The sequence below is a fragment of the Synechococcus sp. WH 8109 genome (assembly GCF_000161795.2).
GTDB lineage: Bacteria > Cyanobacteriota > Cyanobacteriia > PCC-6307 > Cyanobiaceae > Parasynechococcus.
Genome location: NZ_CP006882.1, coordinates 115343 through 171634, shown reverse-complemented (window position 1 = coordinate 171634; position 56292 = coordinate 115343). Strand labels below are relative to the sequence as shown.

Below are 56292 nucleotides of genomic sequence, written 5' to 3'. Positions count from 1 at the left end.
CAGAAGCCATTGCTTCAAATCCAGCATCTGGCGCAACCACTGCTGCTCCTGACCCGGAAGCTGAAGTCGCTGCGCAACGCGCAACGGATGCCTGGTACCGGACACCAAAGCCAGCACAAGGGGAAGCTCCAGCCGCTGAGCCCAGTGCAGACGCCGCATCAGTAGCGGATCGCCCTGCAGGCTCGGATCAATCAGCGACAACGCCTGCCATTCCTGCAGACAAGCGATGGCCTGTGCCCAAGGTTCATGCTGGAACAAACGGTGGAGTTCCATCCTCAGACGGGTCGAGAGCGCCGGTGGGGCCGCCGTGGCTGAAGCGCTGGTGGACCAAGCCCAGGGCCAGGCCTGAATGGTTCGGGTGATTTGGTCCTGAGTTTTTTCATCCAACGTGAACCCCAGCCGAGCCGCATAGCGCGCTGCCCTGATCACGCGCGTGGGGTCATCCCGAATGCTGTGGTCATGCAGCAGTGTCAATTGCTTGTCGGTCAACCCGCGTTGACCCGAATGGAAATCAACCAACTGCTCAGCCATGAGATCAATAGCCATGGCATTGATGGTGAAATCCCGCCGGAGAAGATCCTGCTCCAACGTGCCGGGTTCCACCTTGGGATTCTGAGCAGGAGCCGGGTAGATCTCCCGCCGGGCTGACGCCAAATCAACAGGGATTCCATCGAAGCGCAGTGCAACTGTCCCGTAAGCCCCGTAATGCTGCACATCCGTGACCCGCTGCGAACCACAGCGCTGCATCAGCACGTCCGTTAGGGCCAGAGCATCCCCCTCGACAACCCAATCCAGATCGGGAACACCGGCCCATGGAACACCATGCAGGTGATGCAGCAGCAGATCTCGGACCACTCCACCCACGAGGGCTAGCCGCGTCACTCCTGCGTCTTGAGCAGCACCACGCAAGTCAGACGCTAATGATGGCGGCACACCCGGCAGATCCAATGCGTGGTGCTTCGGTCGGCAGCTCAATCATCACGCATCCGCATGGGATTGCCCCCTTGAGATTACTCGCCTCAACCAACAGGCTCGATTGGGGCGAGGCGCGGATCCAGGATCTTGGGGCCCATCCCTGCAAACTTGACCGCAATTGAGACCTTCTCACCACTACCGAAGGTATGGGTGATCTCCCCAACACCGAAGCTGGCATGCATCAACTGGTCACCCACCTGCCAGCTCCGACCGGGAGCTGGCCCTGCCTGACGTCGCCGCACCGCATTCGCTGGAGCCGATAACGGTTTGTCGCGATCCACGCGGGTGAGCCGTTCCAGGCGCCGCTCACGCCGAAGCGCTACTCCACAACTCTGGGGAATGTCCCCCTGCACCAGGGCCTCCGGCAGCTCCGAAAGAAACACCGACGGAACCGCCGCCTCGCGCATCCCACCCCAAAGACGCCGCTCACTGACATGGGAGAGGAACAAACGCTCCTTCGCCCGGGTGATGCCCACGTAGCAAAGACGTCGTTCCTCCTCCAGTGATGCCGGATCGTCGAGGGAGCGATAGCTGGGGAACAGTCCCTGCTCCAAACCCACCAGGCAGACCACAGGAAACTCCAACCCCTTGCTGCTATGCAGCGTCATCAAGGTGACACGATCCGCGGCGGTGTCTTTGCTGTCGGCATCACTGGCCAGTGCTGCACTGGCCAGGAATCCCTCCAGATCACCCTCCTCGTTCTCCTCCTGGTACTGAAGAGCGGCGTTCACCAATTCCTGCAGGTTGCGACGCCGTTCCTCGGCCTCATCGGTGCCATCAGCGATCAACTCGCTGACATAACCGCTTTTCTCCATCACCTGCTGAATCAGTTCCGAGGGAGTCACCTCATGACTGCGCAACTGGAGATCGTTCACCAGATCGCAGAACTGCAGCAGCCCCTTGGCGGAACGACCACCCAAGGAACGCACCGCTTCAGGGTCACTCACCACATCCCAGAGCGGAATGCCCAATTGATTGGCCGCATCGGTGAGCCGCTGGATCGTGGTCTTGCCTATGCCGCGCTTGGGCACATTGATCACCCGCAGCAGACTGACGGTGTCCGCAGGGTTGATCAGCAGCCGCAGATAGGCCAGAAGATCTTTGATCTCACGCCGGTCGTAGAAGCGCAGTCCCCCCACAACGATGTAAGGGATGCCCCAGCGCACCAGCGATTCCTCGATCGCACGGGACTGGGCATTGGTGCGATAAAGCACAGCCATGTCACCCCAGCTGAGCTCGGGATTGGCCGCCTCCATCGTGCGCAACCGGTGCACCACAGCCTCCGCCTCAGCGATTTCGTCATCACAGCGGGTGAGAGAGATCAATTCCCCCTCACCACGCGTGGGGAGCAACACTTTGTCGATCCGTTCGCTGTTGTGGGAAATCAGCGCATTGGCGGCCTCAAGGATGGTGGCGGTGGAGCGGTAATTCTTTTCCAGCTTCACCATCGTGCGCGTGGCCTCATCCGGAGCCTGATCACCGAAATCGTCCTGAAAGCCCATCAGGATTGTGAAATCTGCAGCCCGGAAGCTGTAAATGCTCTGGTCGGCGTCACCCACCACAAACACCGAACGCCCTGCCCAGTCGTCGTAATCCTGCGGTTCCTGGCCATCGGTCACCAACAGCTTGATCAGGTCGTACTGGGTGCGGTTGGTGTCCTGATACTCATCCACCAGAACGTGACGGAAACGACGGTGCCAGTAGCTGCGCACCTGCTCGTTTTGCTGCAAGAGCTGCACCGGGAGAAGCAGCAAATCGTCAAAGTCGAGGGCATTGTTTGCCGCCAATGCCTTGCGGTAACGCCGGTAGACATCGGCGGTGAGCTTGCCCCGCTGCCCTTCGGCGTTGGCCTCAAACTGGTCGGGCAGCCATCCCTGGTTTTTGGCGTTGCTGATCGCCCAACGGGTCTTCTTGGGGTCAAAGCGTTTGGGATCCAGCTGCAGTTCCTGAGTGACGATCTCCTTGACCAAGCTCTGGGCATCAGCTTCGTCGTAGATCGAAAACTGCTTGGTCCAGGTGAGTCCTTCGGAGTCCTGGAATTTGTCGATGTCGTAGCGGAGCATCCGCGCAAATAAGGCGTGGAAGGTGCCGATCCAGAGTTCTTTGGTGACTTCGCGGTAGATGCGCGAACGCGACTGACGCTGCTCCACCGCCGGCAGAGTGCTCCAGGGCTGGCCGTACTGACTCTGCGCCAGCTTCTGGGCCAAGAGCAGCTCAAGCCGCTCCTTCATTTCGCGAGCGGCCTTGTTGGTGAATGTGACGGCCAGAATCTGCGCTGGATCTACACCGTGCTCCCCAATCAGGTGAGCAATGCGATGGGTGAGGGCCCGGGTCTTGCCGCTACCGGCGCCGGCAACCACCAACAGAGGACCTTGGTAGTGATCCACCGCCCTGCGCTGGGCATCGTTGAGGCCATCCAAGAAGCTCATAGTAAATTATTTTAGGCATGCTGTGCAGTAACTATCGACAACTGCGCAGGAAATTGTGTCGCGATTGCGGAATTAATATGCAAGTGCAACTTTCTACACCAGATACACGCGGCCCACCTAGAAGTCATTAGGCAATTCCAGCATTCAAAAAGAATCCTAAGAAATCTCCAAAGACATTCAAAAAAGAAGCAACCAAACAAACTGGATCCCAAAAGGCAAGCAAACCAATTAAGCAACGAATTCTCATTAAAAATACGTTCCCTCATGACCATGGCGTCAATGAATTAGGCTCTATAAACCCATAGCCCGAAACGATGTCTCCCAAGAAGCATGCAAGTACGGTCGATTTATCACTAGTAATATGCACATATGGCAGGACAAAACAATTAGCAGAGCTTATTCACTCAGTAAGACGCCAGTCGATGCTGCCAAAAGAAATTATAATTATAGACCAAAATCCACCCGGCTTCCTAGACAGCTTAATAAATGATTGCCCTGAAAAACTAAATATTGTTCACACAAAAGTCACATTCACCGGAGCCTCAAAGGCAAGAAATCTTGGAGCAAGCATCGCCACAGGCGAACTAATTGCATTCCCCGACGACGATTGCACTTATAGAGAAGATACAATAGAAAATGTCATGCACAGATTTGAAAGAAATAGCGAACTTGGCGTATTAATAGCTGGAAAAGATGAAATCGCAAATACCATTCGTAAAGACAATCAAAGAAGAAAAGGCATCATCAAAATACATACAGTCTTAGATCTATTCAGAGCCAAAGCAGAAACATCTAACATTTTTGCACGGAAGAAGGCATTAAGCGATTTAAAATATGTTTTTGATGCCAATATTGGCCCAGGGAAAGCCACAGAATGGGCCTCAAACGAAGAAACAGACTTACTAGTAAGACTCCTGCAAAAGAACATACCTATAGCGAAAGACGAAACAATCAGAATCATGCATCATTCTTGCCAGGGCTCGCTAAGAAAAACACTGCAGTATGGAATGGGGAGATATGAACTAATCAAAAGAAATAATCTTGGCTTTTTTATCTACTTTATAAATCTTGTTCAGCCAATTGTGCGGCTCATTCTTAAGCCGCGACTCAAGCATGTTCCAACATGCATTATGACAATCATAGGAAGATCCGGCCTAATTAACAATTTTATTTTTATTCAAAGAAAATATACTCAAGCCAAAATCAGATAAATTATATACTAATTAAATTCCTTTGCCCTCCCCGCAACAAGACCAAGAATAAGCCAAAAAGCAGGATATTCACCCAAGTGGCCATTATGCATAGAATATATTACTACTTGCATGGCCAAGAGAGTGAGCGAAAGATGCAAAAAATTCGCACGAGAAAGACTGAATACTTTAGTTATTGGAATTAAAAAGCAAGCTAGCAACGGTAGAGTCAATAAGAGTCCTCCAATAGCCAAGGATTCAAAAAAGTAATTATGAGGGAAGTAAATACCCTGCTCAATCTCAAGGCTTCCTAGCAATGACTGTAAGTTGAAGCCAATGCCATAAAATGGACTTGTTAAAAATTCTTTGAAGCACAATTTCCAGAATTCAATTCTTGTAAGAACCGTATCCCACAGCCTGCTGGTAAAAACTTTGTCAAGCAAAAGACCAGAATTAGACAGGACAACAACAACGAATATCCCTATAGAAAAAGTTATCAAAAGACCAGAAGTTGAGAAAGAAAATCGGGTAAATAAAGAGCCTTTTGCAGACCATATTCCAAACAACGAAATAATTAGCATTGCCAGAATCGCGCCCCGTGTAGCACTGAAAACTACGATAAAAGAACCAATTATTATTCCAAGGAATGAAATGCATTTGGAGTAGCAATAAGGGTTCAAACAATAGTCTCTTACAATAAGACTGGATAAACCCAGCAAGACAAGAGAACAGCCAGCATTAGCAGCAGTAATAGCATTTAAATGGTCTAAGTAAAAACCACCTTGATCAAATCCTGGCTTAAGCGCAAAGCAAATCACCGAGATGCCAAGCAAAAGAACACCAAACTCAATTGTTTTGTATAAAACTCTTCCCAGGTCTTTAAATGGCGCGAAGAGACAAGCTGCCACACCACTAACTAATGAACTACCCAAACCCCATGCAAGAAGTTCCCATAAGGGAACCGATAGGCTCACTTTCGCCAAGAAAACATCATACAAAAGTCTAGTCGTATACAAAGCCCAAAAAACTATAATTACATTAATCCAAGATTTACCAGTAATCGAAAAAACTTCTTTCTGAAAAAAGAAAGATATAATATAACAGGCATTAATGAGCATTAGGCACAGACGAAATACAAGCATTACCGAGCGATTGTCTATAGACAACACGTTAACGATAGAAGAAAAGAATACTTGACCAAAAAGAGCAAATGAAAGGACCAACGCTGCGATCTCTACAGAGTTCTGTCGCGTAAACTGTAAAAATCTTTCCATAAGATGCATCTCGTTGCGGTAAACTTTTAACAAAGAGTCTATGTCAAGGATTGGTACAAGATTGTAGTTTGATCATTTGCCTAAAGCTCGATGAGAGGTCTTTAAGCTCATCGAAATTACCACTGGCAACAATTTTACCGGCATCAAACTCATATATACGATCGCATTTCTGAATAGTAGAAAGACGATGAGCAATAACTAAGGTAGTACATCTTCTTCCAATAATTTCTATAGACTGGATAACTTCGGATTCCGTTTTATTGTCTAAAGCACTCGTAGCTTCGTCAAGAATTAAGAATTTGGCGGACCTATAAAAAGCTCTTGCTAGCGCTAGCCTTTGACGTTGTCCTCCAGACAAACTTATACCATTGTCACCAATTGGTGTGTACAAACCGTAAGGAAGATCAGATACAACTACATCAAGTTGTGCAGCTTCAAGCGCATCCCATACCTTATCCTCATCGACATCATTTAAATTAACACCAAAGGCGACATTGGAGATAATAGAGTCTGACAACAAGTTTATAGACTGAGGTACTTGAGCACAACATAAATTCCAAGAAGTTATTTCATCATCAAGCACAGGTATGCCATCAAGGATCAAATCTCCACGTTGAGGAGTAAGTAATGAAAGCAAAACATTTGCAGCTGTAGTTTTTCCACTACCTGTAGGACCTACAAATGCTACGCGAGATCCCACTGGAATACTTAGGGATACATTATCAAGTGCATTCTTAGTTGCTTCTGGATATCTATAAGTAACGTTCCGAAGGCCTATAGATCTTAGAGGGAAAATACCTTCCGGAGTCTTATTAAAAAGCAGTGAAGAGGATTGAAAATTCACAGTATTCTCGAGTAATAATGTTATATTCATAATTTCAGGCAATCCCCCTCTGAGAATTGATATTGCAGAGAAAAAGTCTTGAAGTGGTTTTGCAAGACGTAAAGCTCCTACAGATAATATAGATAAAAATGGAAGAACCTCAATAATTTTTTGTTGTTGCCCAGATAGAACTGGTGGTACAACTCCAATAAGAAAGATCATTGAGATGCCAAGGGGTTCAATTAGTAGCCTCGGTATCTCGGGAAAAACTGTCGCGTTAACAACCGATTGTTTGAATATTGATGTAGAGCGATTAAATCGCCTTGAAAAGTAAGGCTCGCTTAGGCCAAGCTTCAAGTCAACTATTGCCTGGAAAGATTCGAAGAATCGTTTGGTATATCTCTCTCTCGTAACTAATTTTTGCCTGGAGGCTTTACGCAAGACTGGATTTATCAAATACCCAATTATTACATAAAGGACAAGCATTGATAGTATCAATACAAATGCAGAACCACCACCAACATACAAAATTCCAGCAACCAGAAATACAATGCTGATTAAACAGCTTATAGCTCTCAAAGCCGGAGTTAAAATATCCCTCAAGAGACAATCCAGATTTGACAGTAGATCCGACGCAAGTGCTGATATATTCCCAGTTAAATGATATTCATAAGGCTGACCCAGTGTCTGCTTGAAGATTCGACTCGATAAGTCAAGCCACAATTCTCCTGCAAGATTTTCTTGCATAAAGCGAAGCAATAAACGGACCCCAGACTGCATCCAGTTGACTAGGACAAAAATTGCTATTAGCCACAAAGATTGTATATATGGAGTAGCTCCAAATACCTTTACACCAGGCAATAAGTTGATGAGATTAGTGCCAACAAGCGTTCCTGTGAGCCTACCTATAACTGCAACAGTAGCAATATCAAGAAATCCAGAAAGAATAGATACTGGTATGATTACCCAAAGCCTGATTAAACTTTGTTTTTCAACGTACCTAAAAAGAACTTTTAGCTCATAGAGCGTCTCGCTTGCAAATACTTTTAACACAGCGACGACACTAGTGAAATCATATTACGCTCAGCTGCCTTTGCCTTGACATTTGATAGACAGTTAACCAACCGATTGGCCAATGTGCCTAGAAAAATAAAAACCATAAGCATGGCAAAGGATTTTGCAATTGGAAGTCGAGGATAGGAGAAATTCGTCTCTCAAGAACAAGATTTTTGTGAAGTATTAGCAACTTCAAAAGCCGAAAAAATCTAAAATTCTTCTAAGAGCTTGCTTAAAGTATTTCAAAAGTAAGGCCAATCCATAGGATGGCTTCAATAAAAGGCGAGGGTTATTAATTAAAGTAGGCATTACAGAATCTAACTCTTTCAAAACGGCACGCCATCTCTCAATGAATAGGGGCTCTGAAAAATCTCTCAATGCAAAATCTAAAGCAGGTTCTAATGGCTTCCACTCATCAGGATTTGCAACTGCTGCAGCTATTCTATCCACGTCATTTGATAGACAGCCGTAACCAATTTGATGTCCCACGACGCCAGGCGTAAAGGTGTCTGCAAGGGCATGATTCAAACTACTAAATACAATACAACCGCAAGACATTGCTTCCAAAGGAGGTAAACCAAATCCTTCGCTCACACCAGCTCTAGTCCAATGTTCAGTAGAGTCGTATAAAAAGACCTTAGTGCTATTAAATAAATGCACCAAATCATCCACCCAATCATTCTGTATCTCTACATAAAAGCCCTTGGCACGTAAAGCTGGGACTAATTCGTACAAGAGATAATTACTACTCTTTCTTTTTTGAACAAGAATATCGATTGGTCGACTCGATACACTTCCGTTACGATCTCCTCTTGCTAGCCATTGAGATTCAAGTGCATTAGGAATTAAGAATATGGGATTCCTGGGTGCACGATGCCCCCAATAGCCCATTGTATTTCTACTAACAGCGACAATAGGAACGCTCGGAGGAAGATTAAATCCGTATCCAGTACTATGAGCTTGGTAAACAACTTTTCTTCCGCGAAGACGATTTACCAACCTAGGAATGTCAAAACCCCAACAAACTATCCATAATGAATCATCATGGATAGTTTGTTCGTTTAACAACAATGAATCAAAAAAAGGGTATTTATCGCTTCGCTCTCTATATGTAACAAGCGTTGTGGTTCGAATTTGCGAAAGCAGACTTGCGGTCTGCTTCGCGACATTCAGACCTCCACAACGAAAACGTGGCCCAGTACCTGGGACTAGGACCCGAATTTCTCGCAAGGAAATCAAAGAACCACCAAGCTGACTTTAAGCAGCGGCAGATTCAGTACTTCCAGCCCGCTGCCGGCGAGTGAGGAAGCCAAACAGCAGCTTGCCGATGGCGGCGACCAAGTTACCCTCCAGCTCCTTGAACATATTCATATTCAGATGGAAGGCGTGGTTGGCCTCCTCCACGATGCGATCGGCCATGGCCTGATCGATCGGCAGCATGTCCATGGCGGAGCGATATGTCGTCTTGAACGCTTTTTCGTCAGCGATGTCTTCGAAGACGTAGAAGCGCAGGCCGGCATCCCCCTCCATGTTCATCGCCTTCTGGGCGATGTTCTTGAGGATCTGACCACCGGAGAGATCACCGAGGTAGCGGGTGTAGTGATGACCTACCAACAGCTCGGGAGACTCCTGGGCAACAGCGTGAATACGTTCTACGTAGGCCGCTGCAGAGGGAGAGGGTTTGATTTCTGCCTTCCAGTTGTCACCGAAGTAATAGGTGAGGTCTTGCTCCAACGCCTCACGACGGTTCAGCTGAGCCATGGCAACCGGACCCACCACCGGATGATCGGTCAGCTTGCCGATCTCCTCCTCCATGGCGGAGTAGACGAAATACAGATCAGCCACAAGCTTGCGATAGCTGGCCTTATCAACGACTCCCTTCAGAAAGCAGCTCACGAAACCGGTGTTCTCGGCCATGGTGTGCGATTTTTTCGTGCCTTCCCGGATCTGGGCAGCAAGGGCGACAGACATGATTTCGAGCAATTGCCTTACGAAGAACTTAAAAGAGGTTCAAGGCAACACGGCGTTGGGCGTTGCGAAGGGTTACGCCGCTGGTTCAGACGCAAGGGTGCCATCAAAGAGCTCGAACAGCTCGCGACAAATCTGCTGAAGCTGATTCACCTGCTGCTGCTGAGGCAGGTAGGGGCCTTCTGGCAACCATTCACCGACCGTGGCGAGGCGCCAGCGTTCACCGTCGTAAGTCATGCCCCGCATTAACACCCCCAGCAAGCGCTGCTGATCGTCACCACGCTCCGCGCTGACGCGCAATTGCATCAGCAGACTGCGGCATTCCAGCCGTGGACTCCAGCCCGGGAAGTGAAAGGAGAGGTCAAGTGATTCCGTTTCAGTCCACTGTCGGGTCTGCGGATCGTCCCGCCAAGGACTGAGGTTGGCCTGCGCAGCGGGAAACTGACGGCGCACAAGCGCAATCGTGGACGCCAGTACTCGCATCCGGGCCACGCTCTGTACCGACTCGCCCGCGTTCAATTCAACCTCCTGGTTTCGCCCAGTGTGCAGGGAGAAGCAAAAGGTCGCCGTTACGGTTGCGCGAGGTTCACGAAACCATGACGCAACCGCTGCATATCGGCCTGCTGGGTGCCATGCCGGAAGAGATCGGCTCTGATCTCAGCCACCTCACGGATCTGAGCTGCAGCGACCACGGCGACCTGAGAATCCACAAGGGATCGTGGGACGACACGGTGCGTCTCAGCCTGGTCTGGAGCGGCTGGGGCAAGGTGAGCGCTGCACGGGCCGCCACACGCCTGCTCGCGAGTGATGCCAGCATCGATCTGCTGGTGTTCACCGGCGTTGCCGGGGCTGCAGATCCGGCCCTCCGTCAATGGGATGTTGTGTTGGCCGATGCCGTGGTGCAACACGACATGGATGCCCGGCCCTTGTTCCCACGCTTCACGCTGCCAGTGCTGAAGCAGGACCGGCTCCAACCTCAGCCAGCTTGGTTCAACTGGGCCAAAACCGCTCTACTGGAGGCCCACAGCGCAGGTGATCTGGACGGGTTCGCTCGGCCTTGCAGCGGTCTGATCGCCACAGGAGATCGTTTCATCTGCGATCCGGCAGTGCTGCAAGCACTCCGGGATGCTCTGCCCGAACTGCGGGCAGTTGAGATGGAAGGTGCTGCCGTCGCGCAGGTGGCAGAGCAGGAGGGAATCCCCTGGCTGGTGCTGCGGGTGATTTCCGATGGTGCTGATGAGGCGGCGGCTCAGAGCTTTGAAGACTTCGTCAAACGCTACGAACAACAGGCCTGGCGGCTGATTGAGGCCCTACTGCAACGCTGGAACGACGCGCCCCAAGAGTGCACATGATTCCTGCACTGAACCGGGGGCTGCGCCACGGCCTGCTGGGGGGCACCGATTACCGCGACCTTGGTATCGGACGGTCAGTCATCAATGAGCAGCAGATGGTCCTCATCCGGCAAGGCAACAACAAAATCAATGGAGGTGCTGATCACCTCGACTTCTTTGAATCAAGTCGCCTCCACCCACATCTGCTCGCAGGCCGTCAATGCGCAGTACGCACTTTTTGGAACCGTAAGGCTCCCTCCTCAGTCATAGGCTCAGCTAGCTGACGCCCGACCAACCGCCATGGCCCAGTTCGAGAAGCTCACCGCCCCGAGCCAGGGCACACCGATCCGCTTCGAGAACGGCCAACCCGTGGTGGCCGATAACCCGATAATCCCCTTCATCCGCGGCGATGGCACCGGCGTGGACATCTGGCCCGCCACCCAGAAGGTGCTGGATGCCGCCGTAGCCAAGGCCTACGGCGGCAGCAAGAGCATCGAATGGTTCAAGGTGTATGCCGGCGATGAGGCCTGCGACCTTTACGGCACCTATCAGTACCTGCCGGAGGACACTCTCGATGCGATCCGCACCTACGGCGTGGCGATCAAAGGCCCCCTCACCACACCAGTCGGTGGCGGCATCCGTTCGCTGAACGTGGCCCTGCGTCAGATCTTTGATCTGTATTCCTGCGTGCGTCCCTGCCGCTACTACGAGGGCACCCCAAGCCCCCACAAACGTCCCCAGGATCTGGACGTAATCGTCTACCGGGAGAACACTGAAGACATTTACATGGGGGTGGAATGGGAAGCCGATGACGCCGTCGGCCAAGAGCTGCGCAAGCACCTCAACGAGGTGGTTATCCCCGCCAACGGCAAACTGGGCAAGCGCCAGATCCCCGAGGGATCCGGCATCGGCATCAAACCGGTAAGCAAAGCCGGCAGCCAGCGCCACATCCGCAAAGCGATCCAGCACGCCCTGCGCCTGCAGGGGGACAAGCGCCATGTGACCCTGGTGCACAAGGGCAACATCATGAAGTTCACAGAAGGGGCCTTCCGCGACTGGGGCTATGAGCTGGCCACCACCGAATTCCGCGACGTGTGCATCACCGAGCGAGAAAGCTGGATTCTGGGGAACCTCGAAAACGATTCCAACCTCAGCGTGCAAGCCAACGCCCGCATGATCGAGCCGGGGTACGACAGCCTGACCCCAGAGAAAAAAGCCGACATTGATGCCGAAGTGCAAGCGGTAATTGATGCGATCGGCAGCAGCCACGGCGGCGGCAAGTGGAGGTCGATGGTGCTGGTGGACGACCGCATCGCCGACAGCATCTTCCAGCAGATCCAGACCCGTCCCCAGGAGTATTCGATCCTGGCCACGCTCAACCTCAACGGCGATTACATCTCCGATGCAGCAGCTGCAATGGTGGGCGGCTTGGGCATGGCCCCCGGCGCCAATATCGGCGAGAACGCCGCCATCTTCGAAGCCACCCACGGCACCGCCCCGAAACACGCCGGCCTCGATCGGATCAACCCGGGCTCAGTGATCCTCAGCGGCGTGATGATGCTGGAGTTTCTCGGCTGGCAGGAGGCTGCCGATCTGGTGACCAAGGGCCTCAGTGCCGCCATCGCCGACAAGCAGGTCACCTATGACCTGGCCCGACTGATGGAACCCCAGGTGGATCCCGTGAGCTGCAGCGGTTTCGCCGAAGCGATCATTCAGCGCTTCTGATCACCAGAGCTGCCATTCACGCCAGACTCAGGCGATGGCCTATCCCACCCAGCTCCCCGGACTTCCCGCTGGCGCCGCAGATCCCTGCGTGCACTGCGGCTTCTGCCTGCCCACCTGTGCCAGCTATCGCGTGCTGGCCAGTGAGATGGACTCGCCCCGCGGCCGCATCCATGCGCTGCGGGCGATCGAAGCCGGTGAACTGGAGCTGGATTCCACGGTGGCAAGCCATTTCGACACCTGCCTGGGCTGTTACGCCTGTGTTTCGGCGTGTCCTTCAGGAGTCCGCTACGACCAGCTAATCGAGGCCACCCGGCCCAGGCTGAATCAGGCCAACCAGCGCAGCAGTTGGCAAACCAGCTTCCGCAAGCTGCTGCTGCAGGTGCTGCCCTACCCCCAGCGCCTGCGGGCCCTGCTGCAACCCCTGCGGGCCTACGCCGGCACACCAGTGCAACAGCTGGCCCGCCGATCCGGACTCACCCGTCTGTTCGGGCCGGAGATCGAAGCGATGGAGCAACTGCTTCCGCCCCTGGTGTCAGAGAGCTTCAGCGACCGTCTACCCCAGATCAATCCCGTCTCCGGCAAACGCCGCGGCCGCGTGGCGCTGTTACTGGGCTGCGTGCAGCGCTGCTTCGATCCCGGCGTCAGCACCGCAACGGTAAAGGTGCTACAGGCCAACGGTTTTGAGGTGGTGATTCCCCCAGAGCAGGGCTGTTGTGGGGCGGTGAGCCATCACCAGGGGGAGCTGGAGCTCACCCGCCAACTGGCGACGGATCTAATCCGGAGCATGAATGCCGTTGAAGGAGATCTGGATGCGGTACTGGTGGCCGCTTCAGGCTGCGGCCACACGATGAAGGCCTACGGCGAGCTGCTGAAGGGCAACACTGCCTTCCGCGCTCCGGTGCTTGATGTGCAGGAATTCCTGGCGGACCGCGGCCTTCTGGAATCGTTCCGCACCCAATTGCAACCGCTCCCCGGCGTCGTGGCCATGCATGACGCTTGCCACATGATTCACGGCCAGGGAATCCAGGCCCAGCCCCGTCAGCTGCTGCGGGCCATCCCCAAGATTCAGCTGCGGGAAGCAACCGAGGCGGGGGTGTGCTGCGGCAGCGCCGGCATCTACAACCTCGTGCAGCCGGAGGAAGCCGCCGAACTGGGCCGAATCAAGGCCGACGACCTCAGCGGCACCGGTGCTGAACTGGTGGCCAGCGCCAACATCGGTTGCACCCTGCAACTGCGGCGGCACCTGGGCGATCGGGCCCGGGTGCAGCACCCGATGGAACTGCTGGCCGCCTCAGCCGGCCTCCATCCGCTGCCAGGCGTCCCGCAGGGTTCCGGCAACGCCGAGATTGCCGGGGAACGTGAGAATCGGCAGTCCGCTGCAGGGTCCCGCTGACGGACGCACCAGCGACAGACCCGGCAGCAGCTGCCCTTCCAGCTGCACCGACTCGAGGGCCAGACCCCGAGCCAGCAGCGTCTGGCTCGTGATGCCGCCTTTGCTGATCAGGTAGCCCAGATCAGGCGCGAGAGCTGCCGCCAATCGACCCATCAACTCGGCCAGAGCGCAGGAAAAGCGCCGGCCCTCCTGCTCTGAGGCGCAACGCAGCTCACCGCGGCTGGTGAACAGCACCGGTGTCAGACCTTGATCAAGCAGCTCTCGCAGCTGCTGCAACCAGGCCCGCTCCAGATCCGCCAGCAACAGGTCGGGTGTCGGCCCCTCCAGCACCCGAGCGATGCGCGGCACCGGCAGTTCAACCCCTTGGCAACCCGATTCCTGCAGCAACAGCTCCAGCTGCTGATCCGCCAAGGGCACATGGGAGCCCACCATCACCAGGCCAGGCAGAGACGTTCCATCGGCAGCCAATAGTCGCAACCCCGCTAATCCCTTGGGATCAAGCGGCGGCAGGCCTGGATCCGCCAAAGCCTTCACCATGCTGGCGGCGGAACGGAACAAAAAGCGTTTCTGTCCCTGCAAGGCGCGCACCGCTGCGGCCAAAGCGGTGAGCTGCTCCTGCCGCTCGGCATCCACCACCACAGATGCATTGCCCTGGAGCCCACGCAGGCGCTCGATCATCAGCGGCAGGCCTGCTGCGCAGGCGGCATCAAGCTCCCGGCCACTGATGCGCTGCACGAACGCCGCAGCAATGGACCCATAACTTTTCTCCTCCAACCAGCGGGCCAGATCACTGCTGCTGAAACCAAACAGCCGGTCCTGAGCAAACGGCGTGGTGTGCACCGGTTCCCCGTGGAGGAGATGCACCCCGTTCACGGTGGTGCGGCCCCCTTCCAAGAACGCCGGAACATGGAACGTGGCATCAAAGGGTCCGAAAGCCGATTGCAAAACCTCAGGTTCCAGTACTCCATGGCCGCGCAAGGTCGAATCACCACGACTCACCAGCAGCACCTGATCACGCGCCAATCCCTCCTGCTGCAGCGCCTGATCCAAGGCCACCGCAATACCGCGGTTGCGTTCCGCGGCATCCGTGGGCATCAGCGCCCGGGTGTCGGCCAGCAGAAACAACAGGGGCGATGCGTGGCGCAGCCCCTGGCGCAGGGTGTCGACATCCCAGCGCAGCAGCAGCGGGCAGCTGTGCACCGTCTGCGAGCCGGTGGGATCGTCGTCAATGACCACAACCTTCATGGCACCATCGTGCCGTGAGCCATTCCCCCACCAGCCGCAGTGCCCTTATTGATCTGGTGCGCCAATGGCACCAGAGCGGCACCCCCTGGAGTCCTAGTGGCCTGGGCACACGCCTGGACTGGGGTCCGCCGCTGGATCCCCGCCATGAGATCCTCTCCTGCCGGCAGCTCAACCGGGTGATCGACCATGCCGTGGACGATCTGACCATCACGGTGGAAACCGGCCTGCCATTGCAGGACCTCCAGGATCTGCTGGCGGAACAGGGGCAATGGCTGCCGATTGACTGGCCCCGGGCCGGCGCTCCCGGAAGCATCGGCGGCCTGGTGGCCCGTGGACTGGCGGGGGGACTGCGGCAACGCCATCTGGGGGTGCGCGATCAGATCATTGGCATCGGCCTGTTGCGAGCAGATGGCGTCGAAGCCCATGCCGGTGGACGAGTGGTGAAGAACGTGGCGGGCTACGACCTGATGCGGCTGCTCTGCGGCAGCTGGGGCAGCCTGGCGCTGATCACCGAACTCACCCTGCGGCTGCAACCGCTGCGCCCCGCCCGGAGCGGCCTGCTACTGGAGGGCGACGTGAAGGCCCAGGAGGCCTTTCGCAGCGAACTGCTGCGCTCCAGCCTGACGCCGGAACGCTGTGACTGGATCAACGGCGGCGATGGTGCCTGGCGGCTGCGGCTGGTGGTGAGCAGCGTCTCGGAGCGGGCGGTGGAAGATCAACTGAAGCAGCTCGAGGCGTTGGCGCTAAACCAACAGCTCAGCGCCGAACGCCAGCGTTGTTCCGATGCTCTCACCACACCCTTCGATGCCAGCCCCTCTGCGCAGCTGGTGCGGCTGGTGCTACCACCGGCCCAGTTGCACCGGTTGTTGCGGGATGAGGCGATGAGGGTCCTCAAGCCTTGGACCTGGGAACTTGCCGCGGGAGCCGGCTGCGGTGATGGCTGGTGCGACATGGCGACAGCGGATCACCAGCTGGAGGCGCTGCGCCGCAGCGTGATCCGCCTCGGCGGCGAAATGACTCTGTTGAAACGCGCGGCTGGGTCAACCATGCCGGTCTGGCTTGACCGTCCGTCGCGACCGCTGATCGAAGCGGTGAAACGCCAATTCGACCCCAAGCTGCAACTCAGCCGCGGCCGTCTGCCGGGGGTAGATCAGGAGACGCTGTAGCGACAGGCCAGGGTCTGCTTTGCACCGGGCTCGAGCACCAGTTTTCGATCACCACTCACCAGGGCCTGCCGCGGACCGGTCCAGGGTTCCAAACAAACCATCCGCCTCGGGGGCTCGGTCCAAACCACACTGAAGTCCAGCGGTGCCTGGTGCTGCAGTTCCAGCGTCACGCTGGTGGCATCGTCGATCAAACTGACAGGACCCGCAGGCCGGCAGAGGAAATCCACCCCTTCGGGCAACCGCTTGAGCTGATCGGCGGTAGCGGCCTCCGCCATCTCCAGATGGTTTAGGCAGCGCTCCGCCAGACCCGTGAGCCGGGTCTGGGCCAGATCGCTCACGCTGAAGTAGGGGTGCAAGCCAAAACTGAAAGGCATGGAGGCATCACCGCAGTTGTGCACCGTGGTGGAGATCTCTAAGGCAGAGACCACCGGGCGCAGCTCCATCTCCAAACGGAAGGGGAAGGGATAGGCCTTCAGCGTTTCGCCAGTGCTGGAGAGGCTGAGGCACACACCGCTCTGATCCTCGAGCAACTGAAGCTGCCAGGGAAGATCCCGTGCGAAGCCGTGCTGCTTTAGGGGATAGTCGACGCCATCCACAGGCAGCACATCTCGGGGCAGGTTTCCGCAGATCGGAAACAACACCGGAATGCCGCCGCGAATGCTTTTGCTGGGATCGGCATAACGGTCCTGATCGAAATACAGAATCTCCCGCCCCCCGCAAGACCAACCACTCACCAAACCACCCCGCTCGGGAATGATCCGCAAACGATCACCGCTGCTGGGATGGACGAAATCCCAGTGGGCGTATGGGGCCGACTGCTGGGTGAGGGTCATGGGCATCCGCCGATGCGGGGTAGCTCATTCATTCAGTTAGCCAGCAGATCAACATTTGTCGGTGCCGCAGCCGACCTGAGGCCCTCCAACCATTGCAGTAACGCCGCATTCACCTGATCCGGCACCTCATCGTGGGGGCAGTGCCCGGCCTCCAGAACCACCTCAGTGGTGGCCTCCGGAGCATGGCGCTGGAAGGTGGAGCGGCGACCGGGGGCGTTGATCCAGGGGTCACGAATGCCCCAGAGCAGCAACAGCGGCGCCGTCAGTTCCACAAAAAGCTCGTCGAGGGGCTGACCGCGGGGGATATCGAAGACCGTGCGAAACACCCCGAAGGCGCCGGGATCGAGGGAGGGGCGCCGGATCGACTCCACCAGCCAATCATCAACGTTGGTCTTGTCGACGTATACCTGGTTCAGCGTGCGGCGGATCGTGGCGGGTCGGCGCAGGTTCTCGAACAGCAACCGCTGCAGCACCGGACTCTTCAGCAGGGCCGTGCCGATGCTCTGGCGAGCGATGGCGCCCCAGCCTTGCGGCGGTTTCTGCTCATCACTGAAGGGACCGGCAGCATTGAGCAGCACGACTCCCGCACAGTCAGATCCCAAGGCAGCCCCGGCAGCAAGGGCCGCAAAACCACCGAGGGAATTGCCGGCGATCACCGTCGGACGGCCGATCCGCTCGCGCACATAGGCCACCAGTTGATCGCGCCATAGAGCACCCCCGTAACTCAGACCCGCCGGCTTGGCACTTCTGCCGAAGCCCAGCAGATCAATCGCATGCACGGCATGGGTCTGGGCCAAGACGGGAATGTTGTGGCGCCAGTGATCGGTGGATGCCCCGAACCCATGCACCAACAGAAGTGCCGGATGATCAGTGCTGTCATTCTCGGGATGCTGCTGCACCGTGTGCACGGCATGGCCGAAATGGCTCCAGGTGACGCGATCCACAGCCGGCTGCGAGGGACGCGATGCTAAGCAGCACTGAAGCGGCCTGGATGGTGAGCTACGAGTTGATGGGCGGACCGCTGGCGGACGCATCCGTCTGGCGCGGAGCTTTGCTGTGGGCCATCGCCCTTTACGTGCCGCTGAGCGCACCGCTCAGCACTTTGGAATCAAGCCTTGAAGAGAGTGACCTACCCGAATCGGTGCGTCAACCTGTGCTTGTGATAAGCAGCCTGCTGCTGGCCATCGTCACGGGCGTTGTCACCCAGCTCGGATTCAGTTGGGTCCTAGGTCCTGGCTGGGCCTCCAGCCTTGGCGTTGTGGCCGTGGGCTGGAGTGTTCTGATCGTCCTCGCCAATGCCGGGAAAGACGACTGATTCAGGAGGCACCCGCCAGGGGATCGGCAGCGAATTCGTCGGGAACCTGATTGCCGTCTTCAGGGGGCTTGTCTTTGAGGACGATGCGCAACAGCACCGGCGCCAGGAACGTGGTGCCGATCACCATCAACAGAATCGCCGCCTCAAGGCCAGGGCTGAGAAGGCCTGAGGCGGTACCCAGGCCCAGGAAGATCAGGCCAACTTCGCCGCGGGGCATCATTCCCAGCCCCACCACCAGGTTGTTGGTCTTTTCCTTGCTGAAGATGGCCCAGCCGGCAGCCACCTTGCCGATGATCGCCACCACGAACAGGAAGGCTGCCACCACCAGAGCGGAACGAGCCCCCGGATCAGAGGGGTTGATCACAGAGAGGTCCATTCCTGCACCCACCAGCACGAAGAAAACGGTGGCAAACAACCCAACGATGGGGGTGACTGCTGCCTGAATCTCGTGGCGATGCTTTGAGGTGCTGGCGATCAAACCAGCGGCGAAGGCCCCGAGTGCAGCCTCCAGCCCAATGGCAGAGGCCACGAAGCAGCTCACAGCGAGCAGCAAGTAAGAACCAATGAGTTTGTCGCCAGGGGCCTTGAGCTGATCAATCACCCAGTCGAAAGCAGGGGCAGCCTTCTGGCTCAACAACAAGGCCACCACCACAAACAGAACAGCCGCCACCACCAGCTGAACGATGGGCCCGATCTCCAGAGTTCCGCCGGCCGCCAAGGACACCACGATGGCCAGGATGACGATCCCGAGGATGTCGTCGAGCACGGCGGCGCCGATCACGATCTGGCCTTCTCGGGTGCGCAGATAGCCCAGTTCGCCGAAAACGCTGGCAGTGATGCCGATGCTGGTGGCTGTCATCGAGGCCCCGGCGAAAATGGCCGGAATCGCATCCACGTGGAAGATCGCCATCAAGCCAAGGGTGCCTAGGGCAAAGGGCAGCACCACGCCGACCACGGCAACGCTGAAGGCCTGGGCTCCCACCGCCATCAGTTCCTCTAGCTCACTTTCAAGACCCGTGAGGAAGAGCAGGGAATAAAGACCCAGCGTGGCCACCGCCTGCAAGGCGCCGAAGCTCTCGTTGTAGAGAGCTGAAATTTCCTCCACCGGCACATGCGAAAGGCCGGACACCACCTCGGAGAAGGCCCCGGAAAGCTGCACCTGGGTCTCCGGCGGCACCAAAAGATGCAGGCCCGAGGCACCAATAAGGACGCCAGCGAGGAGTTCCCCAAGAATCGTGGGGAGCTCAAAGCGAACGAGCACCTCAGCAAGGGTGCGGGCCGCCACGAAGATCAGCATGAAGCGAAGGACGCCGATCAGCGTTTCAGCCAATTCGAGGTCGTGACTGCTGATTTCGCTCAGCAGGGTGGGCAGCAGCATCAAGCCGGGCATGTCTCACGCCGAACCTTAATGGTGATTCCGCCGCTGAACTGTTCGCTGGATGATCCCAATTGACCGGGAATGCTGTATTAAGCGCTTTTTTGCAGGCAGCCCCAGTTGTGATGGCTACGGTCCGGGTAATTCATTGAGTTGGGCTCCGAGCACCCTGGCCTGACGGTGATTCCACGCTCCATGGCTCGCTGAACCCCCATGACCACGTCACAACCGTTCGATCTGCGTCTGCCGACCCCCGGCTGTCACAACGACCCAGAACGCGCCGGCCTCGATGCCAAGAGCGTGTTCGACGGCATGACGGAACACCTGTTCTTCACGCTCGGCAAGCTCGCCCCCACCGCCAGCCGCCATGACCTCTATATGGCCCTGAGTTACGCGGTGCGTGATCGGCTGATGATGCGCTACCTGGCCACCACCGAAGCGATGCGGGCACGCCCACAGAAGTCGGTGGCCTACTTGTCGGCGGAATTCCTGATCGGCCCGCAGCTCCACAGCAACCTGCTGAATCTGGGAATTCAGAAGGAGGCTGAAGAGGCCCTGAAGAATTTCGGCATCGAGTCATTGCAGCAGATCCTGGATGTGGAGGAGGAACCGGGCCTGGGCAACGGCGGTCTTGGCCGTCTGGCGGCTTGCTACATGGAGTCACTAGCCAGCTTGAAGATCCCGGCTACCGGCTATGGCATCCGCTACGAGTTCGGCATCTTCGATCAGCTGATCCGCGATGGCTGGCAGGTGGAGATCACCGACAAATGGCTCAAGGGAGGCTGGCCCTGGGAACTGCCCCAGCCCGACGAGGCCTGCTTCGTGGGCTTCGGCGGCCGCACCGAGAGCTACATCGACGACAAAGGCAACTACCGCTCCCGCTGGATCCCGGCAGAACACGCCATCGGCATTCCCCATGACGTGCCAGTGCTGGGCTATCGCGTCAACATCTGCGACCGGCTGCGGCTCTGGCGTGCCGATGCCACCGAAAGCTTCGACTTCTATGCCTTCAACATCGGCGACTACTACGGCGCCGTTGAGGAAAAGGTGGGCAGCGAAACCCTCTCCAAGGTGCTGTACCCCAACGACGGCACCGACGAAGGCAGGCGACTGCGCCTGAAACAGCAGCACTTCTTCGTCAGCTGCTCATTGCAGGACATGCTGCGCAGCCTCGACAACCGTGGGCTAGCCGTTGAGGAGTTCCCCGATTACTGGGCGGTACAGCTGAACGACACCCACCCGGCCATCGCGGTAGCGGAGCTGATGCGGCTGCTGATCGACGATCGGCATCTGGAGTGGGACCGGGCCTGGGACATCACCTCCCGCTCCGTGGCCTACACCAACCACACCCTGTTGCCGGAAGCGCTGGAAAAGTGGGACCTCAACCTGTTCGGCAGCCTGCTGCCCCGCCATCTGGAGCTGATCTACGAGATCAACCGGCGCTTTCTGCAGCAGGTGCGGCTGCGCTATCCCGGCAACGACGCGATCCAGCGCAAGCTCTCGATCATCGATGAAGAGGGCAGCAAGGCCGTGCGCATGGCCCATCTGGCCACCATCGGCGCCCACCATGTGAATGGTGTGGCAGCGCTGCACTCTGATCTGGTGAAAACCGACCTGCTGCCGGAGTTCGCGGCGCTCTGGCCGGAGAAGTTCACCAACGTCACCAATGGCGTCACCCCGCGCCGCTGGGTCGCCCTGGCCAATCCCGAGATGTCGGCCCTTCTGGATCAGCGCGTTGGCCCCGACTGGATCTCCAACATGGAGAGCCTGCGCAAACTGGAGGAGCGGCAGAACGACCAGAGCTTCCTGGAGCTCTGGGGCAACACCAAGCTGTCGGTGAAGCGCAAACTAGCCACCTACATCCACCGCAACACCGGCGTGCTGGTTGACCCCGCCAGCCTGTTCGACGTGCAGGTGAAGCGCATCCACGAGTACAAGCGCCAGCACCTCAACGCCCTGCAGGTGATCACCCAGTACCTGCGGATCAAGAACGGCCAGACCGACGGCATGGCGCCCCGCACCGTGATCTTCGGCGGCAAGGCCGCTCCCGGCTACTACATGGCGAAGCTGATCATCCGCTTCCTAAACGGCATCGCCGACACCATCAATGCCGATCCCGACATGGATGGCCTGCTGCGGGTGGTGTTCCTGCCGGATTACAACGTAAAGCTGGGAGAGCAGGTGTATCCCGCCTCCGACCTCTCCGAACAGATCTCCACCGCCGGCAAGGAAGCCTCCGGCACCGGCAACATGAAATTCGCCATGAATGGTGCCCTCACTATCGGCACCCTTGACGGCGCCAATGTGGAAATCCGCGAGCTGGTGGGCAGCGAGAACTTCTTCCTTTTCGGCAAGACCGTGGAAGAGATCACAGCCCTGCAACACGACGGCTACCGCCCCGGCGATGTGATCTCAGCACTGCCGGAACTGCAGGAGGCCCTGAGGCTGATAGAGATGGGGCACTTCAGCAACGGCGACGGCGAACTGTTTCGCCCTCTGCTCGACAACCTCACCGGGAACGACCCCTTCTATGTGATGGCCGACTACGCCGACTACCTGCGAACCCAGGAGGCGGTGAGCCGTGCCTGGAGCGATCGGATGCACTGGAATCGAATGTCGCTACTGAACACGGCCCGCACCGGGTTCTTCTCCTCCGACCGTTCCATCGGCGAGTACTGCAGGAACATCTGGGCCGTGGATCCACTCAACGTGGAAATCACCTGCGACGTGCGCTGAATACAACCACAAAAAAAAGCCCTGGATTCCTTCCAGGGCTAAGACACCAAAAAGCAGTGCTTCAGCTGCGATCGGGTAAGTCAGGCGTCTGGTGCAAAAGGCGGTTGAGCCGCAGACGGTCCACATTCAATGGGTCGGGAGCCAACTCACCGGCAAGTTCGCGGAACTTCTGCTCGATTTCCTCCGGGACGCGCACGTCAAACACCCGTTCCATCAAGGCCTCAATTGAGAACAGATGGGCGTTGATGTTCTCCAGATCGGCAATAGCCTGCTGGATGGCATCACCTGACTCCTCTGGCCCAGGCGCAACAGCTGCTGCGGGCTTCGCAGCGGCTGTATCGGCGGTCTGGTGGGAACCGTGCTGTTTCTGCAGATCCTCGAGCACTCGACCCGACAGGGTGCGGAATGACTGGAGTGCTGCCCAGTTGAGCTCTTGTTGCTGACGAAGCGTGGGGGACTCCCGGATCAGCCGATCATGCTCCCGGTAAAACCGTTGGCAATCCGGACACTGGCAGGGCTCTTCCGGCAATGCAGTCCCTCGCGGTCATTCCCCACTATGCCACCGATCAAGCCGCCTGAGGCCCCAGATCCTCCTCGGCCTGAGGGCCATCCTCACCAGCGGTGTCGGGCAGAGGGATCTCAATGGACGACACCACACCGATCACATCCCTCAGCCGCATCGAATCGGCGAACCAACCCATGGCCTGTTCCGTGTCTCCGCGACGTTCCGCGTCACTGGCCTGGTCTTCGTGGGCTTCCGCCAGGAGAGCAAGCCAACACAGGCAACGGGCCTGAACCACGGACAAGTCCAGATCCGTGGGCTGGGATTCAGCAATACGCTCACTTTCCTGCTGCACCAACAGCCGCAGACGAAGATCGTGAAGCTGGGTCATGGCACCCAAACCCGGTTGCTCCAACCCTAGCGGTGGTGAACGATCTGCACACCCCACCAGATGTAGCGCTCACTACCTGTTGGCAATTCTAACGGGGCTGGCGGGACTCGAACCCACGACCTACGGTTTAGGAAACCGTTGCTCTATCCAGCTGAGCTACAGCCCCAGACCTCTGAATTATGCCCACGAGGCATGATGAGATCTGAAAGCAGGCGAGGTGGTTGCGGCCGATCTCTTTGAGTGTCGGCTGAGGAAAGTCCGGGCTCCCTGATGGCCAGGCTTGCTGGGTAACGCCCAGTGCGGGTGACCGTGAGGAGAGTGCCACAGAAACACACCGCCGATGGCCGGTTCGCCGGCACAGGCAAGGGTGCAAAGGTGCGGTAAGAGCGCACCAGCAGCATCGAGAGGTGCTGGCTCGGTAAACCCCGGCTGGGAGCAAGGCCAAGGAACGACGGCTGGCCATTGGCCCCGTTCCGCCATAACGCGCCGCTTGAGGCCGTCGGCAACGGCGGTCCCAGATAGATAGCCACCCACCCTCTGCAGAACAACCTCTGTGGGGCGTGAACAGAACCCGGCTTACGTCCTGCTTTCAACCCTTATTCAGCGTTGCTCAGGAGTCCGTATGGATCCATCCCGTGCCGCAGAGCTCACCGACTTCATCCAGCAGCTCGACGCTGAGATTCCAATCAACCCTGAGCTACTCGCCCTGGTGGATCAGGCTCTCACCCACGTGTCGAGCGGCCGGACCCGCAACCTGGAACGGCTGGAGTTCCTTGGTGATGCGGTGCTGCGGCTCGCCGCCACCGAATTTATTGATCGTGACCATACCGATCTGGCAGTGGGTGCCTGCTCCAACCTGCGGGCCCAGCTGGTGAGCGATCGCTGGCTGGCAGATGTGGGTTCAGCGCTTGACATCGAACAACATCTATTGGTGGGACGGCACGCCCAGGGGGATCGTTCCGCCCAATCCAGGCTGCGAGCCGATGCCACCGAAGCTCTCATCGGTGCGTTGTACAGCGCCCTGGGCAACGTTGAAGCGATCCACCGCTGGCTTACCCCCCACTGGTGTGCCACCGCCCAAGCGGTACTTACAAATCCCCACCAGTTCAACGGGAAAACAACGCTGCAGGAGTGGAGCCAGGGCCAAGGACTGGGACTGCCGAACTACGCCACCGAGGAATGCAGCCGCCAGCACGGCGATCCCGAACGCTTCCGCTGCCGAGTGAGCATCCAAGACCGGGAGCTGGCGGAAGCCAAGGGCCGCTCCCGCAAGGAAGCCGAGCAGAACGCGGCAACAGCCGCTCTTCAGGCCCTGGAAGGCAGCGACGCGCCGCAGGCATCGCAGTGACGGGCATCCCTGCGGTGCCCCTGACGCCCGCAGCTGCTGCAGACCTCCTCAGCCGACCGCTGCTGGTGATGGCGCACCCCCGACACCGTCAGGATCCCTGTGGGAATGGCGATGATGCCGAAACCCAAGAGCATCACAACTGAGGCCAACAGTCGCCCCAGCTCCGTCTGGGGAACCACGTCGCCGTAGCCGACGGTGGTCATCGTGACTATTGCCCAGTAGACGCCGCTCGCCACCGTCTGGAACTGGGAATCAGGCCGGGCGCTCTCGATCACAAAGATGCTGTAGCCGAGCACCACCTGCAGCAGGAATACGAAGAACAAAAAGACGCCGATGGTGCGGGCACTTCCCCGCAGGGCCTGCCCCAGCACGCGGGCTTCATCGATGAACTTGAGCAGCTTGAACACCCGCAGGATGCGGCCGAACTTGAACACCCACAGCAACAGCTCACTACGCACCTGCGGCACGAAGAAAAACAGGACTGCGGACGCGTCTATCAATCCGGTGAAGCTGAACAGGTAACGGCGAGGCTTCTCCACCAAGGCCAGATGAAGAACGAAATCCGCCACAAACACCGCCAAGCAAACGTTCTGAACGAGATCGATCCAGGGCACATTTGTTTGGCGCAGGGCTGAATTGCCCAGGGGGTCAGGTTCCAGCAGCAGAGCCAGAACACTCAGAAGAATCGCCCCAAAAATCACAGCGTTGTAGGCCTTGCCCGCCGGGGTGCTGGCTTCCAGCACCGTGGACTGCAGCCTTTGTCGCAGGCTTCGGTCCTTGTCCATCGCCTCAGGCCGGCTGGAGGTCCTTCAACCGCAGGGTCACCAACTTGTCCCAGTTTCCGCCTTCAAACAAAACCGCCGCACGTTCGCCGCTGATTCGCTGCACGAAGCCGGTGTAACCGTTGTAAATCGAGGTGGCATCCGACACGGTGACGGTGGAGCCGGGGAGGATCGGAGAGGTTGCAGGCGCCATGGCTCGTTCGCGGACGGATCTGGCGCCATTATCGGCAGAGCGCTCGGCGGATGACATGGCAGAGACCAATGAATGGCTCAGCGTCGGCAAGATCGTGGGAGTCCAGGGGCTGCAAGGGGAACTGCGGGTGAACCCCGCCAGTGATTTCCCCGAGCGATTCACGGCGCCGGGGCCCCGCTGGCTGCGCAGTCGCAAGGGGGGTGAGCCGACAGAAATCCAGCTCAAAAAAGGCCGGCAACTACCCGGCAAGTCGCTCTTCGTGGTGCGGCTTGAAGGAATTGACAGCCGCAGCGCCGCCGAAACCCTTGTGGGCCATGAACTGCTGGTATCAGCGGATGACCGGCCCGAATTGGAAGAGGGGGAATTTCACCTGCTCGATCTGCTGGGCCTGGAGGCACGTCTCACGGCCGATGGGCCTGCCGTTGGCACAGTGAGCGACCTAATCAGCGGCGGCAACGACCTGCTGGAAATCACCACATCAGAAGGGCGAAAGCTGTTGATTCCCTTTGTGGAGGCGATCGTGCCGAAGGTGCAGTTGGAGGACGGCTGGCTGCTGCTCACCCCACCGCCGGGCCTACTGGAGCTCTGACAGATCTCTCTCAGGGCATCGACAGAACCCCATAGGGCGAGTGATTCTGGGTCACCGCTTTCAGGACGTGATGGCCTCCACACCGCTGATTCCTGTAATCCTTTGCGGAGGCACCGGCACACGGCTCTGGCCACTATCGCGGGCGAGTTACCCCAAGCAGTACTGGCCGTTGAGCGGAGACGGCGAGGCCACGTTGCTGCAGCAGACCCAACAGCGGCTTTATGGCCTGGACGATCTGGCGGCTCCCCTGCTGATCTGCAATGAAGACCACCGCTTCATCGTGGCCGAACAGATGCGGCAGATCGGGGTCGAGCCGAACGCGATCCTGCTGGAACCGAGGGGCCGCAACACCGCTCCAGCGGTGACGGTGGCCGCGTTGCAGGCCACGGCCAACGGCGAGGACCCCCTGCTGCTGGTGCTGGCGGCAGATCACCTGATCCGCGATGCCGCCCAGTTCCGCCAGGCCATCGACGCAGGCCGCAAGCCCGCCGAAGAGGGTCGCCTGGTGACCTTTGGCATCGTGCCGACGGCACCGGAAACTGGCTATGGCTACATCGAGGCCAGCGAACCATTCTCACTCGGTGGACCAGCCCATGTGCCGATCAAGCGGTTTGTGGAGAAGCCCGATCAGGCCACAGCAGAGCAGTTTCTTGCCACAGGACGCTTCACCTGGAACAGCGGAATGTTCCTGTTCCGCGCCAGCGCCATACTGGCGGAACTGGAACGGCTGGCCCCGGAAGTGGTGAGCTGCTGCCGGGCAGCTCTGGAGCAGGACACGGCTGACCTGGAATTCCAGCGACTCGAGCGGGAGGCCTTTGCCAAATGCCCCAACGTGGCCATTGATGTGGCCGTGATGGAACAAACAGAATTGGGCAGTGTGCTGCCGCTGGATGCGGGCTGGAGCGACGTCGGCAGCTGGAGCGCGCTCTGGGAAACCTCAGAGCAAAAGGATTCCCAAGGCAATGTGCTGCAGGGCCACGTGATCGCCGAAGACAGCCGCGACTGCTACCTGCGCAGCGAACACCGTCTTGTGGTGGGGCTGGGGGTCGACAACCTGGTGGTCGTTGAAACCGACGACGCCGTGTTGATTGCGGATCGCTCCAGGGCCCAGGACATCAAGACCGTGGTGAAGCAGCTGGAGGTCGCGGGCAGTCCGGAAGGCAAAGCCCACCGCAAGATCTACCGCCCGTGGGGCCATTACACAGGCGTCACCGAAGGAACCCGTTGGCAGGTGAAACGGATCTCGGTCAAACCCGGCGCCAGCCTTTCCTTGCAGATGCATCACCACCGCGCCGAGCACTGGGTTGTGGTGAAGGGAACGGCTCTGGTGGAGCGCGATGGCTCCGAACAGCTGGTGGGGGAAAACCAGAGCACCTACATCCCGATGGGTTGCAAACACCGCCTCTCGAACCCTGGACGGATCCCTGTGGAACTGATCGAGGTGCAGAGCGGCGAGTATCTCGGTGAAGACGACATCGTGCGCTTTCAGGATCGTTACGGCCGCAACGGTCTCAGCTTCAGCGCCAGCTGAGGCTCACTCCACCGTGACGCTCTTGGCCAGATTGCGGGGTTGATCCACATCCAAGCCACGGTGAGCAGCGATGTGATAACTCAACAACTGCATAGGCACCACGGTGAGCAGGGGGCTGATCCACTCGCTCACCTGGGGCACTGGAAGCAGTTCATCAAACAAATCCGTGTCGGGCCCCTGGGGCGCCACACCGATCAACTGGGCATCGCGGGCCTTGGCCTCCTGCGCATTGCTAAGCACCTTCTCGAAGACCATGCCGGGAACTGCGATCGATACCACCGGCACGCGTGAATCCAGCAGGGCAATCGGACCGTGCTTCATCTCTCCGGCCGGGTAGCCCTCGGCGTGGATGTAGCTGATCTCCTTGAGTTTCAACGCCCCCTCCAGGGCGATCGGGTAATTGATGCCCCGCCCCAGGAAAATCACGTCCTGGGTATCGGCAAAGCGAGGTGCCAAGGCTTCGGAACGCTGGTCGTGCAGATCCACCAACTGGCGCAACTGCTGGGGCAGACCGCGCAGTTCGTCCGCCAGAACCTTGATCTCAGCCGCGGGGCGAGCACCACGGCGGGCCGCAAAGGCCATGGCCAGGCCATAAAAGGCCAACAGCTGGCCAAGGAAGGTCTTGGTGGCTGCCACACCGACTTCGATGCCGGCCCCGATGTCGAGGATGTGGGGCACCTGGCGTGACAGGGAGCTCTCCGGACGGTTGGTCACCCCTAGCTGGCGGGGGGCAAAGACTGGATCCCCATGGGTCAGACGCCGCTCTGCCTCCATCGCCAGGGCAGCCAGGGTGTCGGCCGTTTCACCGGACTGGGTCACCCCAATCGTGAGGGTGTGGGGAGCCAGCGGCGGCGGCGCGTAGCGGAACTCACTGGCGTAGTGCACCGATGTGGGAATCCCGGCGAACTGTTCCAGCAGATAGGCTCCAACCATGGCGGCATGGCGGCTGGTGCCACAAGCCAGGATCTGCACCTGCTCAATCCCGGCGTAAAAGGCATCGTCCATCGGCAGCGCCACTGGCTGTTCCGGCGGTAGTCCCTGGGGCAGGTGGCGCGTCACCCAGAGCTCTGCGGTCTCCGGCTGCTCATGGATTTCCTTGAGCATGAAGTGACGGAACTCGCGCTTATCGGCCACATGGTCCACTCCGCTGAGCTGGGTGGGCATGCGTTGCTGGCGCACCCCCGCTGCGTCGTAAAGCTCAACGCCGAGGGGTGAGAGCAAGGCCACCTCGCCGTCTTCCATTGGCAGGATCGTGCGGGTGAATCCCGCCAGGGCCGGCGTGTCGCTGGCACAGAGGAATTCCCCTTCCCCCAGGCCGATCAGCAGGGGTGCCGCTCTGCGCGCCACCACCAGAGCTCCTGGCGCTTGATCCCAGATCACCGCCAGGGCATAGGCCCCTTGCAATTTGGGCAACACCTGCTGCAGGGCCTCCAGCAAAAAGCCACCGCCTGGAGTTCCACCCGCAGCTTGCAGCTGCTGCAGTTCCGCAGCCAGCAGGTGGGGAATCACCTCGGTGTCAGTCTCCGACTGGAACACCACCCCTGAGGCCTCCAGCTGCTCCCGCAGGGCACGGTGGTTCTCAATGATTCCGTTCTGCACCACCGCGACTGCACCATTGCTGCTGCGGTGCGGATGGGCATTGCGCTCCTCCGGTTTGCCATGGGTGGCCCAGCGGGTGTGGCCAATGCCGCATTTACCAGGGGCACCCTCGGCTTCAAAACAGGCAGTGAGGTTGCGCAGCTTGCCCTTCGCCCGTAAGCAGGTCAGCTGCCCCTGGGCGGCCACCGTGGCGATCCCAGCGGAGTCGTAACCGCGGTACTCCAGCTGCCGCAAGCCCTCCAGGAGCTGAGGCGCCGCTTCTCGGGAACCCACCAGGGCAACGATTCCACACATACAAAAAAAGCCCGGCTGAAGCCGGGCCGAGCTTATGAGGTGAAACGGAGAAAATCAGTAGGCCAGACCCATAGAGCGTGTGGTCTCGTCTCCCAGGTAAACGCGGATGCTAAGGAAGTCCGTGGGGCAGGCGGTTTCGCAGCGCTTGCAACCGACGCAGTCTTCGGTGCGAGGCGAGGAGGCAATTTGGCCGGCCTTGCAGCCATCCCAGGGCACCATCTCAAGCACGTCGAGAGGGCAGGCACGCACACACTGAGTGCAGCCGATGCAGGTGTCGTAGATCTTGACGGCGTGGGACATGTGCCCGATGCAACGAAGGCTTGCGGCAAACGTACCCGTACTTCGCCGGTCCATGGCCATGCCGTCATCGTTGTTAACGGCGCAGGCGTTGGCGAGAAGACCAACGAAGGCGTGCCCGTAAGATGCAGCGTCCCGTTGCCACGGCTATGTCCCAGGAAGCGATTCTCGAAAAGGTGCGCTCAATCGTTGCGGAGCAACTGAGTGTTGACTCCGGCGAAGTCAAGCCCGAATCCAACTTCCAGAACGATCTGGGTGCTGATTCTCTGGACACCGTGGAACTCGTGATGGCCCTTGAAGAGGCCTTTGACATCGAGATCCCCGACGAAGCCGCTGAAGGCATCACCACCGTTGGTGACGCCGTCAAATACATCGAAGACAAACAGGCCTGAGCAACGCAATGGTGGATGGTCTCCATCGCGTCGTCATCACCGGCCTCGGCGCGGTCACACCGATCGGCAACACGGTTCAGGACTACTGGAACGGCCTCACCTCCGGCAGTAACGGAGTGGACGCCATCACCCTGTTCGATGCATCCGCACACGCCTGCCGCTTTGCGGCGGAGGTGAAGGATTTCGATCCGTCCGGCTTCATCGAACCGAAGGAAGCCAAGCGCTGGGATCGATTCTGCAAGTTCGGCGTGGTGGCAGCTAAACAGGCTGTGGCCAATGCCGGCCTTGAGATCAACGTCGCAAATGCGGATCGGATCGGCACGATCATCGGTTCCGGCGTCGGTGGCCTGCTGACGATGGAGACGCAGGCCCATGTATTGGAGGGCAAAGGTCCTGGACGGGTGAGCCCGTTCACGGTGCCGATGATGATTCCCAACATGGCCACAGGCCTGGCAGCCATTGCTCTGGGCACCAAAGGCCCCAGCTCCGCGGTCGCCACCGCCTGTGCTGCCGGCTCCAATGCTGTTGGCGATGCCTTCCGGCTGCTGCAGTTAGGCAAGGCCGACGCCATGGTGTGCGGTGGCGCCGAATCAGCGATCACTCCCCTGGGAGTGGCCGGCTTCGCCAGCGCCAAGGCCCTGTCCTTCCGCAACGATGACCCGGCTACAGCCAGCCGTCCGTTCGACAAAGAGCGCGATGGCTTCGTGATCGGGGAGGGTGCCGGGGTCCTAGTGCTCGAAACACTCGAGCATGCCCAGGCCCGTGGCGCCACGATCCTTGGCGAAGTGGTGGGTTACGGGATGACCTGCGACGCACACCACATCACCTCCCCAACCCCCGGCGGCGTTGGCGGTGCCGAAGCCATGCGCCTGGCCCTGGCCGATGGCGCAATTGATCCATCAGAGATCGACTACGTCAACGCCCACGGCACCAGCACTCCGGCGAACGACAAAAACGAAACCTCGGCAATCAAGAGCGCCCTAGGCGAACGTGCATTGCAGATCCCGGTGAGCTCCACCAAATCGATGACCGGTCACCTGCTGGGTGGCTCCGGCGGCATCGAAGCCGTGGCCTGTGTGCTGGCGCTGCAACACGGTGTCGTGCCCCCCACGATTAACCACACCACCCCGGACCCCGACTGTGATCTAGATGTCGTGCCCAATCAAGCGCGGGATCAGACACTGGGAACCGTCTTGTCCAACTCCTTCGGCTTCGGCGGCCACAACGTCTGCCTGGCATTCAAACGCGCCAGCTGAGCCTTACCGCTCACGCCGTGCGTCAAAATCGCTCCAACTTTTCCTCTTAACACCATGGTCGCTGCGCCCGCGTCTCTCGACACGCTCTGCATCAACAGCATTCGGATGCTGGCTGTCGACGCCATCAACAAGTCCAACAGCGGCCACCCCGGCCTGCCGATGGGCTGCGCACCCATGGGTTATGCGCTCTGGGACAAGTTCCTCAAGCACAACCCCAAGAACCCAAAGTGGTTCAACCGTGACCGCTTCGTGCTCTCCGCCGGGCACGGCTGCATGTTGCTTTACGCGCTACTGCACCTCACCGGCTATGACTCTGTGTCCATTGAGGACATCAAGCAGTTCCGGCAGTGGGGTTCCAAGACCCCAGGTCACCCTGAGACCTTCGAGACCCCTGGCGTTGAAGTGACCACCGGCCCCCTGGGTGCCGGCATCTCCAACGCTGTGGGCCTGGCCATCGCTGAATCCCACCTGGCAGCCAAGTTCAACAAGGCCGACGCCACCGTGGTCGATCACTACACCTACGTGATCATGGGCGACGGCTGCAATCAGGAGGGCGTGTCCTCTGAGGCTGCATCCCTGGCTGGTCACCTGAAGCTGGGCAAGCTCATCGCGCTGTACGACGACAACAGCATCACCATCGATGGCCGCACCGATGTGTCATTCACCGAGGACGTGCTGAAGCGCTATGAGGCCTACGGCTGGCACGTACAGCACGTGGCCGAAGGCAACACCGATGTGGATGCCATCGCCAAAGCGATCGAGGCCGCCAAGGCAGTGACCGACAAGCCGTCAATCATCAAGGTGACCACTACCATCGGCTACGGCTCCCCCAACAAGGCCGACACAGCCGGTGTGCACGGTGCTGCTCTGGGCGAAGAGGAAGCAGCCCTGACTCGCCAGCAATTGGGTTGGGACTATGCACCCTTCGAAATCCCCCAGGACGCCTACGACCAGTTCCGCCAGGCCATCGACCGCGGCGCCAGCCTCGAGGCCGAGTGGAACCAGACCCTGGCCACTTACCGAACCAAGTACCCCAGCGAAGCCGCCGAATTCGAGCGGATGTTGCGCGGTGAGCTGCCTGAGGGCTGGGACAAGGATCTGCCCACCTACACCCCCGAAGACGGTGGCCTGGCCACCCGCAAGCACTCCCAGATCTGCCTGGGCGCACTGGGCCCCAACCTGCCCGAGCTAATCGGAGGCTCCGCCGACCTCACCCACTCCAACTACACTGACATCAAGGGTGAAACCGGCTCGTATCAAGCCAGCAGCCCTGAGAAGCGCTACCTGCACTTCGGTGTGCGTGAGCACGCCATGGCAGCCATCCTCAACGGCATCGCGTATCACAACAGCGGATTGATCCCTTACGGCGGCACATTCCTGGTGTTCGCCGACTACATGCGTGGTTCGATGCGACTGTCGGCCCTGAGCGAGCTGGGCGTGATCTACGTGCTCACTCACGACTCCATCGGTGTAGGCGAAGACGGCCCCACCCACCAGCCGATCGAAACCATCCCCTCCCTGCGGGCAATGCCGAACATGCTGGTGTTCCGTCCGGGCGACGGCAACGAGACCAGCGGTGCCTACAAGTTGGCCATCCAGAACCGCAAGCGCCCCAGCTCCCTCTGTCTCAGCCGCCAGGGCATGGCCAACCAGGCCAACTCCTCGATCGACAAGGTGGCCCTGGGTGGTTATGTACTCGAAGACTGCGCCGGCACTCCCGATCTGATCCTGATCGGTACCGGCACCGAACTGGACCTCTGCGTCCAGGCCGCCAAGCAGCTCACTGCTGAAGGCAAGAAGGTGCGCGTGGTCTCCATGCCCTGCGTCGAACTGTTCGACGAGCAGAGCGATGCCTACAAGGAGGAAGTCCTCCCCAACGCTGTGCGCAAGCGCATGGTGGTGGAAGCCGCTGAGTCCTTCGGCTGGCACCGCTTCATCGGCCTGGATGGCGACAGCGTCACCATGAACCGCTTCGGTGCTTCCGCCCCCGGCGGCACCTGCCTCAAGGAATTCGGCTTCACGGTGGAGAACGTGGTTGCTAAAGCCAAGGCTCTGCTCGGCTGATCGCCAGATCAGTGCAATACCCAGACCTCCTGATTCATCAGGAGGTCTTTTTTTATGCCAACAATCGTTGGTTTTACACAAAAAAAACCCGACGTCCAAAAGGACGCCGGGCAACATCTGACTTCAGTCAACGCAATCAATCAGCTTTGTCGAGCTTGACCGCTGTGAGCTCGGCGGCTCCTGCTTTGGTTTCGAGCACCTTCTCAAGACCCTCAAGATCTTCATCAGTGATCTTGGTCTGCATCGGGCAGTGCTTCGGTCCGCACATGGAGCAGAACTCCGCCTGCTTGTAGATGTCAGCCGGCAGGGTTTCATCGTGATACTCCTTGGCCCGCTCGGGGTCTAAGGACAGCTCAAACTGCTTGTTCCAGTCGAAGTTGTAGCGGGCGCGGCTGAGCTCGTCGTCCCGGTCACGGGCGCCGGGGCGATGACGGGCGATGTCTGCCGCATGGGCAGCGATCTTGTATGCAATCAAACCTTCGCGGACATCCTCAGCGTTGGGCAGACCGAGGTGCTCCTTCGGCGTCACGTAGCAGAGCATCGCCGTGCCATGCCAACCGGCCATGGCCGCGCCGATGGCGGAGGTGATGTGGTCGTAGCCGGGAGCAATGTCGGTGACCAGCGGGCCGAGCACATAGAAGGGTGCTTCGCTGCACTCCTCCATTTGCTTCTTCACGTTGAACTCGATCTGATCGAGGGGAACGTGGCCAGGACCCTCCACCATCACCTGCACGTCGTGCTTCCAGGCGCGACGAGTCAGTTCGCCGAGGGTATGCAATTCGGCCAGTTGAGCGGCATCCGATGCATCGTGCTGGCAACCGGGGCGCAGCGAGTCACCGAGGGAAAAGGTGCAGTCGTAGCGCTTGAAAATCTCGCAGATGTCGTCGAACCGCGTGTAAAGCGGGTTCTGGCGGTGGTGATAAAGCATCCACTGGGCCAGGATGCCGCCACCGCGGCTAACGATGCCGGTAATGCGGCCCTTCACCTTGGGCAGGTGCTCAATCAGCAGGCCGGCATGGATGGTCTGGTAGTCAACGCCCTGTTGGCAGTGCTTCTCGATGATGTGGAGGAAGTCGTCCTCATCAAGCTTCTCGATCGAACCGTGCACGCTTTCCAGTGCCTGATACACAGGCACTGTGCCAATCGGTACGGGAGATGCACCGATGATGGCGGTGCGCACCTCATCGAGGTTGACGCCGCCGGTGGATAGATCCATCACGGTATCGGCGCCGTACTTCACCGCCAGCTTCAGCTTCTTCACCTCCTCTGCGGCATCAGACGCATTCGGGGAGGCGCCGATGTTGGCGTTCACCTTGCACTTGCTGGCGATTCCGATCGCCATCGGCTCCAGATTGGTGTGGTTGATGTTGGCCGGGATGATCATTCGCCCCCGAGCCACTTCTTCCATCACCAGCGATTCGGGCAGGTTCTCCCGCTGGGCCACATGGGCCATTTCTTCGGTGACCACGCCCTGACGGGCGTAGTGCATCTGAGAGACGTTGGCCTGACCCTTACGGGACTCAACCCAGGAAGCGCGCATGATCTGAGGTGCGACGGACAGCCCAGGGGTCGACGTTTGGCCGTAGATCACGCTCAAGCACTTCCCTGCGCCGGCATAACCCGGAATCAGGTTCGGAGGGTGTGATCTCAGTCTGAGTTCATGGTGAAACCCAGACACCCCTAGTGATGTTTGAACGCTAGCAAGCGTTGCTCAAAGGCCCGTCAGCTGGCCTGCAAACCATTGAGCACCGCAGCCACCACCCGGTGATCGCTGTCCTGTTGCAGAGATTGCAACAAGCCTCTGGCCTTTGCTCCGATGGAGTCGCTGGCCCCTTCACGAACGATGCGACTGAGGATTTCCGCTCCACTGACCCTCACGATGGCGTCAGCATCAGCGATTGCCATGGTGGCCAGCTCTAGCAACCAGGTGAGATCGATCTCCGGCTGTTCTGCCAAGGCAGACAAGATGCTGCAGCGGACCAGCCAAGCAGCATCAGATTCAAAGGCCGAACGCAGCAAGGGCCAGGCCCGCTCCACCCCGTAGCTGGCGAGGGCATTGGCTGCCTCAGCCCGAACATTGGGGTCTTCATCGGCAGTGATCAGCGCACTCAGAACAGTCCAACCCTGTTCGGTGCGCTTGTAGCCCAGTCCGCTGCAACTCAAGGAACGCACCAAAAAAGGCTTCTGCTCCGTGCCTAACACCAGCAACGGCACCGCCTCAGCGTCCGAGCAATGGCGGAGCTGGGTGATCGCCGGCATTGCCTGGACTGGATCCCCACTGGCAATGGCCTGACGCACCGCCTCGAGATCAGGACGTTGTGGGTCTGTCTCGCTCATGGGTTGCTGCCGGGGGTGCGCGCCCGTTGAAGATCGGCCAACAGCCTGGCGCGGCGGCGCTGCCTACCGAGAGCGCTGCTGATGATGAGACCCGAACCCACCAACACTGCAGGGAGCACCTGCACCCGGTCCTTGCCCTGACGCTGGTTGGTGGCCAGCAACGCGAGCAGGACCAGCAACGGAGCCCCGAGAGAAACCCAAATCAGCGCACGACGTTGGTTCATGCCGAGGTGTTCTCCTTGATCCACGCCAGCACGGTGGCTGTGAGCACCGCAATGCCTACACCGAGGGCGTCTTCCTCCAGCACAAAAGCTCCGTTATGCAGCGGCGCACAGCCTTCGGGGCCAGCAACCCCCAGCCGCACCATCATTCCTGGCACATCCCGAAGCAGCTCAGCAAAGTCTTCGGCACCCAGGGAGGGTTGCTCTACGGGGAGCACCTTGTCGCGGCCCAGACAATCCACTGCACAACGTTCGAGCAAGGTCGTGAGCTGCGGGTCGTTGTGCACCGGTGGTGCAATGCAGCGGTAATTCACCACCGCCGTACCCCCTCCACTGGCACAGATACCCTGCACCGTCTCATCGATCCAATCCGGCAGCTGGGCGTGCTGCTGCAGATCCAGACAGCGCACCGTGCCCAGCAAGCGCACCTGATCGGCAATCACGTTGAAGGCACGACCCCCTTCCACCTTGCCGAAACTGATCACCACCGGCTGCAACGCGTCCAAGCGGCGGGCGATGGTCTGCTGGAGCTCTGTGATCACTCGAGCCGCCAACCAAACAGCATCCACCGACTGATGGGGACGGGCCCCGTGGCCACCCTCCCCCTGCACGAGGATCTCCAGCTCACCGGCCGCCGCCGTCAGACAGCCGCGCCGGATTCCCACCGTGCCCACCGGCAGATTCGGCACCACGTGCACGCCATACAACGCATCTAGACCCTCCACCGCCCCCGCATCGCGCATCCAAACCGCCCCCTTGGCCAATTCTTCGGCGGGTTGAAACAGCAGCCGCACCCGAGCCGCCAAAGCCGGCTCCTGGGCCAGCAACCGCGCTACTCCAAGGCCTGTGCAAGTGTGCAAATCATGGCCGCAGGCGTGCATCAGGCCCTGGCGGGTGGAGGCATAGGACAGACCGGTGCGCTCCTCCACCGGCAGGGCATCCATGTCCACCCGCAAGCCGACCGTGGGGCCGTGATCAGGGCCCAGTTCAGCCACCACGCCCGTGCGACCGACCCCCTCGCGGACACGCCACCCCAACTGGCGTAACTCACCCGCCACGAGGGCAGCCGTCTGATGCTCTTCCCCACTGAGTTCAGGGTGGGCATGCAAGTGCCGGCGCAGCTCGAGCAGCTCAGGCAGCTCCTGGCTGAGTCGATCAGAAAGTGACGCCACTTGGCTCATCTCAGGACGCCTCCAAGGCCAGGAACGCCATCAGATCCGCTGTCGGCTGTGGTGGCCAGCGGCGCACCTGCTGCAACCAGTCGGCCTGGCGGTAACGCTGATCAAGCCCAGCAGCCGCGGCCCAGTGGCTTTCCGCTTCACCACTGGATCCTTCTCGCCAGAGCAGGCCACTGAGGGCCGCCCGAGCGTCAGCAAACAAAGGGTATCGACGAATCAATTTTCGCAATTCCGCCTCCGCAAACTCCAGATCCCCCGCTTGCCAGGCCGCCAAGGCCTCGCTGGAGCGGGCCATGGCGAAGCCGGGGCGGGCGAGGGCAGCCTGGCCGTAAAGCTCTCGCGCCTCAGGCCAGTCCCCCTGCGAACCGCGCACATTGGCCAGGTTGTAGAGGGCTGAAGCATCCTGCGGATCCCGCTCCAGGATCCAGAGATAGTCGTCCGCTGCCGCGGACCAGTCCTGAAGCGTTTCCTCGGCCGTGCCCCGGTTCAAGTGAGGGTCACTTTCCTCCGGCGCCAGAACAATCGAAGCGGTCTGGTCTTCGATCGCCCCAGACAGATCACCAAGGGCCAGACGCACATTGCCGCGGTTGCTCAGCGCTGCTGCATCCTCAGGGACCTGCTCAAGGAAGCGATCCCACAGGAGCAGCGCCTGCACAAAATCACCCTGACGGCTCGCCGTCAGTGCCTGCTCGTAGAGCCCTTGAAGATCCAGGGCCTGCACGGGCAGCGCCAGCACCAGACTCAACAACAGGATGAGAAGCCGGTTCATGCCGCCTCCGCCAGATGACTGCGGGCCGCATCCGTGACCATGCGGCCACGGGGGGTACGCATCAGCAACCCCTGCTGCAACAAAAACGGCTCAACCACTGTCTCCAGGGTGACGGGGTCATCCCCGAGGGCCGCTGCCAGGGTCTCGAGCCCCACCGGGCCGCCACCGTGGTGGTCGATCAGCAGCTGCAGCAAGCGCCGATCGCTGGCATCGAGGCCGCGATGGTCAACGCGGTGCAGGCTCAGGGCATCGCCGACCAGGGCCTGATCAATAACTCCACCGCCGCCGCCACGGACACTGGCCACATCCCGCACCCGGCGAAGCAGGCGATTGGCAATCCGGGGCGTGCCGCGACAGGAGGCGGCAATGCTGCTGCGGGCCTCCGGCGTGAGGGCGACCCCGATCAGCCCGGCGGTGCGATCCACGATCGCTTCCAGATCTCCTTGGCCGTAAAACTCCAACCGCTGGATCAGGCCAAACCGGTCCCGCAGCGGGGAACTCAGCGATCCGGCGCGGGTGGTGGCCCCCACCAAAGTGAAGGGGGGCAAATCGAGGGAGCGGGAGCGCGCCGTGCTGCCCTTGCCGACGGTGAGATCGAGGCGACGGTCTTCCATCGCTGGATAAAGCAGCTCTTCCGCCACCCGGCTGAGGCGATGAATCTCGTCAATGAACAGCAGATCGCGGGGCTGCAGGTTCACCAACAAACCGACGATGTCGCGCGGGCGTTCCAAGGCCGGTGCACTGGTGACCTTGCACTGCACCCCCATTTCTTCTGCAAGCACCATGGCCATGGTGGTTTTGCCCAAACCTGGCGGGCCATAGAGCAGCACATGATCCAGGGCATCCCCACGACCCAGGGCCGCTTCCACCGCAATACCCAGCACCTGCTTAAGCTCGCTCTGACCGATGTAGTCGTCCAGGAACTGGGGCCGAAGCTTGTCCTCCGGCCGACTCACCACCTCTTCAGGGGCCGGCTGGGGGTCCACCAGCGCTTCGGGGCGGCGGGGTGGCTTGCGACCGGAACTGGAGGAGACAATCGCCATGCAGGCAGGGTACCCAGACCTGGATAGGGTCGGAAGACACAGCCGCAACCATGGCCAAGGGAGGAGCGAAAAAAGCAGCCGCAGCCGCAGCACGGGCCGCTGCCAATCGGATGCTGGCGGACAACCGTCAGGCCCGTCACCAGTACGAAATCCTCGAAACCCTGGAAACCGGCATCGAGCTAGTGGGCACCGAGGTGAAATCGATCCGCAACGGCAAAGCCAACCTGCGCGATGGCTTCTGCCTGATCCGCAATGGGGAACTGCAGTTGCACAACGTGCACATCTCACCCCACACCCACGCCGGCAGCTACTTCAACCACGACCCGCTGCGCACCCGGAAACTGCTGGCCCATCGCCATGAGATCAACAAGCTGCGCGGTCTGGTGGATCAAAAAGGGCTGACGCTGATCCCCCTCAACATTCACCTCAAGGGGTCCTGGATCAAGCTCACCATCGGGCTAGGCAAAGGTCGCAAATTGCACGACAAGCGCGCTGCTGAAAAAGAGAAGCAATCAAAAAAGGATGTGAAAGCGGCAATGGAGCGCTACTGATCGCGCGGGTCTGCCAAGCAAACCAAAGTGAATGCATCCGAGGAAACGCCCTCGTTGAAGACCAGCACCTGTAAGGGGGAACCGGCTTCAGGCGCAATCCGAGTCACCCGCAGTGGGCCACGCTCACCCTCCACCTGGCCACTGGCACCAAACACCATCATCTGCATCAGGGGGGTGCCGCTGATGTCCAAGGCCAACGTATCCCTGGCAGGCACCTCAACGAGCAGCAAACGGGCACCACCGGCAGGGATGCGCAACGACGTGTTGGTGGGCTCCAGCGGGCACGCTTTGAGCCGCACGATTTCGACGTCATTGAGGCTCTGCATCGCCGCTGCAATCCAGAGCTGAAGAAAGGGTTCGGCAGGTTTCCAGCCCTGCATGGACCTCGGCAGCAGCACATGAGAACCAGCACTGACCAAGTGCTCCACCACGTGCAGATGTACACCCTGCTGCACCAACGCCTGACGCGTCTGCTCCCAGTCCCCATCGCTCAGACGGCCCAAGCGGACTCTGATCGTCGGCGGCAGCTGCTCAATCCGAGCCAGCCATTCCTCGGCCAGCTCGGTCCAGGCCCTTGGCAACGGCGCAGCCTCCAGCGACTCCGCGCTGGGCTGGCTGGCATCCACAAGCTGGAGAAACCAGCCGCGATTCACCTGAAGTGCCCGCAAACGGCTGAACAGCTGCTGGCGGTGATCCAGCGCCGCCGGCGCCAAGCTGACGGCAGGTTTGTGGCCCGCAAGGTCAGATGCAATGTCTACAGGTGAGCTGCGCGAGAGCAGCAGCCAGCCGATGGCAGAACCCACCAACGCCGATAGACCCAGCACAACCACCACGGGCCAGAGACGACCCTCCGCTCCCTGCTCGCGAGCCAAGACCCGACTGCTTCGTGCTGAGACGACGATCTCCGGTTCGGATGCGGGCAAACCCACCGACTCCAGGACCTGCAGCACCTCAGCAACCTCAGCAAAACGGCGCTCCGGTGCCTCAGAGAGCAGGCGCTCCAGCACCTGACGAAATCCCGCCTCGAGCTCCAGGCCCTCTGGCCAGCATCCGTCCTCGCTCGCCGGCCCACCAAGCAACACCAGGGCGGTGAGCCCAAGATCGTGCAGATCGCGCCAGGGAGCATCCAAAGGGGTAGTGCCCTGCCGCTGCACCCCGCCACCCTCCAGCAACACCGGTAAGCCATCGCTGTTTCGGCGCAGCAGATGGCGGGCATTCAGATCACCGTGCACCAGCCCGCGGCCATGCCACACCGCAAGCACCGGCAGCAACTGGCGCAGCAACAGAAGAACCTCATCCGCACTGAACCGCCTTTGATGCAGCAGCAGGTCGTAGGAGATGCCGTCCTGCCAATCACGCACAAGCCACAACGCCCCATCCAGTTCCACCAGCTCACCGCAGCGGGGCGACTGGGGATGCGACAGCATCTGCATGTGTGGCCAAACCCCTTGCAACCGCTCCTGGGATTCCGATGTCTCCAGTTGGCGAATGGCCACCGGCAGATCACCCGCCATCACATCCACCGCACGCCACAAAGAACCACGCAGCGGATCGGGTCCACTCAGGCGTTCCTCCAGGCGATATCGCTCCACCAGCACCGTGCCGGAACCGCTCAAGGGATTCAGCCGCATCGATGGGCTGATGGTACCGATGGTTTGCCGCACCCCCTAGGGTCCGCGAAGGATGGATCGAGCCCGTGCTGCTGGACACTCTGCTGGCGGTGCGGCGCCGCAGCGAAGCAATGATCGCGCCTCTGGAACCGGAAGACCTGATGCTCCAGGGGATGGCCGATGCCAGCCCTCCCAAATGGCATCTGGGCCACACCAACTGGTTCTTTGAAACCTTCGTGCTGCAGCCCTATGCAGCGGAACATCAGGCCTGCGACCCGCTCTGGAGCTATCAGTTCAACTCCTATTACGACTCCGTCGGAGCGCGTCACCCCCGACCGCAGCGGGGCCTGCTCAGCCGTCCGGCCATCGGCGCGGTGCTGGCCTGGCGTCAACGGGTGGATGCCGGTCTAGAAGCACTGCTGCAGGACCCGCCTGAAGGGGTTGAGGCCTTGGTGCAGCTCGGCCTGCAGCACGAGCAACAGCACCAGGAACTGCTGCTGATGGACCTCTTGGATGGCTTCAACCGTCAGCCGTTGGAACCCGTCTACAACCTTGAAGATGAGCTGACCCTGACCCTGGAGGAGGAGCAGTGGCTGGCCTGCCCCGGCGGGTTGACGGAGATCGGCCATCAGAGCGAGGGATTCCACTTCGACAACGAGACGCCGCGGCACCGGGTGTGGCTGGAGCCGTTTGAGCTGAGCAACACCCTGGTGAGCAACGCCGGCTACGCCGGCTTCATCGCCGATGGGGGCTATCAACGTCCCGAGCTATGGATGAGTGAAGGCTGGGCCTTGGTGCAACAGCACCAGTGGCAGGCGCCGCGCTACTGGCGGGAGAACAACCATGAATTCACCCTGGCGGGCCGCCGCTGCCGAGACCCCCAGGCACCTGTGCGGCATCTGAGCTGGTTCGAAGCGGATGCCTATGCGCGCTGGAGCGGTGCCCGGCTCCCCACCGAAGCGGAATGGGAACACGCCCTTGGCCTGCATGGCGCCGCCATGCAGCACGCCCACCGGGCGCTGTGGCAGTGGACCGCCAGTTCCTACAGACCCTATCCCGGCTTTCGCCCGGTGGAGGGTGCCATCGGCGAATACAACGGCAAATTCATGAGCTCCCAAATGGTGCTACGGGGCAGCAGCTGGCTCACGCCCCCGGGCCACGAACGCGACAATTACCGCAATTTTTTCCCGCCAGCGAACCGCTGGATGGCGGCCGGCATCCGTCTGGCTCGATGAGCATCAGCCTGCTCAACCTCCACCCACCCCAAGCGGATCTGCAGCGCCTGGTTCGAGACGGATTGCAGCGCAACCCTTGCCAACTGCCGGCCTGGTTGCTCTACGACGCCGAAGGATCACGTCTGTTCGCCGAGATCTGCCGGCAGCCGGAATACACCCTCACCCAACGGGAAATCGCCCTGTTGGAAGACAACGCACCCGCCATCGCCGCCGCCACGGGCCCTGGGCTGGTGGTGGAATTCGGCATCGGCAACGCCCGCAAGGTGGATCCGCTGCTCACAGCTCTGGGCAGCAGCGTCTTCGCCGCCTTGGACATCAGCCTCAGCGCCCTGAAGGAAGCCCTCTCCGGCCTCGCAGCCCGACACCCCAACACCGCCATGGTCGGCATCTGCTGTGACCACACCCGCTTGGAGCAGCTGCCGCAGCATCCAGCCATAGACGGCCAACGACGCATCGGCTTCTTTCCTGGCAGCTCCTTGGGTAACTTCACCCCGGAAGAGGCTGTGGACTTCCTGCGCAACGCCCGGCAGCTGCTGGCTGGAGGGCCGCTGCTGCTGGGGCTGGATCAACCCCGCGAGCCGGCCCTGATGGAAGCCGCCTACAACGATGCCGCCGGCGTGTCCGCAGCCTTCGCCCGCAACCTGCTGCTGCGGCTCAACCGGGACCTCCAGGGCGATGCCAATCCCAAGCGGTTCCGCTACCGGGCCCGCTGGGAGGCACAGCAGCAGCGCATCGAAATGGCGCTGGTGAGCCGACAGGATCAGACCGTGCACCTGGGCGGTGAGACCTGGTTCTTTCGCCAGGGCGACGCCTGGATCACCGAACACAGCGTCAAATACTCGGCGGCCGCGGCGACCGCTCTCGCGGCCCAGGCCGGCTGGCGGATCCAACACAGCTGGACCGATCCACACCAGCAGATCGCTCTGCATCTGCTTTTGCCGGCAAACTGAGCCCACAGACTTATCCCACAGACGGAGCCCAGGAGCTCAGGCGGCATGAAATCAGACGAACGACGTCAGGCGATCAAACAGCAGCGTGAACAGCTCATCCAAGACCTTGAGGCGGTGTACATGGCAGCCTTCGATCGCCTGGGAGAACTGGAAGGTGAAGTGGGAGAAGTGAAAGCAGCGCAACTCACCCAGATGATCCTCAACTCCAAAACAGCCGCGATCGAGCCCCTGGAGAAAGAGATCGAAAAACCGTTGATCACCACCCCGGGCGAGGCATGAGCAGCTGGCTGGAGCAGTTGGAGCGGGAGCTGGACGCCCGACTCTCTGCCTTTCTGCGCAACAACCCCGTTCAAGACCACCTGTTCAGCGAACAGCACCTGAAGGATCGGGCGACAGCTCTGCAACGACAACGCCAACAACTGCAAGGCGAAGCGAAACAGCAACGCCAGCAGCTGCTGAGGCTGGCCGAGGACGTACGGGCCTGGCGCAGCCGGGTGGAGCGTGCCAAGGCAGCCGGCGCAGCGGATCTAGCCGGGCGAGCCGAACTACATCTCACCAGCCTGATGAAACAGGGCCGCGCCCTCTGGGCCGACCTGGAGGATCTGGGACGCCGCTTCAACGAGGTGGAGCGACAGTTGCAGGAGCTTCACCAGCAAAAGCAAACGCCCAGCCCCTCAACACTGGAAAAGGACTGGGCGTTGTTTGAAGCGGAACAGGAGCTTGAACAGATGCGCCGCGACGCTGGGCTGAGTTAGATCAGGCCTTGGGTGCAGGAGGCTCCAGGCTGACACCCTCGGGCGGAGGGGTGGGATCCGGATCGGCAATCAGCATGTGCTGAAGCACAATTTCCGGGCGCTCACTGTCGCGCCAGCGGATGCGGTAAGCGGGCATTTTGGTGCCACGGCTGGTGGTCTGTTCCACCGGCTCCATCACCCATCCCCGGCGGGAACGGCCCTGGGGATTCCGCTTGACCACGGCATCAGCGTGCTTGAAGCGAAACCCGACGCGTTCTCCACTCATGGGGATAGGACCATGCCACTCCTCCCATTATTCCACTGAGGGTGGTTCTCCCTTGCGGGACTCCGGCCGCAACAGCGGGAAGGCAATCACGTCCCGAATCGAAGGGCTGTCGGTGAGCAGCATCACCAGCCGGTCGATGCCGATCCCCAAACCTCCGGTGGGGGGCATGCCCACCTCGAGGGCCGTGACGAAATCCTCGTCCAACCCCTGGGCCTCCAAATCACCCGCCGCCTTGCGCGCCTGCTGGGCCTCCAGGCGCTGGCGTTGATCCACGGGATCGGTGAGCTCACTGAAGGCATTGGCGTGCTCGCGGCCGACGATGAACAACTCAAACCGTTCCACCAAGCCGGGCTTGCTGCGATGGGGCCGAGCCAGGGGCGAAATCTCCACCGGGTAATCGGTGACGAAGGTGGGCTGAATCAAGGTCGTTTCCACCGCTTGCTCAAAGGCCTCATTGAGCAGACGGCCCACCGAGTCGGCCAGCTCAGGCACATGAAGGCCCTTGGCGGTCATCGCCGCAGCCGCCGCCTCCCGGCTGCTGAAGCTGTTGAAATCAAGCCCCGTCGCGTCCTGCACGAGCTCATGCATCGTGGCGCGCCGCCACGGCGGTGCCAGATCGATCTCGGTGCCCTGATAGGTGATGGTGGTCGTGCCGCAGACCTCCTGGCACACCGCGCTGACCATCTGTTCAGTGAGCTCCATCATCCCGATGTAATCGCTGTAGGCCTGATAGATCTCCACCGAGGTGAACTCGGGGTTATGGCGCGTGCTGACCCCTTCATTGCGGAAGATCCGGCCCAGCTCATAGACCCGCTCAAAGCCACCCACCACCAGGCGCTTCAGGTGCAACTCGGTGGCAATCCGGAGGGTGAGGGGCAGGTCGAGAGCGTTGTGGTGGGTCTCGAACGGCCGCGCGTCAGCGCCACCGGGTTCGCTCTGCAGCACGGGGGTCTCGATCTCGAGAAAATCACGCTGATCGAGCCAGCGGCGAATGCCGCTCACTAGGCGGGCCCGGCGACGGAAGGTCTCACGGCTGTCGGGGGAGACCACCAGATCCAGATACCGCTGGCGGTAGCGCTTCTCAACGTCGGCCAGACCATGCCACTTGTCGGGAAGGGGCTGCAGCGCCTTGGTGAGCATGCGCCAGTCGCTCACTTTCACCGACAGCTCGCCACGGTCGGTACGACGCAGGGTGCCGCTCACCCCGAGCCAGTCGCCGCTGTCCACCAGTGAGGTGATCTGTTTGAACCAGCCCGCCTGCTGGGCTTCCAGACCCGCCTTCTCCAGGAACAGCTGGATGGAGCCCGTCTCATCAGCCAGGGTGAAAAAGGCCAGCTTTCCCATCACCCGGCGGGTCATCACCCGTCCCGCCACGGAAACGCTGACATCCCGCTCTTCCCCCTTGGGCAGATCGGCATGGGTCTCCTGCAGACCGGCCATGCGATGGCTTGGGCAGAAGGTGAGGGCATAGGGGCCCTGCCCCAGCTCTTCCAACGTCTTGGCCTTTTCCAGACGGGTGTCGCGCAGCTCAGACACAGCAGCAGGTCAGTCGGGCGCCATCCTGCCCGGCCGCGGGTTGATCAACCGGCAGCAGATGCCTCGCCCATGCGCTGGGAGGCGTAGCCAATGCCCCGCACAGTAAGGATCAGCTCAGGGTTACGGGGATCCGGCTCGAGCTTTCCGCGCAAGCGCGCCACGTAGACATCCACCACGCGTAGGTCAGCGGCTCGACGGGGGGGATACCCCCAGAGCTGCTCCAAAATTTCGGCCCGGGGCACGACATGGCCGGGATCACGAAACAGCAACTCCAACAGGCTGAATTCCGTGTAAGTGAGATTGATGCGCTCCGATCCACGGGTCACCTGGCGTCGGTTGGTGTCCACCACCAAATCGCCGAGCCGCAAAACGCCTTGCCCCGTGGGCAATTCACGGCTTTCAACCACTGCATTGCCCCGGCCCACCCGGCGCAGAATCGTGGCGATGCGGGCTTCGAGTTCCTTGGGGCTGAAGGGTTTAGGAAGATAGTCATCAGCGCCAAGATCCAGACCGGCCACCCGCTCGGAAATGGCTTCAACGGCAGAGAGGAAGATGATTGGCACGCAAGATTCGGCCCGCAGGCGGCGGCACACTGCAAAGCCGTCCAACTTGGGCAGCATCACATCGAGCACCACCAGATCGGGGGACTCGTTGTGGAACATTTCAAGGGCCTGTTCACCGTCCTCAGCACATATGACGCGGTAGCCCGACAGCTGCAGGCGCATCACCAGGACACGACGGACTGCAGCCTCGTCATCAACGACAAGAATGGCCGCTTTGGGTTGTGAGGGCAGGTCGCCCGTCATCCGAATCAAACCCTTAACGAGCTGCAACCTTACTGGTCAGGGCCTAAACACCGACGCAAACACCCTGGCGCGCAGCCGGTTTACCGATTGTTTTAAGAATTGCCGACAACCTCAGGCCACCGCGAACGGGCGTAACGGTTCCATTCCGACGCCGCAGCTGTTAAGGCCTGCTCAGGGCTGATCTGGGCCAACATCGCCCGCTGCATCTGGGTATAAAGGATCTTCTGGAGGCGTTTGATCCCCGGCAACGCCGGCACCAACACCCGGGCTCGATCCAACGTGCTGGCCGACAACAAACGGGCCTGGCGAATCTGACGTTCAGCGGCTGTGGCAGGAACCCGCTGCGCCAATTCAACACGCACTCGGGCCAGGGCCTCCAACGACGACGGCAGAACCCGTGCCTCAGCCGCGAAGCGCGCCTGATGCTCGGCATTGGTCAGGAACAGCGCAAGATCCACGGCCTCCCGGGCGCGCTGGCTCTGACGCGGCACCGCCAACGTCATCAAAGCCACATTGGCTGCGCCATCTGCACCGGTCACCGGGGGATGGGGCTCCGTCACCGCGGCCACCCCCGGCGCATTGGTCTGAATGCTGCGCAGGAATTCCGCCCCCGTGGCCGCCAGGGCCAGATCACCGCTCTGGAACAACTCGATCGCCCGGCGTTGCCCCTGACTCACCACCTCCCGAGGCAACAGCCCCTCCCGGTAGAGATCACTCCAGAAACGGAAGGCCCGGAGCCCCGCAGGGCTGTTGAAGGCGGCCCTGCGTTGGGAATCCAGCAGGGTCACCCCCATCTGCACCAGGGTTTCCAGGAGTTCAGCCGAGTCGTCCGGAACAGTGGTAAGAAACAGGCCGTAACGGCCCGTGCGCTCGCGGATGCGACGAGCGAAGGCCGGCACCTGATCCCAGCGGCTAGGCGGAGCTGCAATACCGGCTTGATCCAACAGTGCGCGGTTCACCAGACTCAATCGGACCGTGAGATACCAAGGCAGAGCGATCTGCCCGGCATCGGGATCGCTGCAGGCCTGCCACACCGAGGGCAGATAGCGGCCAGCGGCATCAGCAGGCAGCAGCGGGGTTAAGTCCGCTAGCCCTCCCTTGCTGGCCAGATTGGCCGCGAAGGGCGGATTGAGATTCACCACATCCGGGGCCGTGCGCGCAAACACCGCCGCCAGCAACTTGCGTTCCACGGACCCCCAGGGCAGATCCGTCCAGCGCACAGGTTCATCGGGATGGAGGCGGCTCCAGGCCCCCAGAACATCCGCAAAATACGGGTTGAACTTGGGAGCCAATTGCAGGGTCCACAACTCCAGAGCCCTGATCTGTGGAGTCCTCAGGCCGCAGGCCGCCAACCCCATCGCCGCTGCCCCCAGCAGCAGATCCCGACGCGTCAGCCTCATGAGGGAACCCTCCTTCGCCAGAGCAGCAACTGCAACGACACCAACACCGGCGCCAGCAAACCCGTCACCAGGGCCTGGCACCAAAGGGTCTGCAGGCCCCAGCTCTGGGTGAGGGGATCCAACACTCCGCCTTGACGCCACCAGAGCTGAAGGATCAACGACAAACCAAGACCCACGGACCCGAGCCAGGCCAACAAGCCCAGATTCAGGCTGCGTTGGATAGGTGCTGCACGCCGCCCCAGCCGTCCCCACCACCAGCCCAGCAGCAGCAGCGCGGGCACCTGACTGACACCGCCGAGATTGAGACCATCCAGCACCAGCCCCAAAGCCACACCCGACAACGCCCCCGACACCGGACCATCCACGAGAGCCCAGGGCAACAGCCAGAGCACAGCCCAGGCGGGACCAACCCCATCGATGGCCAACCAAGGCGGCGACGCCAAGGCCAGAAACGGCACCATCAATGCCGAGGCCACACATATCGGTTGTCGGTGCAGACGCGTCATTTCAGTAGTTCATCTCAACGGGTTTGCACCTGCACCCAGTCGATCGCCTCCGGTGCTGCGATCAACTGCACCACCGCTACAGGTGCAGGAACAGCCTGTTCATCTACCGACTGGATCACCCCCACCGGCACGTTGGGGGGCAACAAGGTGCTGGCCGGGGACGTAGCCACCAGATCCCCCGGACGCACGTCGGGGTCCTTGTCGATGAAACGAAGCGAAAGCCGGCTGCTGCCGCGGCCGACCAGCAATCCGTGGCGGCGGCTGCGGGGCAGCCAGACGCCGATCTCATGGCCCGGAGCGGTAAGCAACTTCACCCGCGCCGTGGCGGGAGTAACACTGTCGATGCGGCCCACCAAACCGCCAGGGCCAAGAACCGCATCGCTCCTACCGATGCCCTGCAGCGAGCCCTTGCCCAGTTGCAATTGCTGCCACCACCCCCGCGAAGAGCGGGAGATCACGGCAGCCGATACCTTGCCTTGAGCTGATCCTCGTTGCTGCAACTCCAACAAAGCGCGCAAGCGACGGTTGTCGTCTTCCAGCAGCTGCAGGCGAGACCGCTCCTCCAAATCCGTTGCAGCCATGACCCATTCCCGCTGGGCAGAACCAGGCCAGAAAGGACGGCTGAGCAGCGCATAGGCATCGGTGAAACCAGCGCCCTTGCTCAGACGCACCATCAGAAGCCCGCCCACAAGCAGCAGCCAGGGGGTGAGTTGCCCCAATCCGCGCCAGCGGCTCTTGCCGGGACGGAGCGTCGGGGCCATCGCTTCAGACGCCTGCCGCGGTTCGGACGAATTCCGGGGTATCCACCACCCGCTGCAGGCGTTTCCAGTCCTCCAGAACCTGGCCGCAACCGTTCACCACGCAGAGCAGGGGGTCTTCGGCGATGTGCACAAAGATGCCGGTCTCGTGGCTGATCAGGTCACTGATGCCTCGGACTAACGCACCACCTCCCGCAAGCATGATGCCGCGATCCACGATGTCTGCCGCCAGCTCAGGGGGTGTGCGCTCCAGGGTGCGTTTCACCGCTTCAACAATCACGTTAAGAGGCTCCGCAATTGCTTCCCGCAGATCACCGGCCTTGAGATTGATGGTGCGCGGCAAACCGGAGAGCAGGTGCAGACCCCGCACATCCATGGACTGCTGATCGAACTCGTCGTCCGGGAAGGCGGAGCCGATGCGGATCTTGATCTCCTCGGCCGTGCGCTCGCCCACCACCATGTTGTGAACCTTTTTCAGGTAAACACTGATGGAATCGCTGATCTCATCGCCGGCTACGCGGACGGATTCACTCAGCACCGTTCCACCGAGGCTCAGTACCGCCACCTCGGTGGTGCCGCCACCGATGTCGACAATCATCGTCCCAACGGGCTCAGTGACCGGAAGGCCCGCACCGATGGCGGCTGCCACCGGCTCATCAATCAGATGCACTTCACGCGCCCCAGCCATGCCGGCTTCGCGGACGGCGCGACGCTCCACACCGGTCACACCACTAGGGATGCCGACCACGAGTCGAGGGGCCATGATGCCGCGGCCCTCATTGCCTTTGGTGATGAAGGTTTTGAGCATTTGCTCAGCAGCATCAAAATCGGCGATCACCCCATCGCGCAAAGGGCGGACTGCCCGGATGTTTCCAGGGGTGCGGCCGAGCATCAACTTGGCTTCATCACCCACTGCCATGGTGGTGCCACGCTCGAGATCAAGAGCCACCACGGAGGGCTCCTGCAGCACGATGCCCCGGCCGGAAACGTAGATCAGGGTGTTAGCGGTGCCCAGGTCGATGCCGATGTCGCGCGACAGCTGGAAACGACGAAAGAACACAGACACCGCAGTCAAGACGGCCGGATCATAGGGGCGTTCACAGCGGTTGCCTGTTACACCCAGCGGCTTGGGTGGAACTCCTTAAAAGCAGTCACCCAACCGGTGCCCCATCATGAATCCAAATTCAGGAGAAGATTGTCTATGGGCGTTAATTCCGTCACCCTCGTCGGCCGTGCCGGCCGCGATCCCGAAGTGCGTTACTTCGAGTCCGGCAGCATGGTGGCCAACCTCACCATGGCGGTGAACCGTCGCAGCCGCGACGATGAACCCGACTGGTTCAACCTCGAGATCTGGGGCAAGCAGGCCCAGGTTGCTGCGGATTACGTAAAGAAGGGCTCCTTGCTGGGCATCATCGGCAGCTTCAAGCTGGATCGCTGGACCGACCGTGCCAGCGGCGAAGAGCGCAGCAAGCCCGTGGTTCGTGTGGATCGACTCGAACTGCTGGGATCCAAACGGGACAACCAGGAGGCCGCCGGCACCTTTGGCGGCCAGGCCTCCGATGAGGACATCCCCTTCTGAGCCTCCTCCCCAGGGAACCCCTCGGGCCGGTGCTCAGTCGGACGACTGACGCCGGCGCCAGATGCGCAGACCCAGCCAGATCGCGCCCGCCAGCAGAGACACCACCAGCAACACCTTGACGGCCTTGGAGACAGGGTCAATCCAGAGCTCAACGTTGCTATATCCCTCTCCGAGAACCATGCCGGCCATGGTGAGCAGGGCCGTCCAGATCAGGCTGCCGGCGGTGGTCCAGACCAGAAACGGCGCCATCGGCATCATTTCAATGCCCGCAGGCACTGAGATCAGCGTGCGAATTCCAGGAACCAGACGCCCCCAGAACACCAGGGCGGTGCCATAGCGGCTGAACCAGCGGCGGCTGCGGGCCAACTCATCGGCACTGATGCCAATCCAGCGACCGTGGCGTTGCAACCAGGCTTCGATCCGTTCCTCGTTGATCAACCGTCCGATCCCGTACCAGGGCAGGGCACCGAGCACCGTGCCCAGCAAACCGGCCAACACCACGGGCACCAGATCCAGCTGACCCTGCTGCACATAAAAGCCCCCGAGGGGCATGATCAGCTCTGACGGAATCGGCGGGAACAGATTCTCAAGAAACATCGCCGCGAAGATCGCGGTGTACCCCAGCCACTGATTCGCCTCCACTGCCTGGCCGATCAGCTCCGGCAGTTGTGTGATCAGATCAGAGAGCCCCATGGAGACTGCGCTCGATCGCGCAAGTCTTCCATGGGGCCGTGAAGATCGGATTCCGATCCGCTGGATCGTGATCAGTAGCGGTAGTGATCGGGCTTGTAGGGGCCTTCCACAGGCACATTGATGTATTCGGCCTGATCCTTGCTGAGCTCGGTGAGCTTGGCGCCAATGCGACCGAGGTGAAGGCGAGCCACCATCTCATCGAGATGCTTGGGCAGCACGTACACCTCCTTGGCGTACTCATCACCCTTGGTGAACAGCTCGATCTGTGCCAACACCTGGTTGGTGAAGGAGTTGCTCATCACAAAGCTGGGGTGGCCGGTGGCGCAGCCCAGGTTCACCAGGCGGCCTTCCGCCAACAGGATGATTTTGTTGCCGCTTGGCAGGGTGATGTGGTCCACCTGCGGCTTGATGTTCTCCCACTCGTACTCCTTGAGGGAGGCGACATCGATCTCATTATCGAAGTGACCGATGTTGCAGACGATGGCTTCGTCCTTCATCTTCACCAGGTGCTCGTTGCGGATCACCTGGTAGTTGCCGGTGGCGGTGACGAAGATGTCCATGTCTTCGACCACGTCCTCGAGACGGACGACGCGGTAGCCCTCCATGGCGGCCTGCAGGGCGCAGATCGGATCTACTTCTGCAATGCAGACGGTGGCACCGAGACCACGCAGGGACTGGGCCGATCCCTTGCCCACATCGCCGTAGCCGATCACCAGGGCCTGCTTGCCCGCCACCATCACGTCGGTGGCGCGCTTGATGCTGTCCACCAGCGACTCGCGACAACCGTAGAGGTTGTCGAACTTGCTCTTGGTGACGGAGTCGTTGACGTTGATGGCTGGGAAGGGCAGCTCACCGCTCTTCTGCATCTTGTAGAGACGCGCCACACCCGTGGTGGTCTCCTCGGTCACGCCCTGGATCTGGGCCTTGGTACGGGAGTAGAAGCTGGGGTCCTGGGCCAGCTTCTTCTTGATCGAGGCGAAGAGGAAGGTCTCCTCTTCGTTGCCGGGATTATCCAGAACCGTTATGTCCTGCTCGGCCTTACTGCCAAGCATCACCAGACCAGTGGCATCGCCACCGTCATCCAGGATCATGTTGGGGGACCCGCCATCACCCCACTCGAGAATGCGGTGGGTGTAATCCCAGTACTCCTCCAGGGTCTCACCTTTGACGGCGAAGACCGGAATGCTCTGTGCGGCGATGGCCGCAGCGGCATGGTCCTGGGTGGAGAAGATGTTGCAGGAGGCCCAGCGCACTTCGGCCCCGAGCTCCACCAGGGTCTCGATCAGAACCGCGGTCTGAATTGTCATGTGCAGGGAGCCGGCGATGCGAGCACCCTTGAGGGGCTTCTCGCTGCCGTACTTCTCGCGCAGCGCCATCAGACCGGGCATCTCGGTCTCGGCAATGTCGAGTTCCTTGCGGCCGAAATCGGCCTGGTTGATATCGGCGATGACGCAATCAACGCCGAGCTTCAGCTCAGCAGGGGACGTGGGCGCTGCCACCATGGATCTAATGCTCCCTAAAGCAATCGTGGAGTTGAATCTCTGCAGAGACGCCGAGGCTTCGGGCTCGCTAGATCTGAACTCTACAAGGCATGTCTGGTCCCTTGAGACCCTTGAGACGACTCGAGCCCTGGGCCGATTGCTGGCGCGCGAGCTTCCGAAGGGCGCAATCCTGCTGTTGAGCGGCCCCCTGGGGGCCGGCAAGACATCGTTGGTGCAGGGCCTGGCAGAAGGTCTCGGGATCAGCGAAGCGATCACCAGCCCCACCTTTGCCCTGGCGCAGCACTACCCCCAGGGGGAACCGCAGCTGGTGCATCTTGATCTCTATCGCTTGGAGCAACCGGCCTCCGCCGATGAACTGTTTCTTCAGGAGGAGGAGGAAGCCCGCGCCACCGGGGCGTTGATGGCCGTGGAGTGGCCGGAACGGCTGGGGATCGATCTGGCCGAGGCCTGGCGACTCGAGCTGCGTCACCAGGACGAGGGCCGACTGGCTCAGCTCACCCCCCCCAGGAACGCCTCCACCTGAGCCTGCGTGGGCTGGGGATCGATACCACCGGCCCCGCCGCAGACCATGGCCCCGCAGGCAGCCGCAAAGCGAATGCGCTCCTGAGACGCGGCAGCCCAGCGGTGCAGCAACCCGGCCGTGAAGGCATCGCCAGCACCTGTGGTGTCGACGACGCTGGGGAGCTGAAAGGCGGCCTGCTGACCAGAGTCGGCTCCCAATTGCCAGCGCACCGGGGCCGCCCCATTAGTCACCACCACATCCGGCCGCTGGGGCAAGGCCCGCTGGATCGCGGCGGGATCGTCGCTGTTGAAAAACCAGAGGGCTTCCTCTGTCGCCAACTTGATCAGAGCCGCCTGGCGCAGCAGCGGTTGAATCGCAGCCTTCGCCGCTGCAGACGGTCCGGCCTCGGGATCAGCGGTGGCATCCCAGAACGTGGGGCGCCAATTGACATCGAGAGCAATCGCCATTCCCTGGTTCCGGGCCTGACGCACGGCTGACAACAAAGCCGATGCCGACGTTGGTGCCGCCAGCAGGAGGGTGCCGATCAACAACCATTGGGCCTCGGGCAGTACAAACGACTCCAGGGCCTGATCTGCGAAACCAGCCCCTTGATCCCCGGCAAAACCCTGAAACTGCCGTTCACCCTCCATCGAACGACGAACCAGCACGATGCGACTGGGACGCTCGGCATCCCGCTGAAGCAGCGTGGTACCGACACCACGCTCAGCGAACAACCTGGTAAAAGCCTCGCCAATGGCGTCCTGCCCCAAGCGACCGACAAAGACCACAGGGGTCCCCAAGCGAGCCAATCCACAGGCCACATTCGCTGGCGCGCCTCCCAGACGGTCGTCCACCGGCCGATCCACCGCCGGATCACCTCCAGGCGGCCCAAGACGGTCGATCAGAGCTTCGCCGAGACAGGCGACAACGGAACCAAGCGCCATCCCACAGCATCAGAACCTTCCCTAAGGGTGGGCAGAGCTTTTCAAGCTGCCAAGCAACGCCTCAATGATCCGAGCATTGGCGGCCGGAAAGGCGTAATTCCCCAGGTCATCTGGGCGCACCCAACGCACCTGCTGACTGGCAAGGGGCTGCGGCTGTCCCGACACCCAGTCGCAGAGATGCACCACGAAGCGCAGCTTCTTGTGGCTATACGCGTGATCAATGGTGATCAGCTCAGGGCCGACCGTCACCGCAATGCCGAGCTCCTCCTTCAACTCACGGGCTATGCAGGTTTCGATGGTTTCACCCGGCTCCTGCTTGCCACCGGGGAACTCCCACATCCCCCCCAGCAGGCCTTCCTCCAGGCGCTGGTCGATCAACACATCTCCTTCCGCATTGAGCACGACGCCCACACCAATCACCTGGAAGGGCAAGGGCTTGGGAGCGTCGGTCACGGGCCAGCAGCAGGGGTCGCCGGCAGCGTAAGAAGCGCAGTGCAGCTGCCAGGGGCAGCGGTGGCAGTCAGGCTGGCGGGGGGTGCAAAGCGTGGCCCCCAGATCCATCAAGGCCTGGTTGGTGTCACGAGGCCGCAGCGGATCGAGTAGGGCCTCGCTCCAGCTCCAGAACAAGGCGTAGTCGCGAGCCGGAGGGCGCGGATGGGCCGTCAATCGCGCCAGCACCCGCTTGACGTTGCCATCCAGGATCGGCAACGGTGCATTGAAGGCACTGGAAAGGATGCTGCCGGCGGTGGTGCGACCGATGCCCGGCAACCCCATCCACGCCTCCAAGCTGCGGGGCCACGGTTGGCCCACCAACCGCTGGGCCGCCTCATGCAACCGGCGGGCGCGGGAGTAATAGCCGAGGCCCTGCCACTGCAGCCGCACCTCATCCAGAGACGCCGCGGCCAGGGCCTCGATGGTGGGGAACGCCGCCATCCAACGCGTCCAGTAAGGCAGTGCCACGGCCAACTGGGTCTGCTGCAGCATCACCTCGGCAATCCAGATGCCGTAGGGATCGAGCTGCTGCTGCGGCGCTGGGCGCCCACCACCGGGCAACAGCTTCCAGGGGATGCCGCCGCGGCC

Annotated in this window: 55 protein-coding genes, 1 tRNA gene, 1 other RNA gene and 1 riboswitch (2 of these 58 only partly in view); of the genes, 21 read left to right on the top strand and 36 right to left on the bottom strand. The window is 60.4% G+C overall.

Annotation, left to right across the window (positions count from 1 at the left end):
• On the bottom strand, positions 1-909 hold the 5' portion of the coding sequence (locus tag Syncc8109_RS00805) for a CCA tRNA nucleotidyltransferase (protein ID WP_232202434.1). 261 nt of this gene lie to the left of the window's left edge; the window shows 909 of its 1170 coding nt (coding positions 1-909); its start codon is at positions 907-909; its stop codon lies beyond the left edge, outside the window.
• 110 nt (positions 910-1019) lie between these two features.
• Positions 1020-3404 (bottom strand): UvrD-helicase domain-containing protein, encoded by a 2385-nt coding sequence (locus Syncc8109_RS00800; protein WP_006850826.1) that lies wholly within the window; start codon positions 3402-3404, stop codon positions 1020-1022.
• A gap of 314 nt (positions 3405-3718) precedes the next feature.
• Here Syncc8109_RS00800 and Syncc8109_RS11450 point away from each other — a divergent pair, with 314 nt between their 5' ends.
• Positions 3719-4615 (top strand): glycosyltransferase family 2 protein, encoded by an 897-nt coding sequence (locus tag Syncc8109_RS11450; RefSeq protein WP_006851269.1) that lies wholly within the window; start codon positions 3719-3721, stop codon positions 4613-4615.
• A gap of 8 nt (positions 4616-4623) precedes the next feature.
• On the opposite strand, the gene Syncc8109_RS11445 is transcribed toward Syncc8109_RS11450, so the two are convergent.
• The 5 genes from Syncc8109_RS11445 to Syncc8109_RS00775 all read right to left on the bottom strand — a co-directional run bounded on the left by Syncc8109_RS11445 (position 4624) and on the right by Syncc8109_RS00775 (position 10198).
• The gene (locus tag Syncc8109_RS11445) at positions 4624-5712 is read right to left on the bottom strand and encodes an O-antigen ligase (protein ID WP_232202433.1); all 1089 of its coding nucleotides are present in this window, start codon (positions 5710-5712) and stop codon (positions 4624-4626) included.
• 199 nt (positions 5713-5911) lie between these two features.
• Complete coding sequence (locus Syncc8109_RS00790) at positions 5912-7744, bottom strand: ABC transporter ATP-binding protein (protein ID WP_006849869.1); 1833 nt, start codon at positions 7742-7744, stop codon at positions 5912-5914.
• Positions 7745-7939: 195 nt separating this feature from the next.
• Entirely contained in the window at positions 7940-8986 is a 1047-nt protein-coding gene (locus tag Syncc8109_RS00785) for a glycosyltransferase (RefSeq protein ID WP_006850738.1), read from the bottom strand.
• An 18-nt stretch (positions 8987-9004) separates the two neighbouring features.
• Positions 9005-9718 carry a heme oxygenase (biliverdin-producing) gene (locus Syncc8109_RS00780; RefSeq protein ID WP_006851320.1) on the bottom strand — a complete coding sequence of 238 codons (714 nt, stop codon included), beginning with the start codon at positions 9716-9718 and terminating at the stop codon, positions 9005-9007.
• A gap of 72 nt (positions 9719-9790) precedes the next feature.
• The gene (locus Syncc8109_RS00775) at positions 9791-10198 is read right to left on the bottom strand and encodes a hypothetical protein (protein WP_084213242.1); all 408 of its coding nucleotides are present in this window, start codon (positions 10196-10198) and stop codon (positions 9791-9793) included.
• 113 nt (positions 10199-10311) lie between these two features.
• On the opposite strand from Syncc8109_RS00775, the gene Syncc8109_RS00770 reads away from it, so the two are divergent.
• From Syncc8109_RS00770 to Syncc8109_RS00760, 3 genes are all read left to right on the top strand, one after another.
• Positions 10312-11067 carry a 5'-methylthioadenosine/adenosylhomocysteine nucleosidase gene (locus Syncc8109_RS00770; protein WP_025362021.1) on the top strand — a complete coding sequence of 252 codons (756 nt, stop codon included), beginning with the start codon at positions 10312-10314 and terminating at the stop codon, positions 11065-11067.
• A 279-nt stretch (positions 11068-11346) separates the two neighbouring features.
• The gene (locus Syncc8109_RS00765) at positions 11347-12771 is read left to right on the top strand and encodes an NADP-dependent isocitrate dehydrogenase (RefSeq protein WP_006850617.1); all 1425 of its coding nucleotides are present in this window, start codon (positions 11347-11349) and stop codon (positions 12769-12771) included.
• Between the two features lie 34 nt (positions 12772-12805).
• The gene (locus Syncc8109_RS00760; protein ID WP_025362020.1) at positions 12806-14164 is read left to right on the top strand and encodes a (Fe-S)-binding protein; all 1359 of its coding nucleotides are present in this window, start codon (positions 12806-12808) and stop codon (positions 14162-14164) included.
• Here the strand turns inward: Syncc8109_RS00760 and Syncc8109_RS00755 are convergent.
• Positions 14063-15409 carry a four-carbon acid sugar kinase family protein gene (locus tag Syncc8109_RS00755; protein ID WP_006849894.1) on the bottom strand — a complete coding sequence of 449 codons (1347 nt, stop codon included), beginning with the start codon at positions 15407-15409 and terminating at the stop codon, positions 14063-14065. The genes Syncc8109_RS00760 and Syncc8109_RS00755 overlap by 102 nt on opposite strands.
• Positions 15410-15423: 14 nt before the next feature.
• On the opposite strand from Syncc8109_RS00755, the gene Syncc8109_RS00750 reads away from it, so the two are divergent.
• Entirely contained in the window at positions 15424-16575 is a 1152-nt protein-coding gene (locus Syncc8109_RS00750; protein ID WP_006851538.1) for an FAD-binding oxidoreductase, read from the top strand.
• Here the strand turns inward: Syncc8109_RS00750 and Syncc8109_RS00745 are convergent.
• Together Syncc8109_RS00745 and Syncc8109_RS00740 are read right to left on the bottom strand one after the other, a co-directional pair.
• Entirely contained in the window at positions 16560-17414 is an 855-nt protein-coding gene (locus Syncc8109_RS00745) for a galactose mutarotase (RefSeq protein ID WP_025362019.1), read from the bottom strand. The genes Syncc8109_RS00750 and Syncc8109_RS00745 overlap by 16 nt on opposite strands.
• Positions 17415-17440: 26 nt before the next feature.
• Entirely contained in the window at positions 17441-18352 is a 912-nt protein-coding gene (locus Syncc8109_RS00740; protein WP_006850952.1) for an alpha/beta fold hydrolase, read from the bottom strand.
• A 20-nt stretch (positions 18353-18372) separates the two neighbouring features.
• Here Syncc8109_RS00740 and Syncc8109_RS00735 point away from each other — a divergent pair, with 20 nt between their 5' ends.
• Positions 18373-18723, top strand: coding sequence for a hypothetical protein (locus tag Syncc8109_RS00735; protein WP_006851771.1), 351 nt, complete (start codon positions 18373-18375; stop codon positions 18721-18723).
• A 1-nt stretch (position 18724) separates the two neighbouring features.
• Here Syncc8109_RS00735 and Syncc8109_RS00730 read toward each other — a convergent pair whose 3' ends face one another.
• Positions 18725-20101, bottom strand: a complete 1377-nt coding sequence (locus tag Syncc8109_RS00730) for a cation:proton antiporter (protein ID WP_006850982.1) — start codon at positions 20099-20101, stop codon at positions 18725-18727.
• A 210-nt stretch (positions 20102-20311) separates the two neighbouring features.
• Between Syncc8109_RS00730 and Syncc8109_RS00725 the strand changes: the two genes are divergently transcribed.
• The gene (locus Syncc8109_RS00725; RefSeq protein WP_006850619.1) at positions 20312-22834 is read left to right on the top strand and encodes a glycogen/starch/alpha-glucan phosphorylase; all 2523 of its coding nucleotides are present in this window, start codon (positions 20312-20314) and stop codon (positions 22832-22834) included.
• Between the two features lie 61 nt (positions 22835-22895).
• Here Syncc8109_RS00725 and Syncc8109_RS00720 read toward each other — a convergent pair whose 3' ends face one another.
• The 3 genes from Syncc8109_RS00720 to Syncc8109_RS00710 all read right to left on the bottom strand — a co-directional run bounded on the left by Syncc8109_RS00720 (position 22896) and on the right by Syncc8109_RS00710 (position 23893).
• On the bottom strand, positions 22896-23363 hold the full coding sequence (locus Syncc8109_RS00720; protein ID WP_006849882.1) for a hypothetical protein: 468 nt from the start codon (positions 23361-23363) through the stop codon (positions 22896-22898).
• A 37-nt stretch (positions 23364-23400) separates the two neighbouring features.
• Complete coding sequence (locus tag Syncc8109_RS00715; protein ID WP_025362017.1) at positions 23401-23727, bottom strand: hypothetical protein; 327 nt, start codon at positions 23725-23727, stop codon at positions 23401-23403.
• A gap of 92 nt (positions 23728-23819) precedes the next feature.
• Positions 23820-23893, bottom strand: a tRNA-Arg gene (locus Syncc8109_RS00710).
• Positions 23894-23931: 38 nt separating this feature from the next.
• Between Syncc8109_RS00710 and rnpB the strand changes: the two genes are divergently transcribed.
• Together rnpB and rnc are read left to right on the top strand one after the other, a co-directional pair.
• Positions 23932-24322, top strand: an RNA gene (gene rnpB / locus Syncc8109_RS11390) — RNase P RNA component class A.
• A gap of 27 nt (positions 24323-24349) precedes the next feature.
• A complete protein-coding gene (gene rnc / locus Syncc8109_RS00705) occupies positions 24350-25075 on the top strand; it encodes a ribonuclease III (protein ID WP_006851986.1) in 726 nt (241 codons plus the stop codon).
• Here the strand turns inward: rnc and Syncc8109_RS00700 are convergent.
• A complete protein-coding gene (locus Syncc8109_RS00700; protein ID WP_006851168.1) occupies positions 25033-25860 on the bottom strand; it encodes an ion transporter in 828 nt (275 codons plus the stop codon). The two genes, rnc and Syncc8109_RS00700, sit on opposite strands and share 43 nt — an antisense overlap.
• Before the next feature lie 4 nt (positions 25861-25864).
• Positions 25865-26050: an NAD(P)H dehydrogenase subunit NdhS gene (locus tag Syncc8109_RS00695; RefSeq protein ID WP_025362016.1), complete on the bottom strand. Its 186-nt coding sequence runs from the start codon at positions 26048-26050 to the stop codon at positions 25865-25867.
• A 55-nt stretch (positions 26051-26105) separates the two neighbouring features.
• On the opposite strand from Syncc8109_RS00695, the gene rimM reads away from it, so the two are divergent.
• Both rimM and Syncc8109_RS00685 read left to right on the top strand, forming a co-directional pair.
• The gene (gene rimM / locus Syncc8109_RS00690) at positions 26106-26639 is read left to right on the top strand and encodes a ribosome maturation factor RimM (RefSeq protein ID WP_006850793.1); all 534 of its coding nucleotides are present in this window, start codon (positions 26106-26108) and stop codon (positions 26637-26639) included.
• A gap of 70 nt (positions 26640-26709) precedes the next feature.
• Positions 26710-28170, top strand: a complete 1461-nt coding sequence (locus Syncc8109_RS00685; protein ID WP_025362015.1) for a mannose-1-phosphate guanylyltransferase/mannose-6-phosphate isomerase — start codon at positions 26710-26712, stop codon at positions 28168-28170.
• 3 nt (positions 28171-28173) lie between these two features.
• Here Syncc8109_RS00685 and glmS read toward each other — a convergent pair whose 3' ends face one another.
• Complete coding sequence (gene glmS, locus Syncc8109_RS00680; RefSeq protein ID WP_006850829.1) at positions 28174-30063, bottom strand: glutamine--fructose-6-phosphate transaminase (isomerizing); 1890 nt, start codon at positions 30061-30063, stop codon at positions 28174-28176.
• A gap of 54 nt (positions 30064-30117) precedes the next feature.
• Complete coding sequence (gene psaC, locus Syncc8109_RS00675) at positions 30118-30363, bottom strand: photosystem I iron-sulfur center protein PsaC (protein WP_006850103.1); 246 nt, start codon at positions 30361-30363, stop codon at positions 30118-30120.
• Between the two features lie 146 nt (positions 30364-30509).
• Between psaC and acpP the strand changes: the two genes are divergently transcribed.
• Genes acpP through tkt form a run of 3 tightly spaced genes read left to right on the top strand, consistent with a single transcriptional unit; the run spans position 30510 to position 34072 of the window.
• Complete coding sequence (acpP, locus tag Syncc8109_RS00670) at positions 30510-30752, top strand: acyl carrier protein (protein ID WP_011363161.1); 243 nt, start codon at positions 30510-30512, stop codon at positions 30750-30752.
• Between the two features lie 8 nt (positions 30753-30760).
• The gene (fabF, locus tag Syncc8109_RS00665) at positions 30761-32008 is read left to right on the top strand and encodes a beta-ketoacyl-ACP synthase II (RefSeq protein ID WP_025362014.1); all 1248 of its coding nucleotides are present in this window, start codon (positions 30761-30763) and stop codon (positions 32006-32008) included.
• 54 nt (positions 32009-32062) lie between these two features.
• Positions 32063-34072, top strand: a complete 2010-nt coding sequence (tkt, locus tag Syncc8109_RS00660; RefSeq protein ID WP_006850509.1) for a transketolase — start codon at positions 32063-32065, stop codon at positions 34070-34072.
• Between the two features lie 136 nt (positions 34073-34208).
• On the opposite strand, the gene thiC is transcribed toward tkt, so the two are convergent.
• The 6 genes from thiC to ruvB all read right to left on the bottom strand — a co-directional run bounded on the left by thiC (position 34209) and on the right by ruvB (position 39620).
• Positions 34209-35612, bottom strand: a complete 1404-nt coding sequence (gene thiC, locus Syncc8109_RS00655; protein ID WP_025362013.1) for a phosphomethylpyrimidine synthase ThiC — start codon at positions 35610-35612, stop codon at positions 34209-34211.
• A gap of 45 nt (positions 35613-35657) precedes the next feature.
• Positions 35658-35764: riboswitch (TPP riboswitch) on the bottom strand.
• A gap of 30 nt (positions 35765-35794) precedes the next feature.
• Positions 35795-36409 carry a HEAT repeat domain-containing protein gene (locus tag Syncc8109_RS00650; RefSeq protein WP_006852112.1) on the bottom strand — a complete coding sequence of 205 codons (615 nt, stop codon included), beginning with the start codon at positions 36407-36409 and terminating at the stop codon, positions 35795-35797.
• A complete protein-coding gene (locus Syncc8109_RS00645) occupies positions 36406-36633 on the bottom strand; it encodes a DUF3188 domain-containing protein (protein WP_006850270.1) in 228 nt (75 codons plus the stop codon). Before Syncc8109_RS00645 ends, Syncc8109_RS00650 begins: the two co-directional genes overlap by 4 nt.
• Complete coding sequence (locus Syncc8109_RS00640) at positions 36630-37811, bottom strand: amidohydrolase (protein WP_006850652.1); 1182 nt, start codon at positions 37809-37811, stop codon at positions 36630-36632. Before Syncc8109_RS00640 ends, Syncc8109_RS00645 begins: the two co-directional genes overlap by 4 nt.
• A 1-nt stretch (position 37812) precedes the next feature.
• Positions 37813-38577 carry a tetratricopeptide repeat protein gene (locus Syncc8109_RS00635; RefSeq protein WP_006851393.1) on the bottom strand — a complete coding sequence of 255 codons (765 nt, stop codon included), beginning with the start codon at positions 38575-38577 and terminating at the stop codon, positions 37813-37815.
• Positions 38574-39620 (bottom strand): Holliday junction branch migration DNA helicase RuvB, encoded by a 1047-nt coding sequence (gene ruvB / locus Syncc8109_RS00630; protein ID WP_006849859.1) that lies wholly within the window; start codon positions 39618-39620, stop codon positions 38574-38576. Before ruvB ends, Syncc8109_RS00635 begins: the two co-directional genes overlap by 4 nt.
• A 50-nt stretch (positions 39621-39670) precedes the next feature.
• Here ruvB and smpB point away from each other — a divergent pair, with 50 nt between their 5' ends.
• Positions 39671-40171 (top strand): SsrA-binding protein SmpB, encoded by a 501-nt coding sequence (smpB, locus tag Syncc8109_RS00625; protein ID WP_006851004.1) that lies wholly within the window; start codon positions 39671-39673, stop codon positions 40169-40171.
• Here smpB and Syncc8109_RS00620 read toward each other — a convergent pair.
• Positions 40165-41835, bottom strand: a complete 1671-nt coding sequence (locus tag Syncc8109_RS00620; RefSeq protein ID WP_232202432.1) for a serine/threonine protein kinase — start codon at positions 41833-41835, stop codon at positions 40165-40167. The two genes, smpB and Syncc8109_RS00620, sit on opposite strands and share 7 nt — an antisense overlap.
• 32 nt (positions 41836-41867) lie before the next feature.
• On the opposite strand from Syncc8109_RS00620, the gene egtB reads away from it, so the two are divergent.
• The 4 genes from egtB to Syncc8109_RS00600 are packed head-to-tail and all read left to right on the top strand — an operon-like array spanning position 41868 to position 44721.
• Positions 41868-43016: an ergothioneine biosynthesis protein EgtB gene (egtB, locus tag Syncc8109_RS00615; RefSeq protein ID WP_006851682.1), complete on the top strand. Its 1149-nt coding sequence runs from the start codon at positions 41868-41870 to the stop codon at positions 43014-43016.
• Positions 43013-43966: an L-histidine N(alpha)-methyltransferase gene (gene egtD, locus Syncc8109_RS00610; RefSeq protein WP_006850169.1), complete on the top strand. Its 954-nt coding sequence runs from the start codon at positions 43013-43015 to the stop codon at positions 43964-43966. The genes egtB and egtD overlap by 4 nt, the downstream gene beginning before the upstream one ends.
• 45 nt (positions 43967-44011) lie before the next feature.
• The gene (locus tag Syncc8109_RS00605; RefSeq protein WP_006850535.1) at positions 44012-44245 is read left to right on the top strand and encodes a hercynine metabolism small protein; all 234 of its coding nucleotides are present in this window, start codon (positions 44012-44014) and stop codon (positions 44243-44245) included.
• Positions 44242-44721, top strand: coding sequence for a hercynine metabolism protein (locus Syncc8109_RS00600; protein WP_006851204.1), 480 nt, complete (start codon positions 44242-44244; stop codon positions 44719-44721). Before Syncc8109_RS00605 ends, Syncc8109_RS00600 begins: the two co-directional genes overlap by 4 nt.
• Position 44722: 1 nt before the next feature.
• Here the strand turns inward: Syncc8109_RS00600 and Syncc8109_RS00595 are convergent, their stop codons facing one another.
• From Syncc8109_RS00595 to Syncc8109_RS00565, 7 genes are all read right to left on the bottom strand, one after another.
• Complete coding sequence (locus tag Syncc8109_RS00595) at positions 44723-44986, bottom strand: hypothetical protein (protein ID WP_006851112.1); 264 nt, start codon at positions 44984-44986, stop codon at positions 44723-44725.
• A 27-nt stretch (positions 44987-45013) separates the two neighbouring features.
• Positions 45014-46522 (bottom strand): lysine--tRNA ligase, encoded by a 1509-nt coding sequence (gene lysS / locus Syncc8109_RS00590; RefSeq protein ID WP_006850094.1) that lies wholly within the window; start codon positions 46520-46522, stop codon positions 45014-45016.
• 44 nt (positions 46523-46566) lie between these two features.
• A complete protein-coding gene (gene rpaB, locus Syncc8109_RS00585) occupies positions 46567-47328 on the bottom strand; it encodes a response regulator transcription factor RpaB (protein WP_025362011.1) in 762 nt (253 codons plus the stop codon).
• A gap of 92 nt (positions 47329-47420) precedes the next feature.
• Positions 47421-48728, bottom strand: a complete 1308-nt coding sequence (locus Syncc8109_RS00580) for a sugar ABC transporter substrate-binding protein (RefSeq protein ID WP_006850915.1) — start codon at positions 48726-48728, stop codon at positions 47421-47423.
• Complete coding sequence (locus Syncc8109_RS00575; RefSeq protein WP_025362010.1) at positions 48725-49234, bottom strand: hypothetical protein; 510 nt, start codon at positions 49232-49234, stop codon at positions 48725-48727. The genes Syncc8109_RS00580 and Syncc8109_RS00575 overlap by 4 nt, the downstream gene beginning before the upstream one ends.
• A gap of 14 nt (positions 49235-49248) precedes the next feature.
• Positions 49249-49995 carry a rod shape-determining protein MreC gene (gene mreC / locus Syncc8109_RS00570; protein ID WP_025362009.1) on the bottom strand — a complete coding sequence of 249 codons (747 nt, stop codon included), beginning with the start codon at positions 49993-49995 and terminating at the stop codon, positions 49249-49251.
• Between the two features lie 4 nt (positions 49996-49999).
• On the bottom strand, positions 50000-51052 hold the full coding sequence (locus tag Syncc8109_RS00565; protein WP_025362008.1) for a rod shape-determining protein: 1053 nt from the start codon (positions 51050-51052) through the stop codon (positions 50000-50002).
• A 141-nt stretch (positions 51053-51193) separates the two neighbouring features.
• Between Syncc8109_RS00565 and Syncc8109_RS00560 the strand changes: the two genes are divergently transcribed.
• A complete protein-coding gene (locus Syncc8109_RS00560) occupies positions 51194-51571 on the top strand; it encodes a single-stranded DNA-binding protein (protein ID WP_006850440.1) in 378 nt (125 codons plus the stop codon).
• 33 nt (positions 51572-51604) lie between these two features.
• Here Syncc8109_RS00560 and Syncc8109_RS00555 read toward each other — a convergent pair whose 3' ends face one another.
• Positions 51605-52264: a DedA family protein gene (locus Syncc8109_RS00555; RefSeq protein ID WP_006851540.1), complete on the bottom strand. Its 660-nt coding sequence runs from the start codon at positions 52262-52264 to the stop codon at positions 51605-51607.
• Between the two features lie 71 nt (positions 52265-52335).
• Positions 52336-53766, bottom strand: a complete 1431-nt coding sequence (ahcY, locus tag Syncc8109_RS00550; protein ID WP_006851589.1) for an adenosylhomocysteinase — start codon at positions 53764-53766, stop codon at positions 52336-52338.
• A 7-nt stretch (positions 53767-53773) separates the two neighbouring features.
• Here ahcY and tsaE point away from each other — a divergent pair, with 7 nt between their 5' ends.
• Positions 53774-54289, top strand: a complete 516-nt coding sequence (tsaE, locus tag Syncc8109_RS00545; protein ID WP_045172845.1) for a tRNA (adenosine(37)-N6)-threonylcarbamoyltransferase complex ATPase subunit type 1 TsaE — start codon at positions 53774-53776, stop codon at positions 54287-54289.
• Here the strand turns inward: tsaE and Syncc8109_RS00540 are convergent.
• Positions 54256-55212, bottom strand: a complete 957-nt coding sequence (locus Syncc8109_RS00540; RefSeq protein WP_006849891.1) for a carbohydrate kinase — start codon at positions 55210-55212, stop codon at positions 54256-54258. The two genes, tsaE and Syncc8109_RS00540, sit on opposite strands and share 34 nt — an antisense overlap.
• 21 nt (positions 55213-55233) lie before the next feature.
• Positions 55234-56292, bottom strand: the 3' portion of a protein-coding gene (gene mutT, locus Syncc8109_RS00535) for an 8-oxo-dGTP diphosphatase MutT (RefSeq protein WP_045172844.1). 69 nt of this gene lie beyond the right edge of the window; the window shows 1059 of its 1128 coding nt (coding positions 70-1128); its start codon lies off the right edge, out of view; it ends in the stop codon at positions 55234-55236.

Coding starts and splice junctions, on each gene's coding strand:
- Syncc8109_RS00800 (WP_006850826.1), bottom strand. CDS start 3,404: ATGAGCTTCTTGGATGGCCTCAACGATGCCCAGCGCAGGGCGGTGGAT.
- Syncc8109_RS11450 (WP_006851269.1), top strand. CDS start 3,719: ATGTCTCCCAAGAAGCATGCAAGTACGGTCGATTTATCACTAGTAATA.
- Syncc8109_RS11445 (WP_232202433.1), bottom strand. CDS start 5,712: ATGCTCATTAATGCCTGTTATATTATATCTTTCTTTTTTCAGAAAGAA.
- Syncc8109_RS00780 (WP_006851320.1), bottom strand. CDS start 9,718: ATGTCTGTCGCCCTTGCTGCCCAGATCCGGGAAGGCACGAAAAAATCG.
- Syncc8109_RS00775 (WP_084213242.1), bottom strand. CDS start 10,198: ATGCGAGTACTGGCGTCCACGATTGCGCTTGTGCGCCGTCAGTTTCCC.
- Syncc8109_RS00770 (WP_025362021.1), top strand. CDS start 10,312: ATGACGCAACCGCTGCATATCGGCCTGCTGGGTGCCATGCCGGAAGAG.
- Syncc8109_RS00765 (WP_006850617.1), top strand. CDS start 11,347: ATGGCCCAGTTCGAGAAGCTCACCGCCCCGAGCCAGGGCACACCGATC.
- Syncc8109_RS00760 (WP_025362020.1), top strand. CDS start 12,806: ATGGCCTATCCCACCCAGCTCCCCGGACTTCCCGCTGGCGCCGCAGAT.
- Syncc8109_RS00755 (WP_006849894.1), bottom strand. CDS start 15,409: ATGAAGGTTGTGGTCATTGACGACGATCCCACCGGCTCGCAGACGGTG.
- Syncc8109_RS00745 (WP_025362019.1), bottom strand. CDS start 17,414: ATGCCCATGACCCTCACCCAGCAGTCGGCCCCATACGCCCACTGGGAT.
- Syncc8109_RS00735 (WP_006851771.1), top strand. CDS start 18,373: ATGCTAAGCAGCACTGAAGCGGCCTGGATGGTGAGCTACGAGTTGATG.
- Syncc8109_RS00730 (WP_006850982.1), bottom strand. CDS start 20,101: ATGCTGCTGCCCACCCTGCTGAGCGAAATCAGCAGTCACGACCTCGAA.
- Syncc8109_RS00725 (WP_006850619.1), top strand. CDS start 20,312: ATGACCACGTCACAACCGTTCGATCTGCGTCTGCCGACCCCCGGCTGT.
- Syncc8109_RS00715 (WP_025362017.1), bottom strand. CDS start 23,727: ATGACCCAGCTTCACGATCTTCGTCTGCGGCTGTTGGTGCAGCAGGAA.
- rnc (WP_006851986.1), top strand. CDS start 24,350: ATGGATCCATCCCGTGCCGCAGAGCTCACCGACTTCATCCAGCAGCTC.
- Syncc8109_RS00700 (WP_006851168.1), bottom strand. CDS start 25,860: ATGGACAAGGACCGAAGCCTGCGACAAAGGCTGCAGTCCACGGTGCTG.
- Syncc8109_RS00695 (WP_025362016.1), bottom strand. CDS start 26,050: ATGGCGCCTGCAACCTCTCCGATCCTCCCCGGCTCCACCGTCACCGTG.
- rimM (WP_006850793.1), top strand. CDS start 26,106: ATGGCAGAGACCAATGAATGGCTCAGCGTCGGCAAGATCGTGGGAGTC.
- Syncc8109_RS00685 (WP_025362015.1), top strand. CDS start 26,710: ATGGCCTCCACACCGCTGATTCCTGTAATCCTTTGCGGAGGCACCGGC.
- glmS (WP_006850829.1), bottom strand. CDS start 30,063: ATGTGTGGAATCGTTGCCCTGGTGGGTTCCCGAGAAGCGGCGCCTCAG.
- psaC (WP_006850103.1), bottom strand. CDS start 30,363: ATGTCCCACGCCGTCAAGATCTACGACACCTGCATCGGCTGCACTCAG.
- acpP (WP_011363161.1), top strand. CDS start 30,510: ATGTCCCAGGAAGCGATTCTCGAAAAGGTGCGCTCAATCGTTGCGGAG.
- fabF (WP_025362014.1), top strand. CDS start 30,761: ATGGTGGATGGTCTCCATCGCGTCGTCATCACCGGCCTCGGCGCGGTC.
- tkt (WP_006850509.1), top strand. CDS start 32,063: ATGGTCGCTGCGCCCGCGTCTCTCGACACGCTCTGCATCAACAGCATT.
- thiC (WP_025362013.1), bottom strand. CDS start 35,612: ATGCGCGCTTCCTGGGTTGAGTCCCGTAAGGGTCAGGCCAACGTCTCT.
- Syncc8109_RS00650 (WP_006852112.1), bottom strand. CDS start 36,409: ATGAGCGAGACAGACCCACAACGTCCTGATCTCGAGGCGGTGCGTCAG.
- Syncc8109_RS00645 (WP_006850270.1), bottom strand. CDS start 36,633: ATGAACCAACGTCGTGCGCTGATTTGGGTTTCTCTCGGGGCTCCGTTG.
- Syncc8109_RS00640 (WP_006850652.1), bottom strand. CDS start 37,811: ATGAGCCAAGTGGCGTCACTTTCTGATCGACTCAGCCAGGAGCTGCCT.
- Syncc8109_RS00635 (WP_006851393.1), bottom strand. CDS start 38,577: ATGAACCGGCTTCTCATCCTGTTGTTGAGTCTGGTGCTGGCGCTGCCC.
- ruvB (WP_006849859.1), bottom strand. CDS start 39,620: ATGGCGATTGTCTCCTCCAGTTCCGGTCGCAAGCCACCCCGCCGCCCC.
- smpB (WP_006851004.1), top strand. CDS start 39,671: ATGGCCAAGGGAGGAGCGAAAAAAGCAGCCGCAGCCGCAGCACGGGCC.
- egtD (WP_006850169.1), top strand. CDS start 43,013: ATGAGCATCAGCCTGCTCAACCTCCACCCACCCCAAGCGGATCTGCAG.
- Syncc8109_RS00605 (WP_006850535.1), top strand. CDS start 44,012: ATGAAATCAGACGAACGACGTCAGGCGATCAAACAGCAGCGTGAACAG.
- Syncc8109_RS00600 (WP_006851204.1), top strand. CDS start 44,242: ATGAGCAGCTGGCTGGAGCAGTTGGAGCGGGAGCTGGACGCCCGACTC.
- Syncc8109_RS00595 (WP_006851112.1), bottom strand. CDS start 44,986: ATGAGTGGAGAACGCGTCGGGTTTCGCTTCAAGCACGCTGATGCCGTG.
- rpaB (WP_025362011.1), bottom strand. CDS start 47,328: ATGACGGGCGACCTGCCCTCACAACCCAAAGCGGCCATTCTTGTCGTT.
- Syncc8109_RS00580 (WP_006850915.1), bottom strand. CDS start 48,728: ATGAGGCTGACGCGTCGGGATCTGCTGCTGGGGGCAGCGGCGATGGGG.
- Syncc8109_RS00575 (WP_025362010.1), bottom strand. CDS start 49,234: ATGACGCGTCTGCACCGACAACCGATATGTGTGGCCTCGGCATTGATG.
- mreC (WP_025362009.1), bottom strand. CDS start 49,995: ATGGCCCCGACGCTCCGTCCCGGCAAGAGCCGCTGGCGCGGATTGGGG.
- Syncc8109_RS00560 (WP_006850440.1), top strand. CDS start 51,194: ATGGGCGTTAATTCCGTCACCCTCGTCGGCCGTGCCGGCCGCGATCCC.
- Syncc8109_RS00555 (WP_006851540.1), bottom strand. CDS start 52,264: ATGGGGCTCTCTGATCTGATCACACAACTGCCGGAGCTGATCGGCCAG.
- ahcY (WP_006851589.1), bottom strand. CDS start 53,766: ATGGTGGCAGCGCCCACGTCCCCTGCTGAGCTGAAGCTCGGCGTTGAT.
- tsaE (WP_045172845.1), top strand. CDS start 53,774: ATGCTCCCTAAAGCAATCGTGGAGTTGAATCTCTGCAGAGACGCCGAG.
- Syncc8109_RS00540 (WP_006849891.1), bottom strand. CDS start 55,212: ATGGCGCTTGGTTCCGTTGTCGCCTGTCTCGGCGAAGCTCTGATCGAC.